Source organism: Mesorhizobium silamurunense, assembly GCF_014843825.1.
GTDB classification, from domain to species: Bacteria; Pseudomonadota; Alphaproteobacteria; order Rhizobiales; family Rhizobiaceae; genus Mesorhizobium; species Mesorhizobium silamurunense.
Map to the genome: position 1 here is coordinate 1 of NZ_JHQR01000162.1, position 49,718 is coordinate 49,718.

Consider the following 49,718-nt stretch of genomic DNA (forward strand, 5'->3'; position numbering starts at 1 on the left):
GCTCGGGAGGCGGCGGTGCCGGAAGGGCGTTTGGTGGCGCGACCGGCGGCGGAGGCACAGTCGGTTCCGGGGCGGGCGGGGCCGCCGGAATAGCAATTGTGCCCTGGTTGGTCCGCGTCTGCGGCGCTGCGAGCGACGGCGCGGGAAACTGTGTCGTCGTGAACTCCTCCGTGTCCGGCGACGTCATGTTCTTCGGCGTTCGCTGAAGCGACCCGTAGATCAGCCAGCCGGCAATCCCGAGCGCACCGATCGGCACACCGATTTTCAAGATACGGCCAAAGCCGGTCGAACCGCGCGCGACCGTCGTGGCGGCCGCGGCATCGAGCTCAAGCGAGCGATAGTCATGCGGGCTCGGCATGGCGCCTCAGCCTCCCGTCGCGGGCGACGGCATGCCGACGCGTTGGGGAGCATAGGGCTCCAGGCCGTTTGGCTCGTGCACATTGGTGAGGCGCCGGTTGAAGATGCAGGTCGACTCGCTCCCGTTGCGTAGGGTCCATTGTGGGCTGACCTTGTCGACGACGACATAAGGACCCTCGGCGCGGAAATTCACCAAGCTCTCGTTGCGACCGCTGTCGACGATGTAGATCGCCGGCGTCTCGCCCTCGAAGCGGAACCACGTCTTGGTGCCGTCGTCGAAGACGGCGATTGGCTTGTTTGCTGACGAGCCCTTGTAGCCGTAGTCGCTGTTGGCGTTGGCGATGTTGAGGTCCTTGAGGTTCGGGTTTGCCGCTCGTTCCTTGGCAGTCGCCAGCAACTGCGCACTTGCCTCGTCCTCGGGGTAACGGAAGCGCACGACAAAGATCTGTAACGCCGGCGGGCGCGTATTCGATCGCAACAGGAAGGAGTAGATGCGCTTGTCGGTCACGACATTGAGGTTCGATAGCGCCTCCTTCTCGATCGGTTTGACGAAAATGATGTTGCCCTTGTGGTTGGGTTCGACCTTCCAAGCGGTGGAGTCGCCCAGCGCCAGAGTCTCGATCTTCTCATCGCCCTGCAACTCGATCATGGTCGAGGTGCCGAATGTGGCGTCGATCGCGGTAACATTGTCCTTGTTGTAGACGACATCACGGACGCGACTGTCGACGCGCCCCGGCTTCGGAACAGCCTCAGAGAAGGCCGGTCGGCCGCCGAGCCAAAAGAGCAAGCCGACGACCACACTGTGAGCGATACAACGGTTCATTGCTGCGCCCCCGTGGTTCCCGGGGACGGCGCTGTTTCCTGGTCGCGTCGGTACTCCAACACTTGGAAGCCGAGCGGATTTTCGAAACGCCATTCGTTGCGCATCGGCGCCGAGGTGTAGCGGAACCGCACAAGCGAAACCCAGTTGGCCGTGACGATGTTGGTGGCGGATTTGGTGTCGGTCGAGAAGCGCACCAATGCCGTCCGGTTGTTCGGGAAGGTCACCGATTTGATTGATACGGACACCACTGTGTTCGTGCCATTGATCTTGACCGGGTTCTGCGGGTTCGCGGGGGAATAGATCTCTGTCAGCTCGCGTGCGGCGTCGCCCGCGGCCAGCAGTTGCGCAAGGTCGAAATTGTCCTTGAGCGCCTTGGGGTCGTAGGTCTCGCGGGCCTTGACGTAGCGGACCACGTTGAAAGTTGTTACAGCCTCGTCCTGCGTCAGCGGCCCTTCCGCCATCGGCCGCTTGACCTCGACGAAGCCCGTCGCCTTGTCGACGACGACCATGTAGGGCTCATAGGTCTTGAGCGGCACGAGCAGCGCCAGCGTTGTGAGCGAAGCGACCGCGACCACGGTCATCACCGCCGCGACGATCCAGGCGAGCGCTCGTGAATTGCGATTGCGACGCGCGATGTCCTGTTCCCAGGTCACCCCCTCGGCATAATAGCGCGGGTCGACGCGTCGCTCCGCTATGCCTGCACTTGCCTGCGTCATGATGATCAAGATGTCCTGTTGTCACCGGCCGTTGGCGTCGCGGTGGGATTGCTGATCTGGGCTGCAAGGCGCCGGAACTCCGGTGTCTCGGCCCAAGCGGCGGCCCTGAGGCCAACGCGTGCCCGCTGTCTCGCGACGAGTTCCTCGCGCCGTGAGACCGAGGCAGGGTTGAAAGGATTGCGCAACGCCAGCCGGGCGCGGTTCGCGGCAAGCGCAGCCCGGGCGCCGGTTACGCCGGCGTAGAACCGACCTATCCGCGGCGCACCGATCGGTACGCCGCCGGCGATCGCCGCCGCCACATTGTTGATCTGCGCAAGCAGGAGAATGCCGATGATGGCAAGCAGCACGACCGGGCCAATCGTTGCCCAGGTCGGTGTCTTGGTGTTGGCGACGCCGTTTAGCGTGTCGATCGTCTGCTGGATAAGGCTGACGTAGAAGGCGAGGAACGCATAGACAAGGACCTGCACCAGAAAATACTGAACCAGTGCGCTGAGCCAGCCCGAGAAGAACCGTGTGGTGACGCCGAAGAGCAGAAGGATGATGAAAACTGGCGCCAACGCGAGCAGCAGCCACATGAACATCTTCGACAGCATGATGAGGAACAGCGCGAAGCCGATCAGCACCGCCATCACGACGTAGAAGACGGCGGCAAAGATATAAGGTCCCCAATTGGTGATGCCGGCGTTCTGCAAGAAGGCTTCTGTCGCATTGTTCGTCGTGTCCCACATGTTCTGAAGCGCGTTCTGAACACCGTTCACGGAGGTAAGATTCACCGCGGTGCCGGTATTGTTGGCTGTGGTGACAGCGCTCAACAACGCATTGCCAATCGCGGAAGGCCCGTCGTTCATCAGGTTGTAGACGAGCGTCTGGAAATCGTTCCAACCCGTTGCAAGGGCATAGATGGTGAAGGCCCGCAACAACCGAAAGGCATGATCGGCTGGCCCGCCGCTCGCCGTTCCCTGCCAGATGCCGACACCCCAGAAGGTGACGTAGAGCGTGAGAAGCAGCCCGGCGACGCCCGTGCCACCGCCCGATGTCGCCGCGTTCGCCAGCGCCCGATAAGCGGTCGAGACGTAGTTTTGCCCGAGCTGGTCGACCGATTGGAGCAATGTTGTGACGTTGAACGACCCCATCCGCCGCCTCAGATCGGTTTCATCGGGCCGCAGTCGGGCAACCGCAGCGGTGGCGGGAGCGCCGGCGCGGCAACCGGGTCGTCATATGCGAGCGGTGCACCACTTTCATCCGAGGAGCACGGCGCCTTCAAAGGCTTATAGGCGCAGCCGCAGAGAGCTGCTGTCAGGGTGAGTGTGAGGGCCAAACCGGTCACAGCCTTCACTCCTTCGGCTCTTTCGGTTGGGTGAACGTCATGGCGCGCGTGGCGGCTTTTGCCGCATCATCCTGTGAGGCCGGCCCGGCCGCCGTCGACGATGGGTTCGGTTGCTCGCGCGGCGTCCACAGCGCCAGATATATGGTTCCGGCGACAAGGGCTCCGGCAATCAGGAAGCCAATGGCTTGTTTTGACACATATCCTCCGGTCGTTCTCTTGAATTCAGGGTCGGCTTAACGGCGTGAACTTCATCGCCCGCGCCGCGGCGGATTCGGCAGCGATACGGTCGAGGTTGGCCTGGTTGGCTGCCGCGGCGGCGTTGTTCACGACGCCATTCAGTTCATTGATCGTCTGGCCCGTCTGAACCTGGACCTGTGTGTTCTGGTCAACGCTGCCCTTGAGATCGGGGGCCTGGCCGATCTGTTGGCCACCTTGTGTGAAGGCCGCTGACCTCGTTTGCACGGCGCTTTGCGTCGACGTGATCAGCCCGGAAAGCGTCGCGGCAACATTGACCGAATTCTGGTAAGCCGTATCGACCGGATGCGCTTGGCCCGCGGTGAGACCGGTGATGGTCTTGACCAGCTGCAGCCCATTGATCAGCGTCGAGACGATGTTCTGGGACCCCGGGCTCATCCCTGCAAATGATAACGCACCGCCGGAGATGACTGAGCCGAGCGAGGGCGCCTGCGCCATCGAGAAACCGCCACCAAGCGCCATTTGGGCGAGGCTACCCTGGGCGACGGAAGCGCGGTCGCCAGTGACGGCCTGCAGCGTCTTCTGGGTGAACTGGAGGATTTGCTGATCCGCAGTCAGGATGTCTTGCGTGCTGGTCGCGATCTCCTGCGCCTTGGCAAGATTGCTATCGTCGATAACGGGCACTTGCGCGCGGGCCTCGGCACACATGAGACCGAAAAGCGCGGTGACAACAAAGGCGAACGAGCGGAATATCGACATGGCGGGCTCCTAGCGTGCGTTTGCTTGCATGGCCGCGAGAGCGGCATCGACGTCGGTGGCGGAGAGAGCGATCGGGGCGGGCGCGGCCGATTGGGCTGCGTCCTCGGTGCGCGCCAGGAAGAAGGCAACGTTACCGGCGCTGTCGGTTGCACGTGCAGAGACGCAGGCCGGGTCGGGCGGCGTCCCGGGCGGCGTGGTCGAGCAAGATGCCGGCTGACGGCAGGGATCGGCTGCAGTACCCGATCCGGCCATTCCGGCCGGGCACAGGGCCCCGCTGACCGGCATCGTTGGCCCTGGGCTCGAGCGCATGCCCATAGCTGCCCGGCTCATGTCGCTGGTCTGCGCGAGATTGAGCGCGTTCAGCGCCGTCACCCACAGATTGGCCGAGCCGATCGCGCTGTTCCAGGCAAGGTTGTTTTGCAGACGCGCGGCGCTGTTCATATCAAGCGCGCCCATGACCGTTGGCGCCGTGCCGACCTGTTGGCCCGCCGCCTGGAACATGGTTCGCGCGGCGCTGAGTGACTGACCGCTGGCATCAAGACCCGCGACGACATCGCCGCTCGATTTGAATAGCGACTGGCTGTTTAACGCCGCCCCTCGCGCCGCCGAGTCGGGCGTTGCTGGCATATCCGGCGCATAGTCCCGGATCGCCTTGGCACCGGCGCCCGTCTGCGGTTGCAAGGCCGGGTCGGTGACATCCGCCCTTTTGCCGGTGGTCATGGCGCATTTGACGCCGCTGTTGGAGTCCTGGCGCTGCGTCGTGATCGGCACGAGCTTCACTGTCGCGCTCGCGGTCTGCGCGTGTTCGGTAAGCTGCGCGGCATCGATGGTCGGAATATTCGCGCAAGCCGGCGCGGTGAAACCACAGACAGCTATAATGGCGAAGGCGGCGAAAACTGCTTTCATCCGGTGGTCCTTCCCAGAAAGATCGGCAGCCAGACGGCGGGGTCATCGCCGACTCGCGCCCGCAGCGCCTCGAGCTCGGCCACGGTCTCCGTGCGTCCCGACAGAACCTTGATCAGGTCCGGCATACCGGCGAGATTGAGCTTGGCGATGACGCTGTCGCGTCCGTGCTTGATCAGGAAGGATCGGCTCTCCGGAACCGTGCCGCGAATCCAGGCGACCTCGCGCTCCGATAGACGGAATGCGCGCGCGTAGCTCTCATCATCGGCCTTTGGATTGGGAAAGAACACGTTGGTGGCAGTCTGCTCGATCAAGGTGCTCGCCGAGCTCGAGCGCACGATGTCGGCGGCCGACTGCGTACCGAATCCAATGATGCCGTTCTGCTTACGGATCGTCTTGAGCTTGTCTTTGATGAAAAAGGCGAAGATGGGGTCGTCGAGCAGGCGCCATCCCTCATCGAGAAAGATCATCACCGGGTCCCCGGTAAGAAGCTCTTGCGTGCGATGGAAGATGTACATGAGCGCGGCGGTGCGGATGACGGGGTCATCAAGCACCCGCGTCATGTCGAAACCAAAAATGCTGGAGAGCGAGAACTGATCCGTCTCGTTGTTGAAGAGCCAGCCGCGCTGGTCCGGCCGCATCCAGCTCTCGAGTCGGGCGAGGAGGTCTCCCTCCCCTGCCCGGATCCGGCCGCGGAGCAACGTCGAGAACGCTTGCAAAGTCCGACCGTCCTGACCGGCACTGAGCGCGGCAGCAATCGCGTTGCGGATGACTTGTTCCTCGGAGGCGGTGAGGTCGCCGCCATTCGCCGGCCGCAGCATGACACCGAAGAGTTGAAACAGGAACTCCCGGTTCGGTGCCGTGTCAGGCAAGCAGAGCGGATTGAAGCCGGTCGGCTCCCCAGGGACGAGGACCTCGTATTGCCCGCCCATGGCACGGATGAAGATCTCCGCTCCGCGATCCTTGTCGACAAAGAGAAGTTTGGGACGCGGCGTGACACGCTGCGACTGTGCAGAGATGAAGGACAGGAATACGGTCTTGCCGCTGCCTGAAGGGCCGACAACCGTGAAGTTGCCGAGGTCGCGGACGTGATGATTGTAGTAGTAGGCAGTCTGCGACGTCGTCTCGAACACCGAGATCGCCGGGCCCCAGTGATTGTTGTCTGGTCGGCCGCTCGGATAGTTATGCAGGGAAACAAAGCCGGCAAAATTCTTTGAGGAAATCACCGCCTTGCGGGCGATATAGGCGAAGTTGCCAGGCAGTTGCGACCAGAACGCCGGTTCGCAGTTGAGATCCTCTCGCGTCCAGATCACGGAACGGTCGGTGAGCGCTGCGCCGACGGCCGTGACGGTCGCGTCGACCTCGGACATGCTGCGTCCAAGACACATCACCGTCATATGGTGTTCGCCATAGATTGCCTCGGAGGCCAGGAGCTCGTCGCGGGCGTCGTCGAGGTGCTCGGCGACGATTGAACCCGCCTCGTCCGACATGTCGACCTGGCGGGCGACACGGTCCACCTGCTTGGCCGCCTCCGGGCGATCGATGATGGCGAAGCTTTGGCTGGCGATGAATTCGTGCGGGACACGCAAGAGATTGTCGAAGGATCCGGGCCCGGTCTGAGCCGGATATTCCCGAATCGAGATCATGGCGCCAAACCGCGTGTCGTGCGCGCCGGCGCCGCGGATCTCGATGGCGTTCTTGCCGAAGAAGACCCGTTTCATCGACAGCGCGTCGCTGAGCTCCATGCGCGGCAGCAGCATCGAGCGGGGCAGGCCGCCGTTGACGATTTGTACGAGGAATTCCAATGGTTCCGAATGCCAGATGCCATCACGGGAGACCACACCAAGCTGACGGGCGCCGTAGGCGGCGAGGTTTTCCCGCACGGCGGTCGCGGCATCGCGCAGTTCGGTCAAAGCCGTTTGCGCGGCGACAGATTCGCCGGCCGCGTCGGTTCGGCCGAGGAGTTTCGTCAACAAGGCGTCGAAGGTGCCGGCCTGGCCCTGAAGCGGCCTGCGCACGATCGTCAGATAGATGTCGTTGACGAACATCCGCCGTTGCGACAACGCCGCGTCATAGCGCTCGTCGATCTCGCGGCAGAGCGCATTGTCGAAGCTGGAGGCGATCCGCGGCTTGACCTCGCGCCGGATGATGTGCCCGACCAGGGCAAAGCGGGAATTTGCGAGCGTGCGGACAATGTCGTTACGGGCGAGAAGGCGAGCATTGATCTGCGACATGTCAGCGGTCTCGAAGGAATAACCTTCGAGCTTGAGCACCGTCAGGACCAGGCCATCGCGTGTCTTGAGAACATGATCGTCGACGTGGCGGCTAAACGGGATGTGCGACGCGACAGGGCGCTCGCGCCGCGACACCGCGCCAAAGGTCAATTCATCAAGCAGCGCCCGCGCGACCATGCTCTTTCCTCATGCCGAATAGCTATCGGCGCCCCAGAAGGCACGCGAGCGTGGTGGACATCTGGTCGATTTGACGAAGAGGATTTCGAAGATCCGATCATCCCTCAGCGTCATCACATAGCCGAAGAGATGCAGCGGGATCGCGACCAGCAGCATCAGGAGATTGTGCGAGACGAGAAAACAGACCGATGAGGCGACGCCGTTGAACATGAAGTACAGGTAAGGCACGCCCATAAGCGTCGGCGCGCGCGTCAAGGCCTTGACGAGCGGTGTGATCAGCGGTTCCTCGAGTTGGCGTTCGTCCATCGGCGTCCCTCACTGTCCGACGGCGGACTGGAAGAAGTTGACGATCTGGGCCGAGCCGAAGACGAGCACGATGCCGAAGATCACGCTGCCGGCGATGCCCCAGGTGAGGCGGCCTGACCAGGCGAAGAAGCCGCAGGCGATCACGGCCAACGTCGCCAGCGCAGTGGCGATCGGTCCAGTGAGTGCGGAGACCAGTTGCGTCAGCGTCGATTGAACCGGCTGCAATGTGCCGCCCGATTGGGCTCCCGCCTGATTGGCCAGGATCAGGAGAAATGCACTGGCCGCGATCGCACGCTGGCGTAGTGTGTGTCGTAGTCGCATTGTTGCTCCTTCATTGGACATGCATCACGAAACCGTCGCTCCATTCGGTCGCGGCGGGTCGCTCGGCCTCAACCGCAACCGGCGGCGCGGGATTTTTGGTTGGTTCGATCAGATCAGGTGCGCTTGCCAGGCTGTCGCGCGTGGGCGGCAGAGTGCTGCCTGTCGGGTCGGGCCAGGCATAGAAGTCGTTCATGACGTCGGCGACAAAACGCACTGTCTCCGGATAGGGCGGTACGCCCCGGCTTTTCTGGATGGCGTCCTCGCCGGCGTTGTAGGCGGCCAAAATGAAGATTGGATTCCGGTAGCGCTCTTGCAGAGCACGCAGAAAGCGCACCCCGCCGCGCACATTGGCTTCCGGATCGCACAGGTCGACCTTGAACCGGCGTGCGGTGTCCGGAGTCAGCTGCATCAGGCCATAGGCGCCCTTTTGCGAGAGCGCGGTCGAAACGTAACGGCTTTCGACCTTGGCGACCGACTGGACAAATTCTGGATGGAAGCCTTCCTCGGTGGCAACCCGCAGCACAAGCGCCTTCGCCACATCAGTCGGCATCGACACCGTGCCTGGACATGGGGACTGCGGCGCACCCGTAGCGGGTTGCCCGACGATCTCGACTGGACGATCCGAGGGTGCGGCGGGTTTGACGCGCCCGTAGTCGTCCACGACCACGGTCATCGGCATTGTGGGCGAAATAGCGGAAACGGTCTGCGCCAAGGCAGAAACAGCGCTGGCCAATAGCGCGCCACCAATACACATGCCCATGCCGCGCATTTCGCCTCCTGCATCGATTCACCATAGACAATATATTAGATATTGTTATGCTGGCAATAGCGAAACGAAGATTGAGCTGCTTGTCATGAGAGCCGGTATGCGCAGGGTCGGGGTTCATCTGGCGACCCTCGCGGCGGGGCTTGTTTGCCTCGTCGCGCCTCAGGCACGAGCCCAAGACGCCTCTTTCGGCTGCAAGGTCCTGCTGTGCGCCGCCGCCAGTGCGCCGAGTTGGTCGGGCATTCCCTATTGCGTCCCGGTCATGCATGAGCTCTTCCGCAGTCTTGCCCATGGCGGGTCCTGGCCGACCTGCCCAGAAGGCAACGCCGGTGGCCTTGGCTACGAGCCTTACTATCCCTGCCCGGCCGGCATGACGGCCGTCGAATCGGGACGGGATGGCGATGCCGGCTTGATTGCCTCGCCGAACGGCAACCTTTGCGCCGATATGAAGACACTGAGCAACGTCTGCACGCGGGGACGTGACAGCTCCTGCCAGGTGACTTATTCGACAATTCCCCGCCAGCCCCGCAGCGATCCCGACTACGTCGACATTTCCACCGCGAACGGCGTGCAGCGGTTCTATTTTTCGCTGAGGGGGTACTGATGCGCGGCGCGGCGGCAGCCCTCATCGGCGTGGTCATGGCTACACCGGCGATGGCCGAGCCGACGACGAAAGGTTGGTTTCCGGTGCCGTCGACAGCCGTCTACCAGACTGGCGACAGCTGGACCGATGGCGGGACCACCTTTCGTCTGTATGGTGTGCAATCCTGCCTACGCGGCACAAGCTTCACCAATGCCCATGGTCTGAAGCGCGATTGCGGTGAAGCCTCGCTCGCCATGCTCATCGCGCTCACGCGGGATCTGCGGCCGCAATGCTACGACGCGGCGCAGGCGCCGCAGACCAGGACGATATTCGTGTTCTGTGTCGCGACACGCGCGACGGGCGCGGGTGCTGGATCACGCATTGATCTCGGCACCGCGCTGATCTCGACCGGCTATGCCTTCGCAGCGGTCAATCCGGGGGGACAACCGGTGCACGCGCCCTACTTCGTGGCGCAGCTCGTAGCCGAGCGGGCCAAGGCAGGCCTCTGGGCCTTTGCCGATCTGCCAGATCCGAACGTGATTATCCTGCGCGCCCTCAGATCCCCGACCTCGGCCTTAACATCCGAATCCCCTGGGGCCACAACCAGCCCTCCCCCGCAGTAGCATCAACCTCGAGCCCATCAAGGAGACCTGCCTTGAGAACGAACCTGTTCATTCTGCGCGGCCGCGTCGGCCAGGCGCCAAAAACCTTCGGCAAAGCCGCGAAAATCAATGTGGCGACCGATCGGGTATGGACCGATAGCAATGGCAAGCGTCAGGAAAAGACCGACTGGGTCACGGTGACGCTGCTCAACGAAAAGGTCGCGGAGCGGGCGCTCGCCAACGTCAGCAAAGGCGACGCCGCCTACGCCGAATGCCGTGTTGCCGACGGTTCCTACAAAAAGGATGGCGAGACCATTTACACGACGGACATCATCGCCAACGCCTTCCGCAAGCTCGATCTGGGCCACCGCGATGACGCTGAGATTTGACGTTGGCGCACGCATGACGTTGCTCGCTATTGCGGTCGCCGTCGCCCCACAGGCGAGCGCCCAGTCGCCCTCGATCGGCACGCCGGGCCTATATCGCCCAAACCAGGCTCTCCAAACGCCACCGTTGCGCGTCGAGGTGCTCGACGGCACGCGGTTGCGCGATATCGAGACACGGGCGATCTATCGTCTCGTTGGCATCGACACCTGTGCTCCTGATCAGACTGCACTGCTCGGCCGCCAGCCGTGGCCCTGCGGAACCATGGCAGCGGCTTGGCTCGTGAGGGCCACTCTGAACAAATGGGTCGCCTGCAACATCCTGCGCGACGAGAACGGGGAGCATCTGGCCCGTTGTGCCGCCGCCGATCACGCCGACATCGGCGCCGACATGGTGCGAGACGGGGTGGCCGTCACCGCGCCGCCGACGGAGCGCGATCCATCTATCCGCGCCTACGCTTCAGCAGAGCAGGAAGCGCGAAAAGCCTATCGCGGCTTGTGGTCGAGCACCTTCCAGATGCCATGGGAGTTTCGCGGCAGCCCTCAACACCGTGCCATCGCGGCGATCGGCCAACAGGGTGCGCCGTGATGTTCCGGTCGGCTTTCCTCCCTTTCGGGGTCGCGCTCGTCTTGGCCGGGTGCGCCCAACCCATCGCGACGCCCGCCGCCGACGCGACGCTGCCGCCGGCGACGGATCCTTTGTATCGACCTGGACGGGTCCAGCCCGGGCGGCTCGAATACGCCCCGGATCGTTCGACCTTCGCGCCGGTTCTGACGGAGCGCTTTGCCTATCCGACACAGCCGCAAGCCAACGACGCCTATCGTCGGCTAGTCGTCCGGGCGCCAGGCGTCTTGCGCCGCTATCCCGCCTCGATATGGCTCTTTGGCTGCAAGCCTGGCGCTCTTGACGGACGGACAGCGCGCGTGGCGCGCTATAACGGTCCAGTCGTCCACTGCGCCACGGATTTTCTCGACCCATCGGGGCAACGTGTCGGTCGCGAGACCGTGAACTTCTACTATTACCGTTCGGCCTGGAACATGCAGACGGTCTACCCACCAGTCACCGCCGTACCCTGGCGAACTGGAGAACACTCGCCCACGGACAGGTGGTGGTGGGTGCCTGGCCGAAGCCGCTACCAATAGCAACGACGCGATCAAGCAAGATTCCGCATGATGCCGACAACTGACAACATATTAGATGTTAGAATAGAAAGGCATGAAGCCCGTCCGAAGACCTTCGGTCGCTTTGCCGTGACGATTGTCGTTGCTGCGCTGGTCTCGCTCGCGGCGACATCATCGATCAGCGCCCAGGAGCGAACGCCCGACCCCTCCGCCTGGCGCAGCGTTTCTTATGCGGACATGCAGCGGCCATCCGCCGATACCGCAACCTATGCTGATATCTGGAAGGATGCGATCGAAGCCAACAACCGCGCCTATGCAGCTCGCGGCGATACGCGATTTGCGGGTGCCAATGCACCGGCGGTCGAGGCGCATTTTGTCATCTGGAGCACCAAACGATCCGTGGTCTTTAGTGTCCTCGATACCGCTACGGGTTGCACACTCAAGGGCGTGCTTGCCGCCGGCGTGACCGTCAAGCTCTGCCCGCTGCGCATCGCGATCTACGATGGTCTGCTGGTCCGCACGTTGGAGGGCGGGCGCGCCTGCTTCCTTGAGATGGGTCCAAAGGCGGTGGGCGGCGATCCTCTCGGTTCGGGCTCTTACGTCTCCTATGACATCAAGACCAAGACCCTGAAGACGGGCACGATCGTCGCCCATCAAGCTGTCGAGGGCTGCTCGCTCACGCTGCCACTCCCACCTCCGTGAACTTGGCCATGGTTCCTCTCTCTCACCCTGCCTTCAGGAGTATCGCATGACCCGCCCCCCCATCATCGGACTTGTCCTGGCCTGCGCGGCCGCACTCATGCCCACCGCACCGGCCAAGGCCGCCGATGCCGCGTTCGCCTACAAGACCTCCTACCGAAACATTGCCAAGGATCCTGACGGCGTTTGGGCAGGGCCCGCTTTGGCGCCGTCACCGGCCGGGACCGTCATCATCCATGAATACACGTTGAAGTCTGCACAAGGCGACTGGCTGATATCCCAAATCTGGAACGCCGGTTGTGATTCGACGGCCTGTCCGACCCGGCTGGTTCGGACATCAGCCGACGGGAAGAAGACTGTCGTGATCGACGACATGATGCATCAGGTGATCCCACCAGATGATCCACGTTTTGCGGCTTTGCGGAAATCGGGGGCGCAGGCCGCCTTCGCAAAGGCCCCCTTTCATCTGAGCGCGGACGGTAAGGAACTCTTGAACGGCGATTTGAGGTTCGAGATAGGTGGAGGCAAGCCGTGAGGACGCGAGCCGCTCTCCGGCAAATCCTGTTCGACGCCGGTCTCATTTTGTCGCTCTCGGCCGCCACTGCCCTCGCCGGGCAATCGGCCGCTAGCCTCATCGACGCGGGGATGCCCGCGAACTGCGCGAACTTCGCCGCCAAGGTCTCCGGGAGCGAGGGCAATTTCGGAACGACAAACCAATACGGCTGCCTCGGCGCCTTTCAATTCTGCCCCGGTACGTTCGGACGCTACTACAGCGGTAGCGCACAGAGCTTTCTGGACGATCCATCGGCGCAGACCGCAGCTTGGACGAAATACGAACAGGATTCCTGGGCCCAGGCGCAGAACAATGGCCTCGACTCTCTCGTCGGCCAGCAGGTTTGTTCGGGCGGCCAGTGCGCAACGATTGACCAGTCGGCGATCCTGATGGCCTGCCAATTCGGCTGCGGCGCTAAGGGTAAGCTCGCCAACTATGCGGCGGGCGGCGACTGTAACGCCCGCAATGTCAAAGACGGTAATGGCGTCAGCGTCTGTTCCTATCTGGTCCGGGGCTCGGGTTACGATGTGTCCTGTTTTACCGGACAACAATCGACGGTATGCGCTCAACCGCAGATCGGTCCTGGCGACTTCCCGACCGCGACGGGGATCGCGGCCAATGCGCCGCCCCCCGACAGCGCGTCGATCATCGTCGCGCCGACCGATGTCTGGCCCAGGGCCGAACGTAATTTTCGTCAGTTCGACTCGGATTCATCGCGCAGGATGAATTTGGAGAACGCTGCAAGCTGGTTTTCCACCGGTGCGCAGAGGTCGCCGCCGCGATAGTGGGCATGGACCAGAGCCCAGAAGACGACTTCGTCAGAAAGTCCGGCAAACAGGGCTTTTTGCAGAATGCGGCTAATGATGGCCACCGCCCGCGGGGGATCGTAACGCGATCTCAGTTCGCTGGCGAGGGTCTTGGTATCGGCAATTCGGATCAAAGTCGTTTCTCCTCTTGCACTATTCTTGGGTCACGCCGCCACCGGCACCGGTGTACCTGTGGGGATACAGGGTCCTTCGAGCCCCGACGATCGTGTATTCCGAAGAAGCCGCCCACCGATTAGGGCCGCCCTCACGTGCACAAGATGTAAAGCCGGTTGGGGCACCCTATTGTTTCCCAGACGCACCGTCAGGATCCCGCGCCGAGCACGATGATATGGGGCAAGTTTTTCTCCAACAGTTGGGGTTGCTCCTTCGACGTGTCGGGTGCCATCTCTCCTGCACGGTCTTCCGTCTCCGCAGCCTCGGTTATTTCAACTTGGCGATCCCTTCTTTTGATCGGTCAATTCATCGATGGTTGCACTCTGGCCGGCACGCCGGCATAGATGGCGACATGCAGGAACGCCTCGCAGATATCGTCGCGCGTGGCACCGGTGTTGGCCGTGGCGCGCACATGCAGGGCGACCTCTTCATCATGGCCGAGTGCGGCCAGCAGCGCCAGCGTGACGATCGAGCGCTCGCGCTTGCTGAGACCCGGCCGCGACCACACCGTCCCCCAGGCAGCCTCGGTGATCAGCTCCTGGAAAGGCTGGTCGAAATCCGTGGCGGTGACCTCGGCCCGGTCGACATGGCGGTCGCCGAGCACGGCGCGCCGCACCGCGAGGCCGGTGCGATATCTGGCTGCGTTGCCGGGGACTTCATCCATGGGTTTGTGCTCCAGGGGCAAGCGATGCGACAAAATCGCGGATCAGCGCGACCAGCGCCTTGGGTTGTTCGACGCAAGGAATGTGCCCGGCATCGCGGATGATCTCGAAACGCGCACCGGGGATCAGAGCGGCCAGCGAGCGGACGAGATCGGGCGGCGTCGAGCCATCCTGGTCGCCGACGACGCAGAACGTCGGCACCGCGATGCGACGCGCCGCGTCAGTAAAATCAGCGTCGCGGACGGCCCTGCAAGTCCCGATGTAGCCGGCGAGTGCTTGCCGGGTCATCATGTTCCAATAGCCGTCAAGCTCGGCCACCCGTGCGGTATGGAAGGCGGGGGTGAACCACACCTTGAGCACGCCGTCGGCAATGGCCTGGATACCCTTGCGTTCAACCACCGCGATGCGTGTGTTCCAGCTCTCGTTGGTACCGATCTTGTGGGCCGTGTCGCACAGGATCATGGCCTCGACGATCTCCGGGCGCCTGGCATAGAGCCCTTGCGCGATCATGCCGCCGACCGACAGGCCGCACAGCACGACCTTCTCCAACCCGAAATGATCGACGAGCCCCAAGAGATCGTCGACATGATCGTCGATCGACCTGATGTCGCCGATGTCGGACAGTCCGTAGCCGCGCTTGTCATAGACCAGCCAGGACATTTCGCCATCAAGTGCAGCGACAACGTCGTCCCAGATCCGGAAGTCGGTGCCCAACGAATTGATGAATATGATCGCGCGCGCATTGCCGGCCGCCCTGACGTGGCGGTGATGCAGCGTGATGCCGCCGATGGTGACGAATGGCACGATTTCGATCCTCCACCCCCACATTGCACAAGGCATTTGGTTCGGTAAAATGATATTTTGCGCCATTCCATTAACTCAGGGGTTATCAAATTATGGCCGAGGGCCGCATCCGCTTCCGTCATCTGCAGGCCTTCCTGGAGGTCGCGCGGCAAGGCAGCGTGGCTCGCGCCGCCGACTTCCTGCATGTCAGCGCGCCGGCGGTGACCAAGACGTTGCGTGAGTTGGAGGAGGCGCTCGGTGTCGCCGTTGTCGAGCGTGACGGGCGCGGCATCCGCGTCACAAGGCTCGGCGAGATCTTCCTCGGCCATGCCGGCTCGGCGATTACGGCGTTGAAGCGCGGCGTCGATTCCGTTCGCCAGGACGGCGCCATCAATCGCCATCCGATCCGCATCGGCGCGCTGCCGACAGTATCGGCGAAGGTCATGCCACAGGCCATGAGCCTGTTTCTGAAAGAAAGCACCGGTGCGGCGATCAAGATCGTCACCGGCGAGAATGCCGTGCTGCTCGAACAATTGCGCATCGGCGCGCTGGATCTCGTCGTCGGCCGGCTGGCGGCGCCCGAAAACATGACCGGCTTCTTCTTCGAACACCTCTATTCCGAACAGGTGCTGTTCGTGGTGCGGGCCGGACATCCGCTGCTCGAACCGGGAGCAGACATCTTCGCAAGGCTCGACGAATTCCCGGTGCTGATGCCGACGCGGGAATCCGTCATTCGCCCCTTTGTCGACCGCCTGTTCATCACCAATGGCATGACCGCGCCCGCAACCGAGATCGAAACTATCTCGGACTCCTTCGGTCGCTCCTTCATGCGACAGAGCGATGCGGTTTGGATCATTTCGGCCGGCGTGGTGGCCAACGAAATCGCCAGCCGCGCCTTCGTCGCTTTGCCGGTCGACACCGAGGAGACCAAAGGGCCGGTCGGCCTGACGATGCGGACCGACACCGCCCCCTCGCCGGCCTTTACAATCCTCTTGCAGACCATTCGCGAGGCAGCTCGGCACAACGCCCGGGAGCAACCAACGAAGTTATAAATTTGCCAGCGGGTAACGCCTATTTGGCCAGATGCTGATGCTCCGAGCCTCATCGAAACCGGAAAACGATTGTCAGGACAAGAGGCACTCGAAAAACTGATTGCCTCCTCAAAACCGCGCCGGACCAAGTGAGGGATGGGTCTCCCGGTAAGCCGAAGCTCGGCGATTCCGGGTGTCGTGCCGACGCCGACCTTGATGGAGAACGCGTTCCAGCAGCGTCGAACAAGCAGCGCCCCGGAACAAAAAAATGGCCGGGCTCGAATACGGCCCGGCCAAACGAAGGTCAAAACCTTCGAGGGGAACACCGTCCAGCGGAATGGGAGGAAACCCGCCGAACGGTTTTATCTTCTTGAGCTCATTGCAGTGCTTTAGCGACGAATGGCATTCCAGAGAAAGCACGAAATGGCAAAAATTCGTGCTCCCATATGCCCGCAACCCTTGCGAGCGCCGCTCTGGCTTCGAGGAGATCGGCATAGTGCCGGCGGAGCAAGCAGCAAAGCGTCGAAGGTGACGATGTGCTACAGATCGACAATTCGGGTGCGCCGGAGGTTGCCGGCGAGCGCCTTCTAGGGGTGCTTATTGCACGAGACGGGAGAGCGAAATGATGCGAGTCATGGCGAAGACGCGTCCCCCATTCGAGCTCTGCCATCTGCGCTATTTCCTGGTCGGCGGCCGAGCATCGCGCCTTCTTCAAAGGCAGGTATCGCGCGTACCGGGAGGAAGGATCGGATGGCTGGCGGCCTGCTGACCGACGACGAACGACAACTGCTATTTGGCATCCCAACCGACCGTCATGGGCTCATTCACTGAAATGCGCAGCAGTTCTTGGGAATAGGGTGCGCGAATATTAAAGGGGCGGGGTCTGTCAGAAATGGACCGTCATGCCGCAATGCTTTGATCGTTCGACGCACGAGCTCTAATTCCGCCAGCGTGTCAGCCCCAATAGATCGCACGCTCTCGCTCGCCCAAGAGGTTGAGGTTTGGCCAATTTAATATGAAGATCGGCTTGAGCATGGCGATCACGACAATTTAGCGGATGCCGAAGCTCGCTTCTGAAAGAACTCTCGTGACCTGTGAGCGGCGGACTGCATCCGATCGCTGACCGTCCAGGCAAGCTGGTTCCCGATTGGCGTCTCGATGACCAACTGCGTCTCGTCAGGCAAAGCATCAAGGTAATCGGAAAGTGGGATCACCCCGTCCCCGAGAGCCAGTCTGTCGCCGCGAGCTTCTGCCGGAAGGTTGTGAATGCTGGGCGAAACCTTGGTTGCATCGGAAAGCTGAGCATAGGCGATCTGGTTCGAAGGGATGGATGCGAGATCGTCAGCTGTGCCGGCGCCGCGGTAGTGATGAAGAACATCGATGATCAAGCCGGCGTTAGATCGACCGGCGCTTTGCACCAGATCAAGAGCATCTCGCCATGTCGCCACATCCCGATACAGCATGTACTCGACGCCCACGTGCAGGCCGTATTGGGCGGCTTGATCGCAGAGACGCCCGAACAAGTCCTCGCGTTCGCTATTGCTTAGAAACTTGCCGTCCTTCGACAGCTGCGTGCCGATCGCTGAGATATGTGTGGCGCCAAGCTCGGCGCCTGTCTCCATGGCCTTTCTGAACCTGGCCAAATCCGCTGACGGCGAAAGAACGAAGGCCTCGACATCGAACACCCGCATGGCATTGCTTTTGAGCGCCGACTTCAGAGTTCGCATGACGTCTGGCTTGCCAATGATCTCGAACTCGAGCGGTTGAGGCGTCGCGGTCATCAGCAACAGGCCCACCGCGCCAAAACCGGCGGACGCTGCTGTCTCGACAAAGCGGACGGGGTCCACTCTGCCGATGGTCAAGTTGGCAACCGAAACCTGTCTCAGATCGATCTGTTGCTGCATTTTCACGTTCCTCAGGCCTGTTTCGGTTGCCTGGCGCGACTAGCGATACTTGAAGCCGGTGTTTTCAGACCACCAGTTCAAGATCTGATCCCGCTCCTTGAGTGCGGCGGCCAGATCCAGTTCAATCAGCTTCGTGGAATTGATATCCGGAAGACCGTTGGACGACGCGATACCGCCCCTCACCGGGTAGACGCCTGCTGCCGCGAAGGCTGTCTGCATCTCTTGACTGAGCGCGAACTCAGCGAGAAGGCGAGCAGCATTCGGATGCGGCGCGTTCTTGTTGATGCCGATCGCGTTGAACTGGGCAACGGCCCCGCTCGCCGGAACCAGGAGATCAACCGGTGCTCCCTTGGCCCGCACGCCGGAGACGGCGGTGGTGATATTGAAGAAATCGAGCGGGCGTTCGCCGGTCTGCAGTTTTGTAGCCATCACACCATGGATGGGTTCAGCTCAGCCTTGGTCTTGCGCAATCCTCTGAGGATCTCGCCGCCCTTTTCTGGTCCAAACTTCTGATAGATGCTGGCGATCGCGGCGAAGGTGGCCGACGACGAAGCCGGATTGGTTGTCGCGATCAGCCCTTCCCACTCGGCCGGAGGATTGGCAAAGTCGGTCCAGTCGGCCGGCTTGGCAACCGCTCCGAGAGCATCCCGATTGAACGCGAACAGGATCAGATTACCATTGCCGCGGACGTAGGATGCGCCGGCAGGTATCGCCAGTTTGGAGAGATTGGCGTCTCTCCGTCGTCTTGAAGTCTGCGAGAAAGCCCGCCTGCTGGGCGGTGATGACGGTATCTTCTGCCTGATACATGACGTCCATCAGAGGCCTGCCTGAGTTATTCTCCGACACGAAACGATTGTAGATTTGCCAGCCGTCGCCGGTGGCGGACGTCACCCGGATGTTGGGATATTTCGCGCTGAAGTTCTTGAGAAGGATCGGAACGACGAAGGGGTCGCCATAGACGGCCAGCTCAGCTTCCTTCTCGGCGGCTGCAATCAAGGCATCGTCAGCGGCGTGGGCCGTTCCGAAACCTGCCAGTCTCATTGATATCGCGAGTGCTGCCGCTGCCAGCAACATGAATCTGCGTCTGCTCTTATTATGATCCATCACGGTTCCTCCCTTGGATGGTTCGACGGTTCACTGTCAGCCAGGCACCGACCTCGAGTGGTTGCCCGGCAATCGGTTGCTAGGGACGATCGTGCAGCAGATGAATCTGCTGCGGGTCGATCGTTAAAGAGAGACGAGCGCCGGCAGAGAAGCGCCGGTATGACGACAGTCTGTGGCCCGATGCGTGTATCGACGTGCAGCTCGCGGCGGTCGCCAACGAACACAGCCTCCACGACGGTCGCAGGTAGACCAACGCAGTCGCCTTCAGCGGGGCCGATCTGCCAGCATTCGGGGCGTATCATGCAAAGCGCTTCATCGCCCCTGCTTTGACGAACGATGTCACCCTTGGTGATCAAGTAGTCTGATCCTGCGGCATAAATAGCTGTCTCTTCGCCCTCGCCTCTCAGCGTCACTGGAAAGAGGTTTGCCTTTCCGAGGAACTCAGCGACGTAGCGGGCGGCTGGATGGAAGTAGAGATCCTCAGGAGATCCCTGTTGCTCGACCTTGCCGTTGTTGAACAGGAAGATTTCGTCCGCAAGGGACCTCGCCTCCTCCTGGTCGTGTGTGACGAACAGGATCGTTGCGCCAATCCGTTGCTGCAACTGACGAATCTCGTGGCGCATTTCGACCCGCAGCCGCGCATCGAGGTTGCTCAAAGGTTCATCCATCAAGATGAGGCGGGGGTTTCCCACCAGACATCGCGCTACTAAGAAGCTGAAGAGGTCTCCTTTTGTGCGGTTGGTGGAACAATGTGGGTAACCTCGCATCCGAGATCGTGGAGCCTGCGGATCAGTCGTCGGATGGTGTTGTCACGCAGGCGCTGATCGAAGTGGCGCGGACCAAGATCGCGATAAGGCACGCCGTCGCGGAGCATGAAGTAGGCGGCGGTGAGCATCGAAGCGGCAACGGCCAGGATCGCCTTCTTTGCGCCGCGACGTGCCTTGAGGCGCAAGAATTGGGCATGCAAGTAGCTGGCCTTGACGCGTACCGCCGCCCAGGCGGCGGTGACCAGCGTGGTCTTCAACCAAGTGCCGCTCTTGCGCCCACGCGTGGAGCGGCGCTTGCCGGCGCTCTCGTCGTTGCGCGGGCACAGGCCGGCCCAGGAGATGAGGTGACCTGCGGTGGGAAAGCGCGCCATGTCGACGCCGATCTCCGCCACGACGACCTGGGCGACGAGATCACTGATCCCCGGCATGGTCGTCAGCAGGCGGGCACGCTCATTGATCGGCGCCAAGGCTTTTCCCACGGCGGCGTCCACCTCGCTCAGCGCCCGTTCGAGGTCGGCTATGAGGTCCAGATGCAGCTTGAGTATCATGCAATGGTGCCCGCTCACCCGGCCACGCAACGCCTCAACCAGAGCGGAGCGCTTGCGCCGCGCGGTTCCTTGCGCCAGATCGGCCAACCGCTCGGGGTCGCTCTCGCCGCCGATGAGTGCCAACAATATGGCTCTGCCCGAGGCGCCCAGCACGTCGGACAGCACGCTGCCCAGCTTGATGTTGGCGTCCTCCAGCACCTTTTGGATGCGCAGCGAATGCTGGGCGATCTCGCGCACGAGCTGCTTGCGGGTGCGGGTGAGGTCGCGCAGTTCCTGGATCGGGGCCGGTGGCACGAAGCTCGCCCGGATCAGCCCGTGCGCCAGGAGATCGGCGATCCACATGGCGTCATTGACGTCGGTCTTGCGGCCGGGGACGTTCTTGATGTGCCGGGCATTGGCCAGGATCAGTGTGAAGCCGTCTTCCAGAATGTGCCAGACCGGCCGCCAGTAGATGCCTGTCGCCTCCATGGCCACATGTGTGCAGCCATGCGAACTCAGCCACTCCGACAGCTCCAGCAGCTCTCGCGTTGTCGTGGCAAAACTGCGGGTTTCGCGGTGCGGCGGCGGCGACACGCAACGCACGCAGGCCACGATCGTGTCCTTGTGAACGTCCAGGCCCGCGCAACGTGGATAGAGCACATCCATGGGTCTTCCTCCTTCGTGGTGCGACGCCGGGAAGAACCCTCGTTATCGAAATCTACTAGTCGCGATCACGGGCTTTGCCGCCCATTGTCAGCAATTCGGGGTGCTCGCAGGGTTCCAGGTCCAACTATTGAACGGGCTCGAAGCACCAACGCGAGGCCGACCTCGATCCCAGCGCCGCCGCAAATCCTACCGCACAACAGCCCAGCCCGACCACTGCAAAGCTTCATCCTTCGGGGTCGGGCCCGTCCGATGGAAAACTATTGAGACGCGCTGCTGCTGGCCGCCGGAAAGCTTCATTGCGCTCTTCTCAGCCTGCTCTGAAAGCCCAACGATTGCGAGGGTCTCCTGGACGCGCCTCTCGATTTGCTCTTTCGGTACGTTTTGTGCCCGCAGAGGCATTCCGACATTGCCCTTGACGGTCAGATGCGGCCATACCGCATAGGATTGAAAGACCATGCCGAGCCGACGCTTCTCCGGCGGCAGATCTATTCCGCGAGCTGACGAGAAAACAGGTTCATCCTCGATCCTGATCTCTCCGCCATTCGGGTTCTCCAGACCAGCGATGCAGCGCAACGTCGTCGTCTTGCCGCAACCGCTGGCGCCAAGCAGGACGGAAATCTTGCCAGACTGAAACGTGACGCTGAGATCATCGATTGCCCGGAACGCACCGAAGCTTTTCACCATTTGCCGAACTTGCACGCTCATGGCTATCCTCCAGAGCCTATAGGTTAAACAGCCGTCGCGTGGCGCTGGCGTGTGAGAGCCGTGATTAACCACATCACCCCGGCGCCCAGGACAAGCTGCAATAGTGAAAGGGAGGCGACCTGCGAGAACTCTCCGACGGCCCAGGTATCGAAGCTGAGGATCGACAGCGTTCTCGTGTTCGCCGTGTAGAGCGGCAGCACCATGGAGAGCTCAGAGATGTAGATGCTGTAGACCATGACCCAGCTTGAAATGATCGCAGGCAGAACCAGCGGCAGAGTGATGCGGCCGACCGTGCTCAACCAACCAAAGCCCGAGACTCGCGCGCTTTCCTCGAGTTCGGGATGGATCTGCATCAGGCTGCTGCTGACCGTTCGCACGGAATACTGAGATACCGGCCAATGAGACCGATGATGATAATCCAGATCGTGCCGTAGACACTCCAAGGCATCCAGAGCCAGAAGAAGCTCACGCCAAGGGCAAATGCCAAGCTCGGGATAGACATCGGCAACAGGACGACGAATTGAAGAATTTCCCTGCCGGCCATCCGTGTGCGCACGGTGATCCAGGACGCGACGAACCCCAGTACGGTTGTCGCCGTAGCCGCAATGATCGTGATTACAACGCTGTTCCAAAGCGTGGAGCGAACATCCTCGGACGTCCAGAGGAAGATGATATTAGCCCAGGTGAACTTGCCCGACCACGTAAAGGGCGAAAATGCCGCGGCAGTGATGATCGTGACCGGGCCGACGACCGTGAGGACGAGATAAAGCCAGATCATGGCTGCGACCACATAGCGACCGCTGGCCAGGCTGATGATGCGCGGCCGGAAACCTTTGCCGGTCACCGTCACGAATGAACGTCCTTTCAGAGCCCAACCTTGCAGAAGGCTGGCGATCGCAGAAAGGACCATCAGATAGATTGCCAGTATCGCGACGATGCCGAAGTTCGGTGGGAAATGCTGCAGCTCCGTGTAGATCCGGGTCGTGACCATGTAGATTTCCTTGGTCATGCCAAGGAGTACCGGTGTTCCGAACAACCCGATACAGATAGCAAAGGAGAGCACGGCCCCCGAGAGAATGGACGGGGCTACGACGGCAACGTGATCAATAGCATGGTGCGGAAACGGTTGAGGCCGGAGATCTGCGCGGCCTCTTCCAGGCTTGGGTCCATATTTCTGAGCGCGGCCGCCACGATCATCATGACGTAAGGCGCGATGTAGATGGCTGTCGTCCAGATGATGCCCAGATAGGTGTAAATGTCGACGAGTTCGCCGGCACCCAGGCCGCGAAATGTCATGTTGAGAAGTCCCACACGAGGCGCCCCGATCAGAACCCAGGCAAATGCTCCGATGAAAGGCGGGATGAAGATCGGTAATGTCGCAAGCTGCTCGAGGAGGCGCGCCCAAGGAACATTCGTTCTCACAAGACACCAGGCGAGAATAACGCCGATAGCGGTCGCGAGCAGCATCGCTCCGATTGATATGACGACCGTATTCCACATTGCCGCCCAGTAGCTTGGTTCCGCCAGCACCGCAGAGACTGCGTTCAAGGTTAGGACGACGCGGCTGTTTTCGGTGTCGACAAAGCCGCGAACAACCAGCGACGCGATCGGCATCGCGGTGAAGATGACCAGCATCAGGTAGAATACACTCAGCCACAGGCGCCCTGTCAGCTCTCTGCGTGAAAGGAAGCGGCGAACGTTCGAACGTTCGCTCACGCCGATCCCGTCACGTATGTTCACATTGGCTTTCGGCAATTTTTCCTCCCACGGTGTTCGTCGACATAGCCGCGAAGGCGGCCATCACCTCCTCAAGGTCGACGTCTCGGCCTCAGTAGGTCGCGCGCCCTCCTGTGATGTCGAAGGTGAAACCTGTGGTAAAACTGCAGCCGGACTTGCGGCAAACGCGACCATCGCCGCGACTTCCTCTCCAGTCACGAAGCGGCCCATCGGGATTTTTCCCTTGATTGCCGTGATGAACTCGGGAGTCATCTCTTGAAGCAACTCAGTCTCGGCCATTGTGGGAGCGACGCAATTGACGAGGACTCCCGTCCTTGCGAGTTCCTTGGCAATCGATTTTGTGTAGGCGATCACGCTGCCTTTTGCGGCTGCATAAGCACTTCCGCCTGCATTGCCTTCTTTGCCAGCGATCGACGCTATATTGATAATTCTGCCGTACCTTCGGTCGATCATGTGAGTGATCGCGGTGCGACAGCAAAAAAAGACCCCGTTCAGGTCAATTGCCAAAACGCGTTTCCAGTCCTTCACAGGATATTCGCAGGTGTTCGCGATGGGGCCGTTGACACCCGCGTTGTTGACCAAGATGTCGACGTGGCCCAGCGCCTCGACGGTGTTGCGAAACGCTTTGTCGACTGCATCCATGTCAGCGACGTCCACCACTTGCTTCATCGCTGGCGTGAAGCCGGCCTGCATCTCATACCTGGAAAAGTCGATATCCCACAGTGCTACTCGGCACCCGTCGTCGGCGAGACGTTTGGCGATCGCTAGCCCTAGACCCTTCGCTGCACCAGTGACGATCGCAACCTGATATTTTGCAGATGCGCCGGCCAAATGATCCATCGAACCCTCCAAAATTCCACATCCATTGGAAGCGCTTCCATGGGACATTTATTCATTTTCGCTCGCTGGTCAAGAAAATATTGGAAGCGCTTCCACAAGTTCGCTATTGGTATTGTCGGCTTTGCGTCGCGGAGGTCTTTTAGATTCCATCACTCTCAAATATTTGGAGGCCTAGTTGGACAGCACGGTTCGCTTGTCAGACGTCGCTAAACGGGCAGCGGTCGGCGTTGGCACGGTTTCGCGAGTTTTGAACGGTTCGGCAAATGTTTCGGCCGCAACGCGACAAAAGGTTTTGCACGCGATCGCGGAACTTGGCTACGTTCCCAACCTGGTAGCCCGGAGTTTGGCAGCCAATCGAACGGGTTTGATCGCCGCCATCATCCCGGTGATTGGCAACACGCAGCATTCTGAAGTCATCCAGGGCATGACCGATGTCCTGCATGCGCATGGCATGAATTTGATGATCGGCGCATCCGGGTATTCGGACCAAGTCGAACTGCAGGTCATCGAAGCATTCCTGGCTCGCAGGCCCGATGCCATCTACGTCACAGGGGTCCGACATTCGGAGGCGGTACGCTCTACCTTGCAGCGATCAGGAATCCCCGTGGTCGAAGGGAGCAACCTGACCGATCGTCCGATCGATACAGTCGTCGGATACTCCAATTTCAATGCCAGTGTCGACCTGACCAGACTGCTCATTAATCGTGGCTATCGCCGCATCTGGTACGTGACTGTCACCAGGGATTTTGACGACCGTATCGATGACCGCTTGGAAGGTTTTCGTTCGGCAGTCTCTACGGGACTCGAACTGAAAACCGATGTCATCCGCTGTGAAAACAGTTTTGATGGTGGAGCGGAGGCAGTCCGGCTGGCGATGGCATCTAACGTTGGAGTTGAAGCCATGATTTTCGCCACTGATGTCATGGCCGTTGGAGGTTTGTTAGAGTGCCAGCGGCGAGGCATCAATGTTCCAGCACGGCTTGCGATTGCGGGCTTTGACGATCTCACAATCGCAGCGTCAATAAATCCTTCATTGACAACCATAAAAGTCGACCGGGTAGACCTTGGTCGGAAAGCTGCAGAAATTATCGTCAATCGGCTTCAAGGCAACGACCACTCCTCCCGGATCGTCGACGTCGGATTCCAAGTCGTGGAGCGGGATAGTACACGGCGCCCGTGATTGAGCCGCTGCGGGGAAGCTCGATACCACATCCCAGCTTTTCCATGATCTTTCAGGAAATCGAACCGCGAGGCCAAATAATTTCCCGCGATGACAACGCAGAAACGAGATGCGGCCATTCGAACGGCTGTGACGGCTCGATGGCTCTTCCGGTCCTGTCAATAAGACCCTGAACACTGTCCGTCTTCAGACCGCCGCTGGGGCCGACCACACCTTCCATACCCTGTTCGACGACGTGCGCCTGAAGAGCCCGCGCTGTTTCCTGCCACGGCCCTATGCCGCCGCGGCCGAGTTGCTGGCCGACGTGAATATCGCACCAATGAGAGCGCCGGCAAAGCTTCGCTCCACGGTCGTGCGCAAGAGCGGCACTTGGTTGAAGACCGCGCGGTTCACCGCCGCCTGGGCGCGGGGTCGGTCAAGCAGCTATCTACAAGCTCAATTCTTGCGTCTCTCAAGGGCACGTCGCGGCGCAAAGAAGGCGATCCTGGCCGTCGCTGCTTCGATGCTCACCGCACCTACCCCCATACTCCGCGACGGCGTGCCTTACCACGATCTCGGTTCGCATAGTTTGATCAACGCCATCACGACGTCCCCATCCGACGACTGATCCGCAGGCACCACGATCGCGGATGCGAGGTTACCCACTTTGTTTCACCAACCGCACAAAAGAAGATCTCCTCAGCTTCCTGGTAATCGAATGAACCAATCGCAGTCGATGTTCGGCAAACTCAATCCGATTGGCGGCTTGTTTTTGAAATACGCTCTCTCTTTTAACTCTATTAAATCGATAGAGTTAAATTGCGTTGATCGCTTTGAGGGAGCCAGGAATGTCGAAGAAGTTCGCGATAGGGGTATCGGGCAATGTTACTCGTCCTTCGAAAACCAGGGCATTCGTCGACCATATAGTCGGGCAGGTAGCGAAGAAAATCGGCGCCTCTTCGGCTACTTTCGATATCGAGGATTTCGGACCCTCCCTCGCACAGGCCAGGCGGCTTGGCGACCTTGATCCATCGGCCCGAAACATCGTCGAGCAATTGTCGGGCGCTGCGGTCCTGGTGGTTGGCTCGCCGACCTTCAAAGGCAGCTACACCGGGCTATTCAAGCATTTTTTCGATCTGCTCGAGCCGACCTCGCTGAGGGGAAAGCCAATCATCCTTGCAGCGACTGGGGGCGGCGAACGTCATTCCCTCGTCGTGGAACATCAGCTTCGCCCGCTCTTTGGCTTCTTCGAAGCGTTGACCATCCCGACAGGTGTCTACGCCTCTGACCGCGATTTCGCCGATGGCGTCATCATATCCGAAGCCATCCGCAAACGAACGGAGCAAGCCGTAGCCGAAGCGTGTCGGCTGGTTGGAGGTGCGGGCAGCGTCAGCCTGGCCGCCTGAAGCAGTGGCGGGGGAAAGGATGACGCCGGCAACTTGTTGGCCGTCAGCAAGGCCGCCGAAATCCTGACAGATCGCACACTCCCCCAAAGCGCCGTCCTCATCGTGAATTTCTATTGTTGACTGAAAAAAGGAGACTGAAGGTGAGCAAGGTTGGAAAGCTGCGGCTTGGCGCCTTTATGTATCCAGCTGGCCACCATGTGGCGGCATGGCGCCATCCGGACACCGCCGCGGATGCGACGACGAGCCTCAGACAGCGCATCGCATTTGCCCAAGCGGCAGAACGTGCGAAATTCGACCTGATCTTCCTGGCTGATGGGGTAGCGGCCCATACGGATGATCTCAAATCTCTCTCCCGAACTGATGAATGGGCCGTCGGCTTCGAGCCATTGACGCTCCTGTCGGCGCTCGCCGTGGTGACGGAGCGCATCGGCCTCGTGGCAACAGCCTCCACCACGTTCAATGAGCCGTTCAACCTGGCACGCAAATTCGCCTCGCTCGATCAGATCAGTGCCGGCAGGGCCGGCTGGAACCTCGTGACCTCGTCCAATCCGCTCGAATTGGCGAATTTCGGCAACATCAGCCAGTTCGCCCATCAGGACCGTTACGCACGGGCGGAAGAGTTCGCCGATGTCGTGCTCGGCCTATGGAACAGCTGGGAGGATGACGCCTTCCTGCGCGACAAGGATAGCGGCCTCTTCTTCGACCCGGAGAAACTGCATATCCTCGGGCACCGCGGACGGCATTTTCGGGTGCGCGGGCCGCTGACGGTCTCGCGCTCGCCACAGGGTCACCCGATCGTCGTCCAGGCAGGCTCCTCCGAGGCGGGCAAGGAGTTGGCAGCCCGCACCGCCGAGGTTGTCTTCACCGCCCAGCGGACGCTCCAGGAGGCTCAGAGCTTCTATGCCGACCTCAAGGGACGCCTCGAGAAGTATGGCCGCCATCCCGATGACTTGAAGATCATGCCGGGCGTCTTTCCGGTGGTGGGACGAACCGAAGCCGAGGCGCGCGAAAAGTTCGAGGAGATCCAGTCGCTGATCCATCCCGATGTTGGGCTGGAGCTCCTGTCGAACCTCTCCGGCGGTGTCGATCTTTCCGCTTATCCCCTCGACGGGCCGCTACCGGACCTGAGCGAGACCGAGCGCGGCAAAAGCCGCCAGCAACTGATCATCGATCTCGCCCAGCGAGAAAATCTCACCATCCGTCAGCTCTACGAGACCATCGCCGGGGCGCGCGGTCATTGGCAGCTCGTCGGGACGGCTGAGACCATCGCGAACGAGCTCGAAGAGCGCTTCTACAAAGGCGGCGCTGATGGCTTCAACGTCATGCCGCCGACCGTGCCCGCCGGGCTCGACGATTTCATCGAGATGGTCATCCCGGAGCTGCATCGCCGCGGCCTGTTCCGCACCGAATACGAGGGCCGGACTCTACGCGAGAACCTCGGCTTGAAGCATCCCGCTCATCGTGCCCCTCACCGCGAGCCTGGCAGCCAGGCGGCCGAATAATTCAACTCCCAATCAACGAACCCGGCAAAGGGCCGAGCCACGCCGGCGGCCCAACCAAGGAGCAGTCCATCATGACCAAATCCCAAGCCACCATATCCTCACTGACGATAAAACCGGTCGCCGGCCGGATCGGCGCCGAGATCGCCGGCATCAAGCTTTCGGGCGACCTTACCGACGAGACGATAGCAGCCGTCAATGCCGCTCTGCTGCAGCACAAGGTGATCTTCTTCCGCGACCAGGATCAGCTGACCGATGCCGAGCAGGAGCGTTTTTCCAAGCGCCTCGGCAATCTCGTTCCACATCCGACCGAGCATGTCCGCAACGGCACGACGTCGATCCTTGAACTTGACGCGTCACGAGGTGGCCGCGCCGATGCCTGGCACACCGACGTCACCTTCGTTGACGCCTATCCCAAAATCTCGATCCTGCGCGGCGTGACCATTCCCGAGGTCGGCGGCGATACGGTTTGGTCCAACACAGTGGCGGCCTACGAGAGCCTGCCACCGGCGCTCAAGGCGACCGCCGAACAGCTGTGGGCGACCCATAGCAATGCCTATGACTATGCGGCACAGCGCCCGCATGCCAGTGAGGCCGATCGCCGTCACTATGAAGAGGTTTTCGCTTCCACCGTCTACGAGACCGACCATCCCGTGGTGCGCATCCATCCGGAGACCGGCGAGCGCTCGCTCGTACTCGGCTCCTTCGTGCAGCGCTTCGTCGGCTATTCGAAGAGCGACTCCGAGCAGCTCTACGCCCTCCTCCAGTCTCATGTCCTGCGGATTGAAAACACGGTGCGCTGGCGCTGGCGAGCGAACGACGTTGCCATTTGGGACAACCGTGCCACCCAGCATTACGCTGTCAACGACTATGGCGACCGCGCCCGTGTCGTGCGCCGCACCACTCTCGACGGCGACGTCCCCGTGAGCGTCGACGGCCGCCACAGCGTTACCCGCAAAAAGCTCGTTCGCGACGCCGTCGCCCGCGCCGCCTGACCTTTTCCCTCCAGCCAGGATCCTCACTCATGAAATTCGCCCATATCGCAGCCCTGATCGGCGGCCTGCTCGCCACCGCTCCCGCATCGGCCGAGACCCTCATTCGCATCGGCTATCCTGGAACCGGCATCGATGACCGGCCCTATGCCTATGGTGACTACGCTGCCGTGGCCAACGTGCAGCAACTCGTCGAAGCCGAGTTCAAGGACGTTCCGGACGTCAAGGTCTCCTGGACCTTCTTCCGCGGCGCGGGCCCGGCCCTCAACGAGTCGCTCGCCGCCGGACAGCTCGATTTCGCCGCCGGTCTCGGCGATCTGCCTTCGATCGTCGGCCGCTCGCGCGGCCTGCAGACAAAATACCTGGCCTCGGCTGGCAGCCATGATGCGCTTTACCTCGCCGTGCCCCCAGATTCGCAGCTCAAGACCGTGGAGGACCTGAAGGGCCACAAGGTGGCACAGTTCCGCGGTACCAATTTGCAGATCGCCACTGACCGCGTCCTCGAAAAGCACGGCCTCACTGAAAAGGACATCCGCTTCGTCAGTCTCGACTCGAATGCCGCCACGGCCGCGCTCGTCTCGGGCAATGTCGAGGCTTCGTTCGGAGGCTCGGAATATCTCGACCTCGCCAAGCGCGGCGCGGTCAAAATCATCTACTCGACCAAGAACGACGACCCGACGCTTGGGCGCAACGCCGGGCTGCTCGTCACCGCGGAGTTCGAGAAGGCGCACCCAGAGTTCACGGCCAAGGTCGTGCGCGCCTTCGTCAAGGCCGCGCGCTTCGGCTCGGACGAGGCCAATCGCCAAGCGGTTTTCGAGCTCTGGTCGAAGGCCGGCCTGCCGGTCGAAAGTTTCGAGGCCGATTTCAAGGACGAACCCCTCGCCCATCGCATGTCGCCCGTCGTCGATGACTTCATCATCGCACGCTACAAGGACCAGGCCGAGCGCGCCAAAGCCTATGGCCTCGTCAAGAAGGACGTTGATATCGACAGCTGGTTCGAGACCAAGTACCTCAAGCAGGCTCTGGCAGACCTCAAGCTCGAGAACTACTGGCCCACCTTTGACGCGAAGGGCCAGAAAGTGACCGAGGGCGAGGTCGAACACACCAAAGCGGCGAGCAACTAAGATGGGCGCCGGCCAAGCCACGGCCCTGAGTGGCCATGGGGACAGCACCGCCGGTGCTGCCCCCACTCACCGGCGCATTTTCCCGGCAGCCGGCGCCCTGGCTCTCGGCCTCGTAGTGCCGCTAGGGCTTCTGACGGCCTGGACGGTCGCCGCTCTCCTCGGCCAGTTGCCGGAGCAGATTCTGCCGCCGCCGTGGATCGTGTTCGACACGTTGTTGGAAGGCATCCAGGATGGCTCGCTGCTTTCCAGCACGGTGACGAGCCTCAAGCGCGTCGCGGAGGGATTTGCGGCCGGTGCGCTGGTGGGCCTCGTCTTCGGCACGGCAGTTGGCCTGTCGAAGACCCTTCGTGAATTCGTCGACCCGCTGTTCCTGGCCCTCAGCCAGGTCCCGACCCTCGGCTGGATGCCGATCGTCATTCTCATCGTCGGCATTGACGAAGGCTTGAAGATCATCGTCATCGGATGGTCAGCTTTCATTCCAGTCGTACTGAACACATCCCAGGGCGTGCGCGACGTTCCGGAGGCCTATGTGGAGCTTGGCCGTGTCCTTTCGTTCAGCCGATGGTCGAAACTCACGATGATCGTGCTGCCCTCCGCCATCCCCTCGATCTTTACAGGGCTGCGAGAAGGCCTTGCCAACGGCTGGCAGACCCTGGTTGCGGTAGAACTCATCGCATCGTTCGAAGGGCTCGGATACCTGATGGCTTATGGCCGTCAGCTCTTTCAACTGGAACTCGTTCTTTCGGCCATGATCGTGGTCGGCCTGATCGGATTGGCTTTCCATGGCCTGCTCACGCTTACCGAAAACCATTTGCAACGCTGGCGTCCGGAGACCCCACGATGAGCCTGATCACGATTGCAGGTGGGGAGCGGCTGTCGCGCAGCGCTTCCATCGCACCGCCGCCCTTCCGCCTTATCGGCCGACATTTGCGGCCACTTGCGGTACCAATTGCGCTGCTGGCGATCTGGGAGTTACTCGCCCATGCCGGCGTTGCTGACCCGCGTTTCCTACCGTCACTGGAAGCGGTGGTGGCCCGAGGCGTTGCAGAGTTCAGCCGCAGTGGCCTTGGCGTCAATCTTCTGGCGAGTCTCAAGCGCGACCTGATCGGTTTTGTGTGTGGCAGTGTGGCCGGAATCGGGCTTGGTCTGGCGATCGGATTTTCCCGCCTCATCGAACGTCTGCTCGGGCCGGTGCTGCTGGTACACCGCCAGATCGCCCTCTTCGCCTGGGTGCCCCTCATCTCGATGTGGTTCGGCGGAGGCGAGGCCGGCAAGGTCGTCTTCATCGCGCTCGCGGCGTTCCAGCCGACCTTGATCAACACCTGGCAAGGCGTGTCCGGCATCCCGCGCAGCTATCGCGAGCTTGCCGACGTGCTGACCTTCGGCTGGTTCGACTTCGCCCGGATCATTGCCATTCCGGGTGCGCTGCCGCAAATCTTCACGGGCCTTCATTCTGCGCTGATCTACGCCTGGACCGCGACGGTGGGGGCCGAGCTTTTGCTCAACATCGCACCGGGTATCGGCGGGCGCATGAACGAGGGCCAGCAACTATTCCACATGGATTTGTTGCTGCTATGCGTTCTCCTCCTTGGTGGCGTCGGCGTCATATTCAACGTCATCGCCGGCGCCGTTGAGCATCGCTTTCTACGCTGGAGGATCCGATGAGCGGTCCTGTCGCCATTTCCGCAAAGGGACGTGGCAAGAGCCACGCTCTGGAGATCACTGACGTCAGCAAGAAGTTCAGTGTCGCCGGCCGTCAGGTTCAGGCGCTCTCGCATATCCATCTTGCCGTCGACGAGGGCGAGTTCGTCAGCATCGTGGGATCCTCGGGGTGCGGCAAGTCCACCTTGCTGCGGCTCGTCCTCGGCCTCGACACTGACTATGACGGAGACATCCGGGTCGATGGACACAGGGTGGAACGGCCGGGTCTCGATCGCTCGATCGTTTTCCAGGAGCACAGGCTTTTGCCTTGGCTCAATGTCGAGGCCAATGTCGCGGCGGCGCTGCGTCAAAGCGGGTTGAGCGCTGCAGAACGAGGCGAACTCGTTCGTGACCACCTGCATCTCGTCGGCCTCGATCAATTCGCCAAAGCCCACCCCGCCCAATTGTCGGGTGGCATGGCTCAGCGCGTGGCGATCGCCCGCGCGCTCGTGACGAAGCCGCGCTTTCTGCTGCTCGACGAGCCGCTAGGGGCCCTCGACGCGCTGACCCGGCTGCGCTTGCAAGACGAGCTGCAGCGGATCGTCCGGCACGAGGGCACGACCGCCGTGCTCGTCACGCATGATGTCGATGAAGCAGTCTATCTCGGAGATCGGATCGTCATCATGCATCCCCATCCCGGGCGGATAGCCACGGTTCTGCCCGTGACCGCCGCAGTGTCTCGCGACCGATCCGATCCGAATTTCATTCGGCTGCGCGACGAGGTGTTGTCCTGGCTTGGCGTGTCGCGGACTGGAAACGATGCTGGCGCCGAACTCGCTCGCCGCAGCGCCTGACCGCCGATATGGCTTCAAGCAGCGCCTCAGACTCGTTGACGGCGGGATGTCGCAGTCCCAGCCGGCATCGACGACATGCTGCTCGACATTGAGCAGAGCTTCGCGAGCGTCTTCACTAGAATGCCGTCATACAGAGCCCACGTCCGAAGATCAGCTAAAGGAAGTTACAATGGGATTTAAGTTCAAAGACGTTTTCACGGGCACGCAGTCCGCGCTGCGCAGCTCACCCGAAAAAGCTGTCGCAACCTTCTCGGCGCATTCCCGTTTGGGAGGCGGTGTGGACAGCAGCGTCAGCACCCGACAATTCACGATCAAGGTCGATGAGCCCGCAGCCCTTGGCGGAACAGACACCGCACCCAATCCGGTCGAATACATTCTGGCGGCCCTCGGTTCCTGCCAGGAGATCACATACCGGCTTTACGCGGATGCTCTGGGTATCCCGGTCAGAAGCGTCTCGGTCAAGCTCGAAGGAGAGATCGATCTGCGAGGCTTGTTCAATGTTGACGCTAACGTCCGCCCAGGCTTCCGGAATATTTTTGGTACCGTGACGATAGACAGTACCGCCTCCGAGGTCGAAATACAGCGTCTGAAAGATGCCGTTGATCAACACTGTCCAGTGCTCGACATCCTCAAAAATCCGGTTCCCGTAAGCCTGGAATTACACCGGAACTTAGCTGCCTCATCGCCGTGATCTCGGGGGCGCTCCGGCTTGCGCCTCCGCGGCACCAAGCGATCTGCTGGCCCTGATCAAGAAAATGGCACCGTGCCGCAGACGGAGCGGCCCCAGACCATAAGAGGTTTAAGAAGGACGTCTTTAGGCGCCTCGCGCTTCGATTCTTCGGCTGCGAGAGTCGCATGCCGCTCCCCCAGCTCGATGTTCGCGAAACCGCGCAAGGCTCAACAGTTTCTCCGGGCAGCTCGCTTAGGCGAGGCTATAATCAGACTGAGACCGCCACCGCGTTCCGAAATTCCCTAGCCGGCAGCAGGCAATGCTGCTGACCCTTAGCCTAGAAGAGACCGAGTTCATGACCAGGCAAGTTCCCATTCGGCCCGATACGGTCGTTCACCATCATAAGCAATTGCCTCTCAGGAGGCTGGCGGTTGCGTCATACACACGTTTGATCGCAGCGGGCGCCCCGGCCTCACGTGTAAAGGCCATCATCGGCACCTCAAGGGCAAGTGACGTTCCCGACGGCAAATGGCGTAGAAAGCCGACAAGATCGAGCCCGCCTTCTCCCGGAGGAAGGCGCTCTTCGCGAGCTTGGAAGAGCAGGCCTTCTCGAGAGCCCGGAGGGGCCGCAGGAGCATCGCACAGGTGCACGAACGGCAGCCGAGCCGGCGGAATTCGGGACAGTTCCTCGAACGAGCTGCCCGACCTCATGAAATGCAAACTGTCCACCAGGACGCCACCGTTCGGCTGGGCCGCGTCTCTAATGAACGCCGACGCCTCTTTGAGACTTTTGATCTCGGCCCAAGGAAAGAACTCCATCATCACGCCCATTGAATAGCGCGCGCCCAATGCGCATAGCGCCGAGAAGCGTTCGATGAGCCTCGTGCGATCTGGATCGTAGGGAGCAACAATTACGTTTGATGCACCAAGGAGAGCGCCGGTTTCGAAAAGCGGCTCCAGCGATCCCACATCCAGAGTCGGGGTAATCATGACGAACTCGATGTCGGAGACGGTCACTCCCGTATCGCTCAAAGCCGATCGCGTTGCGCGCAGCACGGCTGGGTCGTCCATCAGGGGATAGGCAGGGCTTTCCGGGGTGACCTTGACCAGCCGTAGGCCCACGGACCTGAAACCGACCTCAGCGGCCGTGTTTATCAACTGCGGCGGTGACAGTGACAACGCTGTGAGATGGGCTAGTGAGAGTTCCAATTTCTGCCACCCTTCGAACTCAGTGCGCACTCAGCGGTCACGCGCGTTCCCGCGACGAGAAGAGTGATGGACGTCATCAATACGTTGCCCGTCCACCGGTGACATCGAAGGTAAAACCGGTCGTGAACGTTAGCTCGTCGCTTGCCATCCACGCGACCATGGCCGCGATTTCATGAATTGTTAGAAAGCGGCCCATCGGTATCTTCGCCTTGGCAGCGGCTATGTGTTCCGGCGTCATCTCCTTAAAAAGATCGGTTTCTGTGATCGCTGGAGCCAGACAGTTCGCCAGAACACCGGTCCCAGCCAGTTCCCGCGCTAGCGACTTTGTGAAGCCGATAACCCCGGCCTTGGCGGCGGCATAGGCGGAAATGTTTGGCCCGCCTTCCTTTCCCGCAATGGATGAGATGTTGATGAGACGGCCGTAGCCACGGGCTTTCATGGACGGAACCGCTGTGCGACAGCAGTGAAAGACGCCGTCCAGGTTGACCGCCAGCACACGCTTCCAGTCCTCGGGCGGATAATCGCATGTCTCGACGACGGGTCCATTGATCCCCGCATTGTTGACCAGGATATCGATGTGCCCAAAGATATCCAGCGTCTTTGACGTCGCTGCTTCAACCGAAGGCAAATCACTGACATCGACCTCTACGCGGATGGCGTCTCCATCATCGCGACCGGGGTTGGCAAAGGCGAGATCCCAAATCGCCACCCTTGCGCCGTCGGCCACAAGACGCTGGGCAATGCCGCGACCGATCCCCCGGGCTCCGCCGGTTACCACTGCGGTTCGCCCCACCAGCATACCTGACATTACGACCTCATCTTTTCTTGAAATATCGAATTGACGCCGTCGGCTCCGCTCACGAGTCAGCTGGGCCGAAGGACGCCCTCTATCGTGGCTTTCGCGGCATCGGCGACCGAGACCAGACGTGCATTTCCGAAGGCCGCCGTGCTGACCGCGCGTTCGCTGACTGTGGCTGCCGAAACCTCGGACGTCTTGCAAACAACGACCCGCGCGTTGCGAAACGCGCCCGCTCGCGCCATCTCCGCCTGATACTCGTCCCATTTCTCATCAGACACGATGATCTGCGTGACGGAGAAGTCCGGGCGATCCCAGCGCATGATTGTTCGTGTTGCCTGGCCGAGCAGCCAGCGCTTCTCGGTGTCATCGAACTGTGGTGCGACGCGAATGCTGAAAAGAGTCTCCGCCCAAGTCTGGTGGCCAGCGCTCAATGTCGCGTCGCTTTCCCACATCACGCGCTGGGGCCCAAACGCGTCCACGACGCGGCGTAACTGGGTAAGAACATCTGTATAGGGAAAGGGATCGGCAGAGAACTTCGTCACGTGCCCCCATTTCACCGCCACATTCGGATAAACGGCGAGGGCGAGCAGATTCTGCAGCGGCTGGAAGCGGTGGGGATCAAGCTTGTCCCAATTCAGCGGCATGCCTGCATGATCGATGACGAACTGAACGCCTTCGAAACGCTCGATATACGGCGTAAGTTCTGGAAGGCGATTGGGCAGTATGACCCAGGCCGGTACTTCACATCTTTGCGCGGCTGCGAAAAGACGGTCGTGGCCGCCGTCACGGAGGGTTTCTGGCGCCGGTTGGTCGACACGGAACCCGAGCCGTCCCGGAACGCTGCGCACGGCAGCAACCATTTCGTCAACGTCGGGATCGCGGGGATCGATGCGGACCATATAGGCAAACCGATCAGGGAAGCCTCTGGCGGCTTGCTCCGCCAGCGCGTAGGTGCACCGCAAGGCGCCGTTCGGCAAAGTGGTTTTGGTCAGCGGCCAAAGATCGATGATGGCACCATGGATTCCAACCGCGTCCATGGCAGCCAGACCAGGCTCGATGCCAAGCGCATTGAGATGCAGCTGAGCGTCTATGATTTCCATCAGGGCCGCCCCATTCCGCGCCTGATCGCAGCGTCGATGAGCAGCGCTCCTACCACCACGCCCCCTTCGACGACGTAGACCATGTCAGAGGACAAGTTCAGCAGATTGAGGCCGTTCTGCACGCCCCCGAGCAACAGGGCGCCGGCTAGGCCGCCCCACACCGATCCGCGGCCCCCCGACAGGCTGATGCCGCCAACGACCGCAGCCCCAATCGCCGCCAGAAGAAGCGTTCCAGTTCCCGTCGTATTGTCCGCGCCACTGGTGTAAGCCAGCAAGGACAGCCCTGCCAGCCCTGCCAACACGCTGGTGGCAACGAAGCCGCCCCAACGGATGAGGCCTACGCGCACTCCGCATTCCTGCGCGGCCAGGACGTTGCCGCCGATGGCATAGAGGTGGCGGCCACTGGATGTCTTGTTGAGCAGGTACCAAACGATGCCGGTGATGAGGAGGACAATCCCGGTAAGGGCCGGAACGCCACCGCCCGCGTCGAGATAGAGAATGACGGAGACTGCCAGGATCGGTGGCAAAAGCACCTGAACAAAGCGCGCCTTCTCGTTGCCGCGGTTCGCGCCGCTCTCGCTCGGCTGACGCGTCAGCAATGTCGCTAGGACGCCCAAGATGCCCACCGTCGTTGCCACGCCGATAGACAGCCAAAGAGGTATGCGCAGGATCGCCAAATCTGTGACGATCGGCGAATCCACCGCGATGTAGCCGCTCGGCTGAAGGACCCTTTGCTGCAGCCCATAGCAGACGAGGAAGCCCGCTAGCGTGACGACGAAAGAGCGAACGCCGGCTACAACGACCAGAGCTCCTTGGATCATACCCACGAACCCGCAGGCGACGAGGGTTACCAGGATGGCCGCGAACCAAGGCATTCCACTGGCCATCAGGCTCGCAGCTATCGCCGCGCCGAGCCCCGCGACCGAGCCGAGCGACAGGTCGATCTCGCCCATCAGGATCATGATGCAAGAGGCGACCGCGACCAGGGCAAGCGGCGACGTCTCCGTCAGTAGGTTCACCAGATTTCCGGGGCTGAGGAACAGGCCCGACAAGGACTCGAAAGTCACGGCCGTGATCAGCAGCGCCGCGACCAAGGGCAGGAGCTGGCGCATGTTGCGCGACCTGCGTAACGCCGCGCCCAGGCTGGAAGAGAAAGTGGCGCCCCGGGCGCCGCGACCAGGCAGATCCATCATAATCATAGGCCACCTTCCCGATGCATCGTTCCGACCGGCCTGTAGCTCTTCACGCCGACGATCGCGGAGACGACCTCCTCCTCCGTGGTTTTCCGCCGATCGAACGTCTTCACCACGGTCCCGTGCAACATGACTGCTATGTGGTCCGACACCGCGAACACCTCACGCAAATTATGCGAGATAATGAGGATTGCCGTCCCGGCGTCGCGCAGTTGTTCCACGGCCTTCAGGACTTGCGTAGCCTGCTTGACCCCCAGCGCCGCCGTTGGCTCGTCCAGGATCAGGAGCCGGGCGGCCTGCCGTACGGCGCGCGCAATAGCCACAGTCTGGCGCTGTCCGCCGGAAAGAACCTCCACGGGCTGCGCAAGGTCCTGGATTGTCGTGGCATCAAGTCGGTTAAGGGCCTGCCGCGTGATCTGAGCCATATATGGGCGGTTCAGAAGAGGTAGCCGCATCGAACCGAGGCGCCAGTATACTTCGTCGCCGAGGAAGCAATTCTCCACGACATCCAAAGATCCGACCAGTGCCAAGTCCTGGAAGACAGTGTGGATGCCGTGTTCGCGCGCCATTCGGGGATTGGCAATGTCGACTGGCTTGCCTGCAACCCGCAACGTCCCGCTGTCAGGACGTACAACCCCCGAGATGACCTTGACCAGGGAACTCTTGCCGGCGCCGTTGTCGCCGACAAGAGCTGTAACCTTGCCCGCGGGAAGCGAGAGACTGGCACCGTCGAGCGCCGTAATCGCCCCATAGCGCTTGACGATCGCGTCCGCCTCGACCGCCAGCGGGTCGTGCTGGTGTGTACTTGACATAATCTCGCGCTCCGGCTCGGCCATTGTCAATTACACGGCGCGCCGACCGACGAGGGCATACCCTGGCAGAGTTGCTCGCGCGTCGCCATGCCATCTTTGATGACGAGATCGATGTTGCTGCGGTCGATCGCGGTGACCGGTGTGGGACGGAAAGGCACTTTCTCTGAGCCAATAACCTGCTGCTTTGCGTAGAAGCCGTCCGGAACAGGTTTGTCAGCGAGCCGATAAGCGGTCGCGGCGGCCAACGACTGTGCTTCATAATACAGGTTGCGATAGGCGGTGGCAGTTTGGGTTCCCTGAAGGATGGCACGCAGCCCCGCGATCGAACCGTCTTGCCCGATCACCATGACTTTCTTTTCGAGCCCGGCAGTGCGCAGCGCCGGAAGCGCGCCTTGGGCCATGTCGTCGTTGCCCATGATAAGGACGTCTACCCTGTTGGCGGTGAGGATTGACGACACCTGGGCTTGCGCCTTGGCGGTTAGCCAGCCTTCCGCTGAACGATCGGCGAGCAGCTTGAAGCGGCCGCTGTCGAAGGCTGGCTGAAGAACGCTTAGCATGCCCTCGTGCTGCAAACGGGCGTAGGTGGTGGACAGGTCACCGTTGACGATGGCTATTCGACTGCCTTCTTTTGCGTGATCCAGCACATACTGGCCCTGCGCCTTTCCGATTTCGGCAGGATCGGTGCCAACGAGGCCGGCAACGGAATCCTTCACGATAGCATTGGGGATGAAGATATAGAGGAGTACCGGGACCTTGGCCGCGTGCGCGGCGCTCAGGATCGCATTTGGGGCATCTTGGAACGCAGCGATCGCGAGTGCGTTCGCACCCGAAACGAGCGCCGACTTCGCCATCGAGACCTGGTTTGCTGCATTGCCCTGCGGGTCATAGGTCTTGACCTCAATATTGGGCGCATAAACCGCCATCCACTTCTTGAAGACGGGGAAGTCGATCTCGTTCCAACGACTGACCGTGCCACTATACCCGACGAACGCGACAGCACCCTTTTCATTGAATATTGGAGCTTCGTCAGCGCCCCAAGAAGCGCTTGAGACCAGTCCCGCGATAAGCGTGAGTGTCGCGCAGAAGGCGCGTCTGCCGATATTTTGCATCTTATTCCTCCCGTGATGCGATGATGCTCTGCGCCTACCGGCCCTCCCAAGAAAGTCGCACAGCCTCATCATGACCCGGGGTACAAGGAGCCAGCCACCTTGTCGACTAGCGCCACAGAATGTGCAATATTACGATTCATAATAGGGCTGCTAAAATCTCCTGCTCCGCCAGACGCAGTGCAGCGCGCGCAGGATTGCCGTTGATCAAGGTCGGAGGCGTTACATGATTCCCCTTGACGGCGAGGTCGCGCTTCTCGATGTCAAGATGCTCCTCCTGTTCGAGACACTCTATGAGACGCGAAGCGTGACCGGATGTGCCGAGCGTCTCGGTTGGAGCCAGCCCACAGTTAGCGTCTGGCTGAAGCGCCTGCGGTCCGTCCTGCAGGATCCTCTGTTCGTTCGCACCCCATCCGGCATGCAGCCCACGTCGCGTGCGGAAGCCTTGATCGGCACTTGCCGAGCGGCGCTGGTCTCGATCCGGCGTTTGGGCACTGCTGACACGGCATTCGATCCCGCTACGGCGCGCCGCACCTTTCGCATCTGCATGATGGATGCGAGCCAGGTCACGCTTCTTCCCCGCCTGCTGCGCCGGATCCAGGATGCGGCGCCGCAGGTGCGCATCGAGGCGGATCGGATCGGCAGCGATGTGGCCGAAGCCCTGCTGGCGGGCGATGCGGATCTTGCGATCGGCCTGTTGCCGAAGCTAGAATCCGGTTTCTATCAGCAGACGCTCTACACGGAGAACTGGGTCTGCCTCGTCCGAAAGGACCATCCTAGAATCGGCGGCGAGCTTACACTTCAGGACTATGCCGCCGAGGGCCACGTGAGCGTGGCGTCCGGCGCGAGCCGCCGGCTGCTGGAGGAGACTTTGAAAGCCGCGCGGCTGGAACGTCGCATCATGCTCGAGCTTCCCGGCTTTCTTGGTGTGCCGGCGACCCTTGCCGTTGGCGACCTGATCGCGACGCTCCCCCGGCTCATCGGCCGGACTTTAGGCAAGGCTGCGGACCTGCGTGTATTAAATTGCCCAATTTCGCTTCCATCATACGAGATTAGGCAGCACTGGCATGAACGATATCACCATGATCCGGCAAGCCAGTGGCTGCGCGGCCTTTGCGCTGACCTCTTCCAGCGCGAGTTCGCCCTGGAGCACTCCCGTTCTGCGCGATCGTGACGACCGTCATCATCATTCCGCGATAACCGCCAATGCGGAAATCTCGCTCGGTTCCGCGACTTGGTCCCCAGGGCACGCGCGAAAGAACCTGACCGCGGAATCTATTGGTGACCGATGCCGACGAGACGTCCGAAGCGGCTGCCCGTGCGGCTATCTCCAAAGCATTCCCGGACTGCGTCGTGGAGGATAGGGAAGCCGACCAGCCGAAATGCGGGAATGCTGGACCGACTGGATCACATGCTGCTCGCCTTTGTCGATCCGGTCAGCGGGACGAAGAGCTTCTCCTGTGGCCTGCCGTCGCGCGGCGTCATGGCCTCGGCGCTCAAGGCGCGGGAAGTTGTGGCCGGCCGGGATCATCGTTCCCATGGAGACGACTGGGTGGTGTCCATGCGCAGCGAGGGCGCGTTCCTCGAACGCGCGGACGGCGGGAGCAAGGACCGGCGGGTCGGCTGCTGTGCGCGCCCAATCGCGAAAGTCAAAACCCAGGCGACGCTGCCGATCGCGCCACGAGTTGCAGGCCGGCGATGTATCCGAACGTCATTGCCGGGCCGAGATTGATTCCACCCGAGGGATAGAAGCCACCCATGATGCTCGACATGTCCGCCCCAGCCGCGTAGAGGCCGGCGATCGGCTTCCCATTCTCGTTAAGCACTGCCGCGTACTCGTCTGTCATCAGACCCATAAAAGTCCCGAAGCTGCCGGGCAGGACCTTGACGGCATAGAATGGTCCGCGTGCGATTGGTGCGACGCACGGGTTCGGTTTGACATCTGCATCTCCTCCCTTCCTGTTGAAGGCAGTGCTGCCGCGGCCAAAGAGCGGATCCTCTCCATTCACGGCGTGCCTGTTGTATTCGGCGACCGTCTCCTCTAGGCCCGACGCGTCGATTCCGCAGGCGGACGCGAGATCGCCGATCGTCTCTCCCCTTTTGATGTAGCCGGACTTGAGGTAGGGTTTGACCGGCACCGGCGCCGGCCTGGAGATGCCCAGTCCATAGCGCCGCTGGAAACTCCGGTTGCAGATGAGCCAGGACGCCACCTCCGCGCCCGGCGGAACCGCGCGGATCATGGCGTCCACATAGTCATAGTAGCCGTTGGCCTCGTTGACGAAGCGCCGGCCGTTCGCGAGCACGGCAATAATCCCGGGCTTGGCGCGCTCGATGATGTGCGGAAAGCGGCCGATCGTGCCATCCCGATATGGCACCAGCGAGACCGGACACCAGGCAGCCTGCGAAGCGAGCGAAATGTCAACCTTGCCTCCGACGCCCTCCCCCAGGCGCAGACCGTCGCCGGACGCGGAAGTCGGCGCGACGGACCAGTGTTGCTTCGGCGCGTGGGAATTTCCCGCGATTTCCTGCCATCGCTTTTCATCGTGAGGAAACCCGCCGGTCGCGAGCACGATGCCGCAACGCGCATGTATCGTCCGGTTTCCGCATCTTTCCTCCACGACCGCGCCGACGATGTTGCCATCACGGCGAATTAGTTCTTTGGCCGCGCACGATACGCGTATGTCGACCCCGGCGCGGCTAGCTGAAAGGCCTAGCCTGGCGATCAAAGCGTTGCCATTGACCAGTTGAGTCGCCCGTCCCCAGACAGCCAAGTCGATCAGGTGACGGCCCATGCGACGCGCCACATGCACCGCCGAACGGACCGAGCGGGTCGCAGTCATAAATGCGGCAAGATCCTGGCCCGCCATGATAGGCATGCCCATGAAGGCGGTCTCGCGCATGGGCCGGCGAAGTTTGTCGAACAACGGCCCAAGCGATCGGCCATCAATGGGCGCCGCACAGACCTGATGGCCGCCGGTCGCCGCGCCCTCGGTCCAGCTGTGCATATCCGGTATGCCGTTGCCGTCGACGAACTGAAGATCGGTTCTGTGATGGAAGAACTCCACCATTGCTGGGGCGGCTTGGAGAAAGGCCCTCACCCTGCGCGCGTCGAAGTGGGCGTCAAGCTCGTTGCGCAGATATGTGAACGGCCCTTCCGGAGCGTCATCGAATCCAGCCCGTCGGGCGAGGGGATTCCCGGGTACCCAGATCCAGCCGCCAGACCAAGCGGCGGCTCCACCGAAAACCGGTTCCTTCTCGGCGACGATCACCTTCAACCCATGCATTGCCGCCGTCACAGCGGCCGCCATTCCGCCGGCACCGGACCCGATAACGAGAACGTCACAATCCGCAGGATTGTGGCCTGACGTAGCCATTTTCTTATCTCCTGACATCTAATGGCGACAACACACGTATGGACATTTTGGGCCGGCCCTCAAACTTCGCCGCCGCCTGCGCCTTGCCACTGCCAAGTCCAGTGTCGTCGAACTGAACGCCCCCGCTCATCGAGACCAGCGAGATGCCGGAATGCAGCAAGCCTTTGGCATGCAGCCTTGCAGCAGAGCCAGCCTCCCCGAGCAGGTCGACCGTGCCCTGTTGGAGCACCCCTGCCCGCACGTGGCCGAGCACATGCTCGCGGCTTTTCTCGACGCCGATGCCGGCCAGGAGTTGGCCAAGCAGCATGCCGGACGCTCCGGACCCGACAATGAGAACCTGTGTGCGCATCAGTGCCCGAGACTTTCGATCTGTCCGGCCAGTTCGGCGGCAAGGCGCAGCGATGCGGCTGTCGCCACCACCATCTGCGGCAGCAGCAGCCACTCCAGCGTCCACGCCGCGCCCGACCGTTCCTGCTCATGCACCAGCGCCTGATGCATGCCGGAAAGCTGTGTGGCGTTGAAGCGGGCGAGCGCCACCAGCGCCTCGGCCTTCACCGGGTTCTGCTTGTGCGGCATGGCCGACGAGCCGCCACCGCCGGAAAGGACAATGTCGGTTCCGCCCTGCGCTATCAGCGCGATGTCCTGGCCGAACTTGCCGAGGCTGCCGGTTGCCAGCGACAGCCAGCCGGCGAAGTCGGCGAGCGCGTCACGCTGGCTCTGCCATTGCGGCGCATCGGCAAGGCCGAGCTTTGCGGCAAGGGCCGCACGCACCGCCGAACCCTTGTCATCCAACTTTTCCAGCGTGCCGGCGCCGCCACCGAACTGCACCACCAGCAGTCGCCGCGACCGTTCCGACAATCTCTCCTGGTGCCGCTGCAGAGGTGCTCGCCATGCCACTATGCGGTCCGCCACATGAACAGGGATCGCTGGCTGCATGCGCGTCATCCCGGTCAGCGCCCTGCCCCCGAAGCGCTCTTCGAGTGAGGCGAGGCGCATGACGGTCTCGGTCAACAGCAGGCCGAGATGCTCGACGACGGATTTGAGCCGAAGCATCAGGCCCGTATCGATCACATCCTGGCTGGTCGCACCGAAATGCACTTTCTGGCCATGCGGTTCGCCGGCCGCTGCCCTGATCTGGCGCACCAGTTCCGGCACCATGACGCCGTCCCTGGCGACACCTTCCCGCAGCAAGGCGGTGTCGGGACGGAACGTGCCAAGCGCCGCCACGATAGTCGCCGCGGCATCCCTAGTGATGATCCCGTTTTCGGCCTCCGCTTCGGCCAGCGCCCGCTCGAACGCCAGTATCGCCTCGATTTCCGCCTCGACGGAAAAATGCCGGCTCGCTTCCCCGTCGCCGAGAAGAGCGGAGAGCAATGGATGGTCGAAGGGCGATACGGTCATGTCGCAAGTCTCCTGCGCATCAGCTGTCGAAGAAGACCGTTTCCTTCTCCCCCTGGAGATGGACGTCGAAGACATAGATATCGCCGGTACGCTTGGCGATCAGCGTCGGCACGCGAACGCTGTGCTCGATGCGCGTCAGGATCGGATCCTGCGCATTGGCCTTTTCCTCGTCTGAAAAGTAGAGCCGCGTGTGCAGGCCGAGATTGATGCCGCGGGCGACGATCCAGAGCGTGATGTGCGGCGCCATCAGGCTTCCATCCCTTGATGGCACGCGGCCCGGCTTGATGGTGTCGAATGTGCACAGGCCGGTCTCGGTCGGGCAGCGGCCCCAGCCGGAGAAGTTCGGATCGGCCGTGCCGCGCCGCTCCGCCGGCGAATTGTAGAGCCCATCCGTATCCGCCTGCCAGATCTCGACCAGTGCGTCCTTGAGCGGCGTGCCGGTGCCGTCGAGCACCCGGATGCGCAGGCCGATACGCTCGCCCTTGGTCTTGTCATTGACCATGGTCGCACCAAGGTCGCTCGCATAGACGCCGCCGATGCCGCAGAAATTGGGCGTCAACCCAATGTGGACGTAGGGTCCCGCGGTCTGCGAGGGGCTTTCCCTGAGCCGGTCGAGCGACTGGGCCATCAATTGCCCTCCAGCCGGTTTTCGAACAGCGAGGAGCGGCGCCCGCGCAGCACGATGTCAAACTTGTAGGCGCGCGCGTCGAAGGGGATCGTCGCCTGCATGTCGAGCACGGCGATCAACGTTTCGATGGCCGCCTTGTCGGGGATGCCACGCGCGATCGGGCAGTGCCAGATCAGTGGGTCGCCCTCGAAATACATCTGCGTGATCAGCCGCTGGGCGAAACCATGGCCAAAGACCGAAAAGTGAATATGCGAGGGCCGCCAGTCGTTCGGCCCGTTCGGCCAGGGATAGGGGCCGGGCTTGACGGTGCGAAAGGCATAGCCGCCATCCTCACTGGTGATGGCACGGCCGCAGCCGCCAAAGTTCGGGTCGAGCGGCGCCAGATAGCCATCCTTCTTGTGGCGATAGCGGCCACCGGCATTGGCCTGCCAGAATTCGAGCAGCGCGCCGGGCACGCCAACGCCACGTTCGTCGAGCACCCGCCCATAGACGATGATGCGCTCGCCGATGGCGCTCTCGCCGGGTCTGGCGAAATTGTGGATCAGGTCGGCGTCGAGTTCGCCCAGCATGGCGTGACCGAAGACCGGGCCGGCAATTTCCGACAGCGTGTTGTCGAAGGCGAGCGGCGCTTTCTGCGGCGAGCGCAGCACGGATGTCTTGTAGTTCGGCGTCAGCGCCGGCGGATGCCAGGTCCGGTCGCGCTGGAAGAAGGCGCCGGTCTCGGGCCTGTGGTTCGAGCCGGACTCAGCTGGCATTCTTGGCTCCGTCCATTTCCGAAAACACGTCCTTGGCTATTCTGAAGGCACGATTGGCGGCCGGCACGCCGGCATAGATGGCGACATGCAGGAAGGCTTCGCAGATGTCGTCGCGCGAGGCACCGGTGTTGGCGGTGGCGCGCACATGCATGGCGACCTCCTCATCATGGCCGAGTGCTGCCAGCAGCGCCAGCGTGACGATCGATCGTTCGCGCTTGGTGAAGCCCGGCCGTGCCCACACCGTTCCCCAGGCGGCCTCGGTGATCAGGTCCTGAAAGGGCTGATCGAAATCGGTGGCGGCGACCTCGGCCCGGTCGACATGCGGATCGCCGAGCACGGACCGCCGCACCGCGAGACCCGTGCGATATCTGGCGGCGTTGCCGGGGACTTCATCCATGGGTTTCAGCTCCAAGGGCAAGCGATGCGATAAAATCGCGGATCAGGGCGGTCAGCGCTTCAGGCTGTTCGACGCAAGGAATATGCCCGGCGTCGCGGATGATCTCGAAGCGCGCGCCGGGGATCAGATCGGCCAGCGAGCGGACCAGATCGGGAGGCGTCGAGCCATCCTGGTCGCCGGCGATGCAAAGCGTCGGCACGGCGATGCGGCGCGCGGCCTCGGTGAAATCGGCGTCGCGAACGGCTGCGCATGTACCGAGATAGCCGGCGAGCGCCTGCCTGGTCAGCATGTTCCAGTAGCCGTCGAGCTCGGCCGAACGCGTCGCGTGGAAGCTGGGGGTGAACCACACTTTGAGCACCCCGTCGGCAATCTCCTGGATCCCTTTGCCTTCGACCGTTGCGATGCGCGTGTTCCAGCTGTCGGTGGTGCCAATCTTGTGAGCCGTGTCGCATAGGATCAGACCTTCGACTCCTTCGGGACGCCTGGCGTGGAATCCCTGCGCAATCAGACCGCCGACCGACAGGCCGCACAACACCACCTTGCCAAGACCGAAGTAATCGATGAGACCGCAGAGATCATCGACATGATCGTCGATCGAGCTGATGTCGCCGATATCCGAGAGCCCGTGGCCGCGCTTGTCGTAGACCAGCAGAGGCATTTCTCCGCCCAGAATCGACAGGACCTGGTCCCAGCTCCGGAAGTCGGTGCCGAGCGAATTGATGAAAACGATCGGGCGAGCACTGCCGTTCGCCTCGATGCGACGGTGGTGCAGCGTGATGCCGCCGATGGTGACGAATGGCACGATTTCGGTCCTCCATCTCCACATTGCACAAGGCGTTTGGTTCGGTAAAATGATATTTTGCGCCATTCCATTAACTCAGGGGTTATCAAATCCGTGTCCGAGAGCCGCATCCGCTTCCGTCACCTGCAGGCATTCCTGGAAGTTGCGCGGCAGGGAAGCGTGGCGAGAGCGGCCGACTTGCTGCATGTCAGCCCACCGGCGGTGACCAAGACATTGCGCGAACTGGAAGAGGCGCTCGGTGTGGCGCTGGTCGAACGCGACGGCCGCGGCATCAGGCTGACGCGCGTCGGCGAGATCTTCCTTCGCCATGCCGGCACAGCGATCACGGCGCTGAAGCAAGGCGTCGATTCCGTCAGGCAGGATGGCGCGGTCAACCGGCACCCGATCCGCATCGGCGCGTTGCCAACCGTGTCGGCGCGGGTGATGCCGCTCGCCATGAGCCTGTTTCTGAAAGAAAGCACCGGTGCGGCGATCAAGATCGTCACCGGCGAGAATGCGGTGCTGCTCGAACAATTGCGCATCGGCGCGCTGGATCTCGTCGTCGGGCGGCTGGCGGCGCCGGAGAACATGACCGGCTTCTTCTTCGAGCACCTCTACTCCGAACAGGTGCTGTTCGTGGTGCGGGCCGGGCATCCGCTGCTCGAACCGGGAGCGAACATCTTCGCGAGACTCGACGAATTCCCGGTGCTGATGCCGACCCGGGAATCCGTTATCCGTCCCTTTGTCGATCGCCTGTTCATCACCAACGGCATGACCGCGCCGGCGACCGAGATCGAAACCGTCTCGGACTCCTTCGGACGCGCCTTCATGCGCCAGAGCAATGCCGTCTGGATCATTTCGGCCGGCGTCGTCACCAACGAGATTTCCAGCGGCGCCTTTGGCGCCTTGCCGGTCGACACCGAGGAGACCAAGGGACCGGTCGGCCTGACGATGCGGACCGACACCGCCCCCTCGCCGGCCTTTACAATCCTCTTGCAGACCATTCGCGAGGCAGCTCGGCACAACGCCCGGGAGCAACCAACGAAGTTATAAATTTGCCAGCGGGTAACGCCTATTCGGCCAGATGCTGATGCGCCGAGCCTCATCGAAACTGGAAAAACGATTGTCAGGACAAGAGGCACTCGAAAAACTGATTGCCTCCTCAAAACCGCGCCGGACCAAGTGAGGGATGGGTCTCCCGGTAAGCCGAAGCGCTCGGCGATTCCGGCCCAAGCAAGTATTTTCTGTTCACGGGACAGCAAGCAGCCGCGTTTCTCAAACGTATCACGGCATTTCACGCCGAGGCTGAAACGCCGCCAGTCGCGCTGTCCGGCGAGAAGAAGCCGGGTATCGTGCCGACGCCGACCTTGATGGAGCCGCGCTCCTTGAACTTGTCGAGCGTCGGGCCGGCATAGGTCGCGGTCGAGAACAATCCTACCGCCACCGCCAGCGTCATCGAGAGCCGGCCTCCAACGGGCCGGGCCGCATTGCAATCGTCATGGTCGAACGCCGAAGACGGTGATCGCCAGGGGCACGACCGTAGTCGACGAAGAACCCACCGGCGCCCCTTGCTGTCCGGCGAGACCGGGTGTCGTGCCGACGCCGACCTTGATGGAGAACGCGTTCCAGCAGCGCCGAACAAGCAGCGCCCCGGAACAAAAAATGGCCGGGCTCGAATACGGCCCGGCCAAAGGAAGGGCAAAACCTTCAGAGGGGAACACCGTCAGCGGGATGGGAGGAAAACCGCCGAACGGTTTTACCTTTTTTGAGCTCATTACAGTGCTTTAGCGACGAATGGCATTCCAGAGAAAGCACGAAACGGCAAAAATTCGTGCTTCTATATTGCCCGCAACCCTCGCGAGCGCCGCTCTGGCTTCGAGCAGATCGGCATAGTGCCCGGCATGCCGCGGGGTGCGAACGCGGCGGCTTTTCAGGACATTGGTGCTGACGGTGCTGTCACATTGATTTTGGCTTAACGGTTTGACGATAAGTCAGGTTGGCATGGTCGAAGCATGCGCCACCTACAAGAACCATCGCTTCCCGATCGATATCGTTGCTCATGCCGTCTGGCTTTATTACCGGTTCGGGCTGAGCCTGCGCGATGTTGAAGAAATGCTGCTGGAGCGGGGGATCATCGTCTCCTACGAGACCATCCGCCGCTGGGGAAAGAAGCACAGTCCCGATTATGCACGTCGCCTGCGCCGCAAGGCGCCATCGAAAGACGATGTCTGGCATCTTGATGAGGTAGCCGTGCGCATGGCGTTGTCACGTTGTTTGAAATGTGGC

General features: G+C 61.6%; 58 protein-coding genes and 3 pseudogenes. 22 read left to right on the top strand and 39 right to left on the bottom strand.

All coding sequences use genetic code 11. The features are described 5' to 3' along the window. The 11 genes and pseudogenes from DH10_RS18195 to DH10_RS18245 form a co-directional block, all read right to left on the bottom strand. Positions 1 to 358, bottom strand: a pseudogene (locus DH10_RS18195) (type IV secretion system protein VirB10); the annotation flags it as partial. Positions 359 to 364: 6 nt separating this feature from the next. Beyond that, positions 365 to 1,180, bottom strand: coding sequence for a P-type conjugative transfer protein VirB9 (virB9, locus tag DH10_RS18200; RefSeq protein WP_192385166.1), 816 nt, complete (start codon positions 1,178 to 1,180; stop codon positions 365 to 367). Further along, positions 1,177 to 1,896, bottom strand: coding sequence for a VirB8 family type IV secretion system protein (locus tag DH10_RS18205; protein ID WP_192385167.1), 720 nt, complete (start codon positions 1,894 to 1,896; stop codon positions 1,177 to 1,179). The genes virB9 and DH10_RS18205 overlap by 4 nt, the downstream gene beginning before the upstream one ends. 5 nt (positions 1,897 to 1,901) lie before the next feature. After that, positions 1,902 to 3,029: a TrbL/VirB6 family protein gene (locus tag DH10_RS18210; RefSeq protein WP_192385168.1), complete on the bottom strand. Its 1,128-nt coding sequence runs from the start codon at positions 3,027 to 3,029 to the stop codon at positions 1,902 to 1,904. Positions 3,030 to 3,228: 199 nt separating this feature from the next. Beyond that, complete coding sequence (locus DH10_RS18215; protein WP_192385169.1) at positions 3,229 to 3,420, bottom strand: hypothetical protein; 192 nt, start codon at positions 3,418 to 3,420, stop codon at positions 3,229 to 3,231. 25 nt (positions 3,421 to 3,445) lie between these two features. Then, complete coding sequence (locus DH10_RS18220) at positions 3,446 to 4,126, bottom strand: type IV secretion system protein (protein ID WP_192385206.1); 681 nt, start codon at positions 4,124 to 4,126, stop codon at positions 3,446 to 3,448. Positions 4,127 to 4,186: 60 nt separating this feature from the next. Next, a complete protein-coding gene (locus tag DH10_RS18225) occupies positions 4,187 to 5,083 on the bottom strand; it encodes a hypothetical protein (protein ID WP_210327817.1) in 897 nt (298 codons plus the stop codon). Continuing rightward, entirely contained in the window at positions 5,080 to 7,491 is a 2,412-nt protein-coding gene (locus DH10_RS18230; protein ID WP_192385170.1) for a VirB4 family type IV secretion/conjugal transfer ATPase, read from the bottom strand. Before DH10_RS18230 ends, DH10_RS18225 begins: the two co-directional genes overlap by 4 nt. A 9-nt stretch (positions 7,492 to 7,500) precedes the next feature. Further along, on the bottom strand, positions 7,501 to 7,797 hold the full coding sequence (locus DH10_RS18235; protein WP_096459547.1) for a VirB3 family type IV secretion system protein: 297 nt from the start codon (positions 7,795 to 7,797) through the stop codon (positions 7,501 to 7,503). 9 nt (positions 7,798 to 7,806) lie between these two features. Next, entirely contained in the window at positions 7,807 to 8,118 is a 312-nt protein-coding gene (locus tag DH10_RS18240; RefSeq protein WP_210327818.1) for a TrbC/VirB2 family type IV secretion system protein, read from the bottom strand. 10 nt (positions 8,119 to 8,128) lie between these two features. Then, complete coding sequence (locus DH10_RS18245; RefSeq protein WP_246811596.1) at positions 8,129 to 8,887, bottom strand: lytic transglycosylase domain-containing protein; 759 nt, start codon at positions 8,885 to 8,887, stop codon at positions 8,129 to 8,131. A 97-nt stretch (positions 8,888 to 8,984) separates the two neighbouring features. On the opposite strand from DH10_RS18245, the gene DH10_RS18250 reads away from it, so the two are divergent. The 7 genes from DH10_RS18250 to DH10_RS18280 all read left to right on the top strand — a co-directional run bounded on the left by DH10_RS18250 (position 8,985) and on the right by DH10_RS18280 (position 13,611). Continuing rightward, entirely contained in the window at positions 8,985 to 9,488 is a 504-nt protein-coding gene (locus tag DH10_RS18250; RefSeq protein WP_192385171.1) for a hypothetical protein, read from the top strand. Continuing rightward, complete coding sequence (locus tag DH10_RS18255) at positions 9,488 to 10,090, top strand: thermonuclease family protein (RefSeq protein WP_192385172.1); 603 nt, start codon at positions 9,488 to 9,490, stop codon at positions 10,088 to 10,090. Before DH10_RS18250 ends, DH10_RS18255 begins: the two co-directional genes overlap by 1 nt. 32 nt (positions 10,091 to 10,122) lie before the next feature. Continuing rightward, entirely contained in the window at positions 10,123 to 10,458 is a 336-nt protein-coding gene (locus DH10_RS18260) for a single-stranded DNA-binding protein (RefSeq protein WP_192385173.1), read from the top strand. Beyond that, positions 10,442 to 11,041, top strand: coding sequence for a thermonuclease family protein (locus DH10_RS18265; protein ID WP_246811597.1), 600 nt, complete (start codon positions 10,442 to 10,444; stop codon positions 11,039 to 11,041). Before DH10_RS18260 ends, DH10_RS18265 begins: the two co-directional genes overlap by 17 nt. A 581-nt stretch (positions 11,042 to 11,622) precedes the next feature. Further along, entirely contained in the window at positions 11,623 to 12,276 is a 654-nt protein-coding gene (locus DH10_RS18270; RefSeq protein ID WP_246811598.1) for a hypothetical protein, read from the top strand. A 46-nt stretch (positions 12,277 to 12,322) separates the two neighbouring features. Next, the gene (locus DH10_RS18275) at positions 12,323 to 12,808 is read left to right on the top strand and encodes a hypothetical protein (protein ID WP_192385174.1); all 486 of its coding nucleotides are present in this window, start codon (positions 12,323 to 12,325) and stop codon (positions 12,806 to 12,808) included. Next, entirely contained in the window at positions 12,805 to 13,611 is an 807-nt protein-coding gene (locus DH10_RS18280) for an acyltransferase (protein ID WP_246811599.1), read from the top strand. Before DH10_RS18275 ends, DH10_RS18280 begins: the two co-directional genes overlap by 4 nt. A gap of 496 nt (positions 13,612 to 14,107) precedes the next feature. On the opposite strand, the gene pcaC (DH10_RS18285) is transcribed toward DH10_RS18280, so the two are convergent. Beyond that, positions 14,108 to 14,470, bottom strand: coding sequence for a 4-carboxymuconolactone decarboxylase (gene pcaC / locus DH10_RS18285; protein WP_192385175.1), 363 nt, complete (start codon positions 14,468 to 14,470; stop codon positions 14,108 to 14,110). Next, positions 14,463 to 15,272: a 3-oxoadipate enol-lactonase gene (pcaD, locus tag DH10_RS18290; protein WP_192385176.1), complete on the bottom strand. Its 810-nt coding sequence runs from the start codon at positions 15,270 to 15,272 to the stop codon at positions 14,463 to 14,465. The genes pcaC (DH10_RS18285) and pcaD (DH10_RS18290) overlap by 8 nt, the downstream gene beginning before the upstream one ends. Positions 15,273 to 15,364: 92 nt before the next feature. Between pcaD (DH10_RS18290) and pcaQ (DH10_RS18295) the strand changes: the two genes are divergently transcribed. Both pcaQ (DH10_RS18295) and DH10_RS18300 read left to right on the top strand, forming a co-directional pair. Beyond that, positions 15,365 to 16,303, top strand: coding sequence for a pca operon transcription factor PcaQ (pcaQ, locus tag DH10_RS18295; protein WP_192385177.1), 939 nt, complete (start codon positions 15,365 to 15,367; stop codon positions 16,301 to 16,303). Between the two features lie 247 nt (positions 16,304 to 16,550). Further along, positions 16,551 to 16,814, top strand: a complete 264-nt coding sequence (locus DH10_RS18300; protein WP_192385178.1) for a hypothetical protein — start codon at positions 16,551 to 16,553, stop codon at positions 16,812 to 16,814. A 508-nt stretch (positions 16,815 to 17,322) separates the two neighbouring features. On the opposite strand, the gene DH10_RS18305 is transcribed toward DH10_RS18300, so the two are convergent. From DH10_RS18305 to DH10_RS18335, 11 genes are all read right to left on the bottom strand, one after another. Next, on the bottom strand, positions 17,323 to 18,186 hold the full coding sequence (locus DH10_RS18305) for a sugar phosphate isomerase/epimerase family protein (RefSeq protein ID WP_192385179.1): 864 nt from the start codon (positions 18,184 to 18,186) through the stop codon (positions 17,323 to 17,325). Positions 18,187 to 18,225: 39 nt separating this feature from the next. Next, the gene (locus DH10_RS37675) at positions 18,226 to 18,615 is read right to left on the bottom strand and encodes an ABC transporter substrate-binding protein (protein ID WP_210327820.1); all 390 of its coding nucleotides are present in this window, start codon (positions 18,613 to 18,615) and stop codon (positions 18,226 to 18,228) included. Then, positions 18,615 to 18,977: an ABC transporter substrate-binding protein gene (locus DH10_RS38235; RefSeq protein WP_425515349.1), complete on the bottom strand. Its 363-nt coding sequence runs from the start codon at positions 18,975 to 18,977 to the stop codon at positions 18,615 to 18,617. Before DH10_RS38235 ends, DH10_RS37675 begins: the two co-directional genes overlap by 1 nt. Beyond that, positions 18,859 to 19,290, bottom strand: a complete 432-nt coding sequence (locus DH10_RS36310) for a type 2 periplasmic-binding domain-containing protein (protein ID WP_210327821.1) — start codon at positions 19,288 to 19,290, stop codon at positions 18,859 to 18,861. Before DH10_RS36310 ends, DH10_RS38235 begins: the two co-directional genes overlap by 119 nt. Beyond that, positions 19,290 to 19,946 (bottom strand): TOBE domain-containing protein, encoded by a 657-nt coding sequence (locus DH10_RS18315; RefSeq protein WP_210327822.1) that lies wholly within the window; start codon positions 19,944 to 19,946, stop codon positions 19,290 to 19,292. The genes DH10_RS36310 and DH10_RS18315 overlap by 1 nt, the downstream gene beginning before the upstream one ends. 50 nt (positions 19,947 to 19,996) lie before the next feature. Then, on the bottom strand, positions 19,997 to 21,250 hold the full coding sequence (locus tag DH10_RS18320; RefSeq protein ID WP_192385180.1) for an IS110 family RNA-guided transposase: 1,254 nt from the start codon (positions 21,248 to 21,250) through the stop codon (positions 19,997 to 19,999). 186 nt (positions 21,251 to 21,436) lie between these two features. After that, positions 21,437 to 21,955, bottom strand: coding sequence for an ABC transporter ATP-binding protein (locus tag DH10_RS18325; RefSeq protein WP_192385181.1), 519 nt, complete (start codon positions 21,953 to 21,955; stop codon positions 21,437 to 21,439). Positions 21,956 to 21,978: 23 nt separating this feature from the next. Beyond that, complete coding sequence (locus DH10_RS36315) at positions 21,979 to 22,308, bottom strand: hypothetical protein (RefSeq protein ID WP_210327823.1); 330 nt, start codon at positions 22,306 to 22,308, stop codon at positions 21,979 to 21,981. Continuing rightward, positions 22,308 to 22,964, bottom strand: a complete 657-nt coding sequence (locus DH10_RS36320; RefSeq protein ID WP_210327824.1) for an ABC transporter permease family protein — start codon at positions 22,962 to 22,964, stop codon at positions 22,308 to 22,310. The genes DH10_RS36315 and DH10_RS36320 overlap by 1 nt, the downstream gene beginning before the upstream one ends. A gap of 77 nt (positions 22,965 to 23,041) precedes the next feature. Then, on the bottom strand, positions 23,042 to 23,710 hold the full coding sequence (locus tag DH10_RS36325; protein WP_210327825.1) for an ABC transporter permease: 669 nt from the start codon (positions 23,708 to 23,710) through the stop codon (positions 23,042 to 23,044). A gap of 45 nt (positions 23,711 to 23,755) precedes the next feature. Next, positions 23,756 to 24,532: an SDR family NAD(P)-dependent oxidoreductase gene (locus DH10_RS18335; protein ID WP_246811600.1), complete on the bottom strand. Its 777-nt coding sequence runs from the start codon at positions 24,530 to 24,532 to the stop codon at positions 23,756 to 23,758. Positions 24,533 to 24,707: 175 nt separating this feature from the next. Between DH10_RS18335 and DH10_RS18340 the strand changes: the two genes are divergently transcribed. The 10 genes from DH10_RS18340 (at position 24,708) to DH10_RS18385 (ending at position 33,898) form a co-directional block, all read left to right on the top strand. Next, positions 24,708 to 25,712, top strand: a complete 1,005-nt coding sequence (locus tag DH10_RS18340; RefSeq protein ID WP_192385182.1) for a LacI family DNA-binding transcriptional regulator — start codon at positions 24,708 to 24,710, stop codon at positions 25,710 to 25,712. Between the two features lie 235 nt (positions 25,713 to 25,947). After that, positions 25,948 to 26,319 carry a hypothetical protein gene (locus tag DH10_RS18345; protein ID WP_192385183.1) on the top strand — a complete coding sequence of 124 codons (372 nt, stop codon included), beginning with the start codon at positions 25,948 to 25,950 and terminating at the stop codon, positions 26,317 to 26,319. A 220-nt stretch (positions 26,320 to 26,539) separates the two neighbouring features. Further along, positions 26,540 to 27,097 (top strand): FMN reductase, encoded by a 558-nt coding sequence (msuE, locus tag DH10_RS18350; RefSeq protein WP_192385184.1) that lies wholly within the window; start codon positions 26,540 to 26,542, stop codon positions 27,095 to 27,097. A gap of 176 nt (positions 27,098 to 27,273) precedes the next feature. After that, positions 27,274 to 28,599 carry an LLM class flavin-dependent oxidoreductase gene (locus DH10_RS18355; RefSeq protein ID WP_192385212.1) on the top strand — a complete coding sequence of 442 codons (1,326 nt, stop codon included), beginning with the start codon at positions 27,274 to 27,276 and terminating at the stop codon, positions 28,597 to 28,599. A 71-nt stretch (positions 28,600 to 28,670) separates the two neighbouring features. Then, the gene (locus DH10_RS18360; RefSeq protein WP_192385185.1) at positions 28,671 to 29,591 is read left to right on the top strand and encodes a TauD/TfdA dioxygenase family protein; all 921 of its coding nucleotides are present in this window, start codon (positions 28,671 to 28,673) and stop codon (positions 29,589 to 29,591) included. Between the two features lie 29 nt (positions 29,592 to 29,620). Then, positions 29,621 to 30,712 (top strand): ABC transporter substrate-binding protein, encoded by a 1,092-nt coding sequence (locus DH10_RS18365; protein WP_192385186.1) that lies wholly within the window; start codon positions 29,621 to 29,623, stop codon positions 30,710 to 30,712. A 1-nt stretch (position 30,713) separates the two neighbouring features. Next, positions 30,714 to 31,556, top strand: coding sequence for an ABC transporter permease (locus tag DH10_RS18370; protein ID WP_192385187.1), 843 nt, complete (start codon positions 30,714 to 30,716; stop codon positions 31,554 to 31,556). After that, complete coding sequence (locus DH10_RS18375; RefSeq protein ID WP_192385188.1) at positions 31,553 to 32,377, top strand: ABC transporter permease; 825 nt, start codon at positions 31,553 to 31,555, stop codon at positions 32,375 to 32,377. Before DH10_RS18370 ends, DH10_RS18375 begins: the two co-directional genes overlap by 4 nt. Beyond that, positions 32,374 to 33,207 carry an ABC transporter ATP-binding protein gene (locus DH10_RS18380; protein ID WP_192385189.1) on the top strand — a complete coding sequence of 278 codons (834 nt, stop codon included), beginning with the start codon at positions 32,374 to 32,376 and terminating at the stop codon, positions 33,205 to 33,207. The genes DH10_RS18375 and DH10_RS18380 overlap by 4 nt, the downstream gene beginning before the upstream one ends. Before the next feature lie 169 nt (positions 33,208 to 33,376). Next, the gene (locus DH10_RS18385) at positions 33,377 to 33,898 is read left to right on the top strand and encodes an OsmC family protein (protein ID WP_192385190.1); all 522 of its coding nucleotides are present in this window, start codon (positions 33,377 to 33,379) and stop codon (positions 33,896 to 33,898) included. Positions 33,899 to 34,276: 378 nt separating this feature from the next. On the opposite strand, the gene DH10_RS18390 is transcribed toward DH10_RS18385, so the two are convergent. From DH10_RS18390 to DH10_RS18415, 6 genes are read right to left on the bottom strand one after another with little or no spacing between them, the layout of a single operon-like run. Beyond that, positions 34,277 to 35,116: a TIM barrel protein gene (locus DH10_RS18390; RefSeq protein ID WP_192385191.1), complete on the bottom strand. Its 840-nt coding sequence runs from the start codon at positions 35,114 to 35,116 to the stop codon at positions 34,277 to 34,279. 46 nt (positions 35,117 to 35,162) lie between these two features. Continuing rightward, entirely contained in the window at positions 35,163 to 35,894 is a 732-nt protein-coding gene (locus DH10_RS18395) for an SDR family NAD(P)-dependent oxidoreductase (protein ID WP_192385192.1), read from the bottom strand. Between the two features lie 56 nt (positions 35,895 to 35,950). Then, on the bottom strand, positions 35,951 to 36,985 hold the full coding sequence (locus DH10_RS18400; RefSeq protein ID WP_192385193.1) for an amidohydrolase family protein: 1,035 nt from the start codon (positions 36,983 to 36,985) through the stop codon (positions 35,951 to 35,953). Next, complete coding sequence (locus DH10_RS18405; RefSeq protein ID WP_192385194.1) at positions 36,985 to 38,184, bottom strand: ABC transporter permease subunit; 1,200 nt, start codon at positions 38,182 to 38,184, stop codon at positions 36,985 to 36,987. Before DH10_RS18405 ends, DH10_RS18400 begins: the two co-directional genes overlap by 1 nt. After that, complete coding sequence (locus DH10_RS18410; protein WP_210327826.1) at positions 38,181 to 39,014, bottom strand: ATP-binding cassette domain-containing protein; 834 nt, start codon at positions 39,012 to 39,014, stop codon at positions 38,181 to 38,183. Before DH10_RS18410 ends, DH10_RS18405 begins: the two co-directional genes overlap by 4 nt. A gap of 2 nt (positions 39,015 to 39,016) precedes the next feature. Continuing rightward, entirely contained in the window at positions 39,017 to 40,099 is a 1,083-nt protein-coding gene (locus DH10_RS18415) for a substrate-binding domain-containing protein (protein ID WP_192385195.1), read from the bottom strand. Between the two features lie 223 nt (positions 40,100 to 40,322). Between DH10_RS18415 and DH10_RS18420 the strand changes: the two genes are divergently transcribed. Beyond that, entirely contained in the window at positions 40,323 to 41,270 is a 948-nt protein-coding gene (locus DH10_RS18420; protein ID WP_192385196.1) for a LysR family transcriptional regulator, read from the top strand. A gap of 475 nt (positions 41,271 to 41,745) precedes the next feature. On the opposite strand, the gene DH10_RS18425 is transcribed toward DH10_RS18420, so the two are convergent. The 7 genes and pseudogenes from DH10_RS18425 to pcaD (DH10_RS18455) all read right to left on the bottom strand — a co-directional run bounded on the left by DH10_RS18425 (position 41,746) and on the right by pcaD (DH10_RS18455) (position 47,453). Then, the gene (locus DH10_RS18425) at positions 41,746 to 43,470 is read right to left on the bottom strand and encodes an FAD-dependent oxidoreductase (protein WP_192385197.1); all 1,725 of its coding nucleotides are present in this window, start codon (positions 43,468 to 43,470) and stop codon (positions 41,746 to 41,748) included. 82 nt (positions 43,471 to 43,552) lie between these two features. Continuing rightward, positions 43,553 to 43,819, bottom strand: a pseudogene (locus tag DH10_RS37680) (FAD-dependent monooxygenase); the annotation flags it as partial. Further along, on the bottom strand, positions 43,819 to 44,871 hold the full coding sequence (locus tag DH10_RS18435; protein ID WP_192385198.1) for a 3-carboxy-cis,cis-muconate cycloisomerase: 1,053 nt from the start codon (positions 44,869 to 44,871) through the stop codon (positions 43,819 to 43,821). The gene DH10_RS18435 and the pseudogene DH10_RS37680, both read right to left, overlap by 1 nt. A 19-nt stretch (positions 44,872 to 44,890) precedes the next feature. Further along, positions 44,891 to 45,499 (bottom strand): protocatechuate 3,4-dioxygenase subunit alpha, encoded by a 609-nt coding sequence (gene pcaG / locus DH10_RS18440; protein ID WP_192385199.1) that lies wholly within the window; start codon positions 45,497 to 45,499, stop codon positions 44,891 to 44,893. Next, positions 45,499 to 46,254: a protocatechuate 3,4-dioxygenase subunit beta gene (gene pcaH, locus DH10_RS18445; protein WP_192385200.1), complete on the bottom strand. Its 756-nt coding sequence runs from the start codon at positions 46,252 to 46,254 to the stop codon at positions 45,499 to 45,501. Before pcaH ends, pcaG begins: the two co-directional genes overlap by 1 nt. After that, positions 46,244 to 46,651: a 4-carboxymuconolactone decarboxylase gene (gene pcaC, locus DH10_RS18450; RefSeq protein ID WP_192385201.1), complete on the bottom strand. Its 408-nt coding sequence runs from the start codon at positions 46,649 to 46,651 to the stop codon at positions 46,244 to 46,246. Before pcaC (DH10_RS18450) ends, pcaH begins: the two co-directional genes overlap by 11 nt. Continuing rightward, a complete protein-coding gene (pcaD, locus tag DH10_RS18455) occupies positions 46,644 to 47,453 on the bottom strand; it encodes a 3-oxoadipate enol-lactonase (protein WP_192385202.1) in 810 nt (269 codons plus the stop codon). Before pcaD (DH10_RS18455) ends, pcaC (DH10_RS18450) begins: the two co-directional genes overlap by 8 nt. 93 nt (positions 47,454 to 47,546) lie before the next feature. On the opposite strand from pcaD (DH10_RS18455), the gene pcaQ (DH10_RS18460) reads away from it, so the two are divergent. Then, positions 47,547 to 48,485, top strand: coding sequence for a pca operon transcription factor PcaQ (gene pcaQ / locus DH10_RS18460; protein WP_192385203.1), 939 nt, complete (start codon positions 47,547 to 47,549; stop codon positions 48,483 to 48,485). 241 nt (positions 48,486 to 48,726) lie between these two features. Here the strand turns inward: pcaQ (DH10_RS18460) and DH10_RS18465 are convergent, their stop codons facing one another. Continuing rightward, on the bottom strand, positions 48,727 to 48,888 hold the full coding sequence (locus DH10_RS18465; protein ID WP_192385214.1) for a hypothetical protein: 162 nt from the start codon (positions 48,886 to 48,888) through the stop codon (positions 48,727 to 48,729). 40 nt (positions 48,889 to 48,928) lie between these two features. After that, positions 48,929 to 49,207 carry a hypothetical protein gene (locus DH10_RS18470; protein ID WP_192385204.1) on the bottom strand — a complete coding sequence of 93 codons (279 nt, stop codon included), beginning with the start codon at positions 49,205 to 49,207 and terminating at the stop codon, positions 48,929 to 48,931. A gap of 226 nt (positions 49,208 to 49,433) precedes the next feature. Between DH10_RS18470 and DH10_RS18475 the strand changes: the two are divergent. Then, a pseudogene (locus DH10_RS18475) lies at positions 49,434 to 49,718 on the top strand (IS6 family transposase); the annotation flags it as partial.

Coding starts and splice junctions, on each gene's coding strand:
- pcaQ (WP_192385177.1), top strand. CDS start 15,365: ATGGCCGAGGGCCGCATCCGCTTCCGTCATCTGCAGGCCTTCCTGGAG.
- DH10_RS18235 (WP_096459547.1), bottom strand. CDS start 7,797: ATGGACGAACGCCAACTCGAGGAACCGCTGATCACACCGCTCGTCAAG.
- virB9 (WP_192385166.1), bottom strand. CDS start 1,180: ATGAACCGTTGTATCGCTCACAGTGTGGTCGTCGGCTTGCTCTTTTGG.
- DH10_RS18250 (WP_192385171.1), top strand. CDS start 8,985: ATGCGCAGGGTCGGGGTTCATCTGGCGACCCTCGCGGCGGGGCTTGTT.
- DH10_RS18230 (WP_192385170.1), bottom strand. CDS start 7,491: ATGGTCGCGCGGGCGCTGCTTGATGAATTGACCTTTGGCGCGGTGTCG.
- pcaC (WP_192385175.1), bottom strand. CDS start 14,470: ATGGATGAAGTCCCCGGCAACGCAGCCAGATATCGCACCGGCCTCGCG.
- DH10_RS18395 (WP_192385192.1), bottom strand. CDS start 35,894: ATGTCAGGTATGCTGGTGGGGCGAACCGCAGTGGTAACCGGCGGAGCC.
- DH10_RS18205 (WP_192385167.1), bottom strand. CDS start 1,896: ATGACGCAGGCAAGTGCAGGCATAGCGGAGCGACGCGTCGACCCGCGC.
- DH10_RS18415 (WP_192385195.1), bottom strand. CDS start 40,099: ATGCAAAATATCGGCAGACGCGCCTTCTGCGCGACACTCACGCTTATC.
- DH10_RS18380 (WP_192385189.1), top strand. CDS start 32,374: ATGAGCGGTCCTGTCGCCATTTCCGCAAAGGGACGTGGCAAGAGCCAC.
- DH10_RS18365 (WP_192385186.1), top strand. CDS start 29,621: ATGAAATTCGCCCATATCGCAGCCCTGATCGGCGGCCTGCTCGCCACC.
- DH10_RS18425 (WP_192385197.1), bottom strand. CDS start 43,470: ATGGCTACGTCAGGCCACAATCCTGCGGATTGTGACGTTCTCGTTATC.
- DH10_RS18265 (WP_246811597.1), top strand. CDS start 10,442: ATGACGCTGAGATTTGACGTTGGCGCACGCATGACGTTGCTCGCTATT.
- pcaC (WP_192385201.1), bottom strand. CDS start 46,651: ATGGATGAAGTCCCCGGCAACGCCGCCAGATATCGCACGGGTCTCGCG.
- DH10_RS18305 (WP_192385179.1), bottom strand. CDS start 18,186: ATGCAGCAACAGATCGATCTGAGACAGGTTTCGGTTGCCAACTTGACC.
- DH10_RS18470 (WP_192385204.1), bottom strand. CDS start 49,207: ATGAGCTCAAAAAAGGTAAAACCGTTCGGCGGTTTTCCTCCCATCCCG.
- DH10_RS18410 (WP_210327826.1), bottom strand. CDS start 39,014: ATGGCCGAGCCGGAGCGCGAGATTATGTCAAGTACACACCAGCACGAC.
- DH10_RS18240 (WP_210327818.1), bottom strand. CDS start 8,118: ATGCGACTACGACACACACTACGCCAGCGTGCGATCGCGGCCAGTGCA.
- DH10_RS18300 (WP_192385178.1), top strand. CDS start 16,551: ATGGCCGGGCTCGAATACGGCCCGGCCAAACGAAGGTCAAAACCTTCG.
- pcaG (WP_192385199.1), bottom strand. CDS start 45,499: ATGGCCCAGTCGCTCGACCGGCTCAGGGAAAGCCCCTCGCAGACCGCG.
- DH10_RS18355 (WP_192385212.1), top strand. CDS start 27,274: ATGTATCCAGCTGGCCACCATGTGGCGGCATGGCGCCATCCGGACACC.
- DH10_RS18255 (WP_192385172.1), top strand. CDS start 9,488: ATGCGCGGCGCGGCGGCAGCCCTCATCGGCGTGGTCATGGCTACACCG.
- DH10_RS18385 (WP_192385190.1), top strand. CDS start 33,377: ATGGGATTTAAGTTCAAAGACGTTTTCACGGGCACGCAGTCCGCGCTG.
- msuE (WP_192385184.1), top strand. CDS start 26,540: ATGTCGAAGAAGTTCGCGATAGGGGTATCGGGCAATGTTACTCGTCCT.
- DH10_RS18370 (WP_192385187.1), top strand. CDS start 30,714: ATGGGCGCCGGCCAAGCCACGGCCCTGAGTGGCCATGGGGACAGCACC.
- DH10_RS18360 (WP_192385185.1), top strand. CDS start 28,671: ATGACCAAATCCCAAGCCACCATATCCTCACTGACGATAAAACCGGTC.
- DH10_RS18320 (WP_192385180.1), bottom strand. CDS start 21,250: ATGGATGTGCTCTATCCACGTTGCGCGGGCCTGGACGTTCACAAGGAC.
- DH10_RS18325 (WP_192385181.1), bottom strand. CDS start 21,955: ATGAGCGTGCAAGTTCGGCAAATGGTGAAAAGCTTCGGTGCGTTCCGG.
- DH10_RS18225 (WP_210327817.1), bottom strand. CDS start 5,083: ATGAAAGCAGTTTTCGCCGCCTTCGCCATTATAGCTGTCTGTGGTTTC.
- DH10_RS36315 (WP_210327823.1), bottom strand. CDS start 22,308: ATGCAGATCCATCCCGAACTCGAGGAAAGCGCGCGAGTCTCGGGCTTT.
- DH10_RS18420 (WP_192385196.1), top strand. CDS start 40,323: ATGATTCCCCTTGACGGCGAGGTCGCGCTTCTCGATGTCAAGATGCTC.
- DH10_RS36320 (WP_210327824.1), bottom strand. CDS start 22,964: ATGACCAAGGAAATCTACATGGTCACGACCCGGATCTACACGGAGCTG.
- DH10_RS37675 (WP_210327820.1), bottom strand. CDS start 18,615: ATGGCTACAAAACTGCAGACCGGCGAACGCCCGCTCGATTTCTTCAAT.
- DH10_RS18465 (WP_192385214.1), bottom strand. CDS start 48,888: ATGACGCTGGCGGTGGCGGTAGGATTGTTCTCGACCGCGACCTATGCC.
- pcaH (WP_192385200.1), bottom strand. CDS start 46,254: ATGCCAGCTGAGTCCGGCTCGAACCACAGGCCCGAGACCGGCGCCTTC.
- DH10_RS18220 (WP_192385206.1), bottom strand. CDS start 4,126: ATGTGTGCCGAGGCCCGCGCGCAAGTGCCCGTTATCGACGATAGCAAT.
- DH10_RS18375 (WP_192385188.1), top strand. CDS start 31,553: ATGAGCCTGATCACGATTGCAGGTGGGGAGCGGCTGTCGCGCAGCGCT.
- DH10_RS18435 (WP_192385198.1), bottom strand. CDS start 44,871: ATGACCGTATCGCCCTTCGACCATCCATTGCTCTCCGCTCTTCTCGGC.
- DH10_RS18210 (WP_192385168.1), bottom strand. CDS start 3,029: ATGGGGTCGTTCAACGTCACAACATTGCTCCAATCGGTCGACCAGCTC.
- DH10_RS18245 (WP_246811596.1), bottom strand. CDS start 8,887: ATGCGCGGCATGGGCATGTGTATTGGTGGCGCGCTATTGGCCAGCGCT.
- DH10_RS18275 (WP_192385174.1), top strand. CDS start 12,323: ATGACCCGCCCCCCCATCATCGGACTTGTCCTGGCCTGCGCGGCCGCA.
- DH10_RS18400 (WP_192385193.1), bottom strand. CDS start 36,985: ATGGAAATCATAGACGCTCAGCTGCATCTCAATGCGCTTGGCATCGAG.
- DH10_RS18335 (WP_246811600.1), bottom strand. CDS start 24,532: ATGGATCATTTGGCCGGCGCATCTGCAAAATATCAGGTTGCGATCGTC.
- DH10_RS18270 (WP_246811598.1), top strand. CDS start 11,623: ATGATGCCGACAACTGACAACATATTAGATGTTAGAATAGAAAGGCAT.
- DH10_RS18405 (WP_192385194.1), bottom strand. CDS start 38,184: ATGATTATGATGGATCTGCCTGGTCGCGGCGCCCGGGGCGCCACTTTC.
- DH10_RS36310 (WP_210327821.1), bottom strand. CDS start 19,290: ATGGATCATAATAAGAGCAGACGCAGATTCATGTTGCTGGCAGCGGCA.